Annotated in this window: 46 protein-coding genes (2 of these 46 running past the window's edge); 22 read left to right on the top strand and 24 right to left on the bottom strand. The window is 52.9% G+C overall.

Annotation, left to right across the window (positions count from 1 at the left end):
- Positions 1-1,032 carry the 5' portion of a sigma-54-dependent transcriptional regulator gene (locus QKW35_RS10980; RefSeq protein ID WP_282353072.1) on the bottom strand. Its footprint begins 318 nt before the window's first position, so only the first 1,032 of its 1,350 coding nucleotides appear in the window; it begins with the start codon at positions 1,030-1,032; its stop codon lies beyond the left edge, outside the window.
- Positions 1,032-2,972 carry an ATP-binding protein gene (locus QKW35_RS10975; protein WP_282353071.1) on the bottom strand — a complete coding sequence of 647 codons (1,941 nt, stop codon included), beginning with the start codon at positions 2,970-2,972 and terminating at the stop codon, positions 1,032-1,034. Before QKW35_RS10975 ends, QKW35_RS10980 begins: the two co-directional genes overlap by 1 nt.
- 174 nt (positions 2,973-3,146) lie before the next feature.
- Between QKW35_RS10975 and QKW35_RS10970 the strand changes: the two genes are divergently transcribed.
- The gene (locus QKW35_RS10970) at positions 3,147-4,268 is read left to right on the top strand and encodes a TRAP transporter substrate-binding protein (protein WP_282353070.1); all 1,122 of its coding nucleotides are present in this window, start codon (positions 3,147-3,149) and stop codon (positions 4,266-4,268) included.
- A gap of 174 nt (positions 4,269-4,442) precedes the next feature.
- Here the strand turns inward: QKW35_RS10970 and QKW35_RS10965 are convergent, their stop codons facing one another.
- From QKW35_RS10965 to QKW35_RS10945, 5 genes are all read right to left on the bottom strand, one after another.
- Entirely contained in the window at positions 4,443-6,107 is a 1,665-nt protein-coding gene (locus QKW35_RS10965; protein ID WP_282353068.1) for a formate--tetrahydrofolate ligase, read from the bottom strand.
- 330 nt (positions 6,108-6,437) lie between these two features.
- Positions 6,438-6,692: an HP1242/YdcH family protein gene (locus QKW35_RS10960; protein ID WP_282353066.1), complete on the bottom strand. Its 255-nt coding sequence runs from the start codon at positions 6,690-6,692 to the stop codon at positions 6,438-6,440.
- A gap of 140 nt (positions 6,693-6,832) precedes the next feature.
- Positions 6,833-7,108 (bottom strand): hypothetical protein, encoded by a 276-nt coding sequence (locus QKW35_RS10955; protein WP_282353064.1) that lies wholly within the window; start codon positions 7,106-7,108, stop codon positions 6,833-6,835.
- Positions 7,109-7,190: 82 nt separating this feature from the next.
- Entirely contained in the window at positions 7,191-8,909 is a 1,719-nt protein-coding gene (locus QKW35_RS10950) for an HAD family hydrolase (RefSeq protein WP_282353062.1), read from the bottom strand.
- 119 nt (positions 8,910-9,028) lie between these two features.
- Positions 9,029-9,814 (bottom strand): IclR family transcriptional regulator, encoded by a 786-nt coding sequence (locus QKW35_RS10945; RefSeq protein WP_282353059.1) that lies wholly within the window; start codon positions 9,812-9,814, stop codon positions 9,029-9,031.
- A 368-nt stretch (positions 9,815-10,182) separates the two neighbouring features.
- Between QKW35_RS10945 and bhcA the strand changes: the two genes are divergently transcribed.
- The 8 genes from bhcA to QKW35_RS10905 all read left to right on the top strand — a co-directional run bounded on the left by bhcA (position 10,183) and on the right by QKW35_RS10905 (position 18,557).
- Positions 10,183-11,364, top strand: a complete 1,182-nt coding sequence (bhcA, locus tag QKW35_RS10940) for an L-aspartate--glyoxylate aminotransferase BhcA (protein WP_282353057.1) — start codon at positions 10,183-10,185, stop codon at positions 11,362-11,364.
- A 37-nt stretch (positions 11,365-11,401) separates the two neighbouring features.
- Positions 11,402-12,379 (top strand): beta-hydroxyaspartate dehydratase BhcB, encoded by a 978-nt coding sequence (gene bhcB, locus QKW35_RS10935; protein WP_282353055.1) that lies wholly within the window; start codon positions 11,402-11,404, stop codon positions 12,377-12,379.
- Between the two features lie 20 nt (positions 12,380-12,399).
- Entirely contained in the window at positions 12,400-13,557 is a 1,158-nt protein-coding gene (gene bhcC / locus QKW35_RS10930; protein ID WP_282353053.1) for a 3-hydroxy-D-aspartate aldolase BhcC, read from the top strand.
- A gap of 69 nt (positions 13,558-13,626) precedes the next feature.
- The gene (gene bhcD, locus QKW35_RS10925; RefSeq protein ID WP_282353051.1) at positions 13,627-14,625 is read left to right on the top strand and encodes an iminosuccinate reductase BhcD; all 999 of its coding nucleotides are present in this window, start codon (positions 13,627-13,629) and stop codon (positions 14,623-14,625) included.
- A gap of 354 nt (positions 14,626-14,979) precedes the next feature.
- Positions 14,980-15,816, top strand: coding sequence for an isocitrate lyase/PEP mutase family protein (locus tag QKW35_RS10920; protein ID WP_282353049.1), 837 nt, complete (start codon positions 14,980-14,982; stop codon positions 15,814-15,816).
- 87 nt (positions 15,817-15,903) lie between these two features.
- On the top strand, positions 15,904-16,557 hold the full coding sequence (locus QKW35_RS10915) for an HAD family hydrolase (protein ID WP_282353047.1): 654 nt from the start codon (positions 15,904-15,906) through the stop codon (positions 16,555-16,557).
- A 301-nt stretch (positions 16,558-16,858) separates the two neighbouring features.
- Positions 16,859-17,575 carry a DUF5020 family protein gene (locus QKW35_RS10910; RefSeq protein ID WP_282353045.1) on the top strand — a complete coding sequence of 239 codons (717 nt, stop codon included), beginning with the start codon at positions 16,859-16,861 and terminating at the stop codon, positions 17,573-17,575.
- A 409-nt stretch (positions 17,576-17,984) separates the two neighbouring features.
- The gene (locus QKW35_RS10905; protein ID WP_282353043.1) at positions 17,985-18,557 is read left to right on the top strand and encodes a phosphoribosyltransferase; all 573 of its coding nucleotides are present in this window, start codon (positions 17,985-17,987) and stop codon (positions 18,555-18,557) included.
- Positions 18,558-19,141: 584 nt separating this feature from the next.
- On the opposite strand, the gene QKW35_RS10900 is transcribed toward QKW35_RS10905, so the two are convergent.
- Positions 19,142-21,052 carry a methyl-accepting chemotaxis protein gene (locus QKW35_RS10900; RefSeq protein WP_282353041.1) on the bottom strand — a complete coding sequence of 637 codons (1,911 nt, stop codon included), beginning with the start codon at positions 21,050-21,052 and terminating at the stop codon, positions 19,142-19,144.
- Positions 21,053-21,469: 417 nt separating this feature from the next.
- On the bottom strand, positions 21,470-22,897 hold the full coding sequence (gene pyk / locus QKW35_RS10895) for a pyruvate kinase (protein ID WP_282353039.1): 1,428 nt from the start codon (positions 22,895-22,897) through the stop codon (positions 21,470-21,472).
- A gap of 330 nt (positions 22,898-23,227) precedes the next feature.
- Here pyk and QKW35_RS10890 point away from each other — a divergent pair, with 330 nt between their 5' ends.
- Entirely contained in the window at positions 23,228-23,665 is a 438-nt protein-coding gene (locus QKW35_RS10890; RefSeq protein ID WP_282353037.1) for a GlcG/HbpS family heme-binding protein, read from the top strand.
- A gap of 109 nt (positions 23,666-23,774) precedes the next feature.
- Here the strand turns inward: QKW35_RS10890 and QKW35_RS10885 are convergent, their stop codons facing one another.
- The 6 genes from QKW35_RS10885 to puuE form a co-directional block, all read right to left on the bottom strand.
- On the bottom strand, positions 23,775-24,407 hold the full coding sequence (locus QKW35_RS10885) for a TetR/AcrR family transcriptional regulator (protein ID WP_282353035.1): 633 nt from the start codon (positions 24,405-24,407) through the stop codon (positions 23,775-23,777).
- 224 nt (positions 24,408-24,631) lie between these two features.
- Positions 24,632-25,810, bottom strand: a complete 1,179-nt coding sequence (locus tag QKW35_RS10880) for a urate hydroxylase PuuD (protein ID WP_282353033.1) — start codon at positions 25,808-25,810, stop codon at positions 24,632-24,634.
- An 80-nt stretch (positions 25,811-25,890) separates the two neighbouring features.
- The gene (locus QKW35_RS10875) at positions 25,891-26,394 is read right to left on the bottom strand and encodes an ureidoglycolate lyase (protein WP_282353031.1); all 504 of its coding nucleotides are present in this window, start codon (positions 26,392-26,394) and stop codon (positions 25,891-25,893) included.
- 7 nt (positions 26,395-26,401) lie between these two features.
- A complete protein-coding gene (gene alc, locus QKW35_RS10870) occupies positions 26,402-27,394 on the bottom strand; it encodes an allantoicase (protein WP_282353029.1) in 993 nt (330 codons plus the stop codon).
- A 27-nt stretch (positions 27,395-27,421) separates the two neighbouring features.
- On the bottom strand, positions 27,422-27,943 hold the full coding sequence (uraD, locus tag QKW35_RS10865; protein WP_282353027.1) for a 2-oxo-4-hydroxy-4-carboxy-5-ureidoimidazoline decarboxylase: 522 nt from the start codon (positions 27,941-27,943) through the stop codon (positions 27,422-27,424).
- On the bottom strand, positions 27,940-28,863 hold the full coding sequence (gene puuE / locus QKW35_RS10860; protein WP_282353026.1) for an allantoinase PuuE: 924 nt from the start codon (positions 28,861-28,863) through the stop codon (positions 27,940-27,942). The genes uraD and puuE overlap by 4 nt, the downstream gene beginning before the upstream one ends.
- A 329-nt stretch (positions 28,864-29,192) precedes the next feature.
- Between puuE and uraH the strand changes: the two genes are divergently transcribed.
- Positions 29,193-29,543, top strand: a complete 351-nt coding sequence (uraH, locus tag QKW35_RS10855) for a hydroxyisourate hydrolase (protein WP_282353025.1) — start codon at positions 29,193-29,195, stop codon at positions 29,541-29,543.
- Between the two features lie 673 nt (positions 29,544-30,216).
- Here the strand turns inward: uraH and QKW35_RS10850 are convergent.
- Both QKW35_RS10850 and QKW35_RS10845 read right to left on the bottom strand, forming a co-directional pair.
- The gene (locus tag QKW35_RS10850) at positions 30,217-31,125 is read right to left on the bottom strand and encodes an urea transporter (protein ID WP_282353024.1); all 909 of its coding nucleotides are present in this window, start codon (positions 31,123-31,125) and stop codon (positions 30,217-30,219) included.
- Between the two features lie 73 nt (positions 31,126-31,198).
- The gene (locus QKW35_RS10845) at positions 31,199-32,551 is read right to left on the bottom strand and encodes an NCS2 family permease (RefSeq protein ID WP_425608002.1); all 1,353 of its coding nucleotides are present in this window, start codon (positions 32,549-32,551) and stop codon (positions 31,199-31,201) included.
- Between the two features lie 444 nt (positions 32,552-32,995).
- Here QKW35_RS10845 and QKW35_RS10840 point away from each other — a divergent pair, with 444 nt between their 5' ends.
- From QKW35_RS10840 to QKW35_RS10830, 3 genes are all read left to right on the top strand, one after another.
- Positions 32,996-33,727 carry a GntR family transcriptional regulator gene (locus tag QKW35_RS10840; RefSeq protein ID WP_282353023.1) on the top strand — a complete coding sequence of 244 codons (732 nt, stop codon included), beginning with the start codon at positions 32,996-32,998 and terminating at the stop codon, positions 33,725-33,727.
- Positions 33,728-34,364: 637 nt separating this feature from the next.
- A complete protein-coding gene (locus QKW35_RS10835) occupies positions 34,365-37,004 on the top strand; it encodes an archaeal ATPase (protein ID WP_282353022.1) in 2,640 nt (879 codons plus the stop codon).
- Between the two features lie 14 nt (positions 37,005-37,018).
- Positions 37,019-39,457: an amidohydrolase family protein gene (locus QKW35_RS10830; RefSeq protein ID WP_282353021.1), complete on the top strand. Its 2,439-nt coding sequence runs from the start codon at positions 37,019-37,021 to the stop codon at positions 39,455-39,457.
- 230 nt (positions 39,458-39,687) lie between these two features.
- Here QKW35_RS10830 and guaD read toward each other — a convergent pair whose 3' ends face one another.
- The 4 genes from guaD to xdhA all read right to left on the bottom strand — a co-directional run bounded on the left by guaD (position 39,688) and on the right by xdhA (position 46,076).
- On the bottom strand, positions 39,688-41,019 hold the full coding sequence (guaD, locus tag QKW35_RS10825) for a guanine deaminase (RefSeq protein WP_282353020.1): 1,332 nt from the start codon (positions 41,017-41,019) through the stop codon (positions 39,688-39,690).
- 325 nt (positions 41,020-41,344) lie between these two features.
- Entirely contained in the window at positions 41,345-42,175 is an 831-nt protein-coding gene (gene xdhC, locus QKW35_RS10820; RefSeq protein WP_282353019.1) for a xanthine dehydrogenase accessory protein XdhC, read from the bottom strand.
- A 75-nt stretch (positions 42,176-42,250) separates the two neighbouring features.
- On the bottom strand, positions 42,251-44,644 hold the full coding sequence (xdhB, locus tag QKW35_RS10815) for a xanthine dehydrogenase molybdopterin binding subunit (protein ID WP_282353018.1): 2,394 nt from the start codon (positions 44,642-44,644) through the stop codon (positions 42,251-42,253).
- Positions 44,637-46,076 (bottom strand): xanthine dehydrogenase small subunit, encoded by a 1,440-nt coding sequence (xdhA, locus tag QKW35_RS10810; RefSeq protein ID WP_282353017.1) that lies wholly within the window; start codon positions 46,074-46,076, stop codon positions 44,637-44,639. Before xdhA ends, xdhB begins: the two co-directional genes overlap by 8 nt.
- 743 nt (positions 46,077-46,819) lie before the next feature.
- Here xdhA and QKW35_RS10805 point away from each other — a divergent pair.
- Genes QKW35_RS10805 through QKW35_RS10795 form a run of 3 tightly spaced genes read left to right on the top strand, consistent with a single transcriptional unit; the run spans position 46,820 to position 49,522 of the window.
- Complete coding sequence (locus tag QKW35_RS10805) at positions 46,820-47,779, top strand: ABC transporter substrate-binding protein (protein WP_282353016.1); 960 nt, start codon at positions 46,820-46,822, stop codon at positions 47,777-47,779.
- A gap of 28 nt (positions 47,780-47,807) precedes the next feature.
- Positions 47,808-48,722, top strand: a complete 915-nt coding sequence (locus QKW35_RS10800) for an ABC transporter permease (RefSeq protein ID WP_282353015.1) — start codon at positions 47,808-47,810, stop codon at positions 48,720-48,722.
- Positions 48,719-49,522, top strand: coding sequence for an ABC transporter ATP-binding protein (locus tag QKW35_RS10795; RefSeq protein ID WP_282353014.1), 804 nt, complete (start codon positions 48,719-48,721; stop codon positions 49,520-49,522). The genes QKW35_RS10800 and QKW35_RS10795 overlap by 4 nt, the downstream gene beginning before the upstream one ends.
- Positions 49,523-49,587: 65 nt before the next feature.
- Here the strand turns inward: QKW35_RS10795 and QKW35_RS10790 are convergent, their stop codons facing one another.
- The gene (locus QKW35_RS10790; protein ID WP_282353012.1) at positions 49,588-49,785 is read right to left on the bottom strand and encodes a hypothetical protein; all 198 of its coding nucleotides are present in this window, start codon (positions 49,783-49,785) and stop codon (positions 49,588-49,590) included.
- 70 nt (positions 49,786-49,855) lie between these two features.
- Complete coding sequence (csiR, locus tag QKW35_RS10785; protein ID WP_282353011.1) at positions 49,856-50,557, bottom strand: DNA-binding transcriptional regulator CsiR; 702 nt, start codon at positions 50,555-50,557, stop codon at positions 49,856-49,858.
- 323 nt (positions 50,558-50,880) lie between these two features.
- Here csiR and lhgO point away from each other — a divergent pair, with 323 nt between their 5' ends.
- On the top strand, positions 50,881-52,092 hold the full coding sequence (gene lhgO / locus QKW35_RS10780; protein WP_282353009.1) for an L-2-hydroxyglutarate oxidase: 1,212 nt from the start codon (positions 50,881-50,883) through the stop codon (positions 52,090-52,092).
- A gap of 334 nt (positions 52,093-52,426) precedes the next feature.
- On the opposite strand, the gene QKW35_RS10775 is transcribed toward lhgO, so the two are convergent.
- The gene (locus QKW35_RS10775; RefSeq protein ID WP_282353008.1) at positions 52,427-53,119 is read right to left on the bottom strand and encodes a TorF family putative porin; all 693 of its coding nucleotides are present in this window, start codon (positions 53,117-53,119) and stop codon (positions 52,427-52,429) included.
- A 223-nt stretch (positions 53,120-53,342) separates the two neighbouring features.
- Between QKW35_RS10775 and QKW35_RS10770 the strand changes: the two genes are divergently transcribed.
- The 4 genes from QKW35_RS10770 to QKW35_RS10755 form a co-directional block, all read left to right on the top strand.
- Positions 53,343-54,827, top strand: a complete 1,485-nt coding sequence (locus QKW35_RS10770) for an aldehyde dehydrogenase (RefSeq protein WP_282353007.1) — start codon at positions 53,343-53,345, stop codon at positions 54,825-54,827.
- Positions 54,828-55,091: 264 nt separating this feature from the next.
- Complete coding sequence (locus tag QKW35_RS10765) at positions 55,092-55,808, top strand: glutamine amidotransferase-related protein (RefSeq protein ID WP_282353005.1); 717 nt, start codon at positions 55,092-55,094, stop codon at positions 55,806-55,808.
- Between the two features lie 155 nt (positions 55,809-55,963).
- On the top strand, positions 55,964-57,262 hold the full coding sequence (locus QKW35_RS10760; protein WP_282353003.1) for an NAD(P)/FAD-dependent oxidoreductase: 1,299 nt from the start codon (positions 55,964-55,966) through the stop codon (positions 57,260-57,262).
- A gap of 18 nt (positions 57,263-57,280) precedes the next feature.
- A protein-coding gene (locus tag QKW35_RS10755) for a glutamine synthetase family protein (protein WP_282353002.1) crosses the window boundary here: on the top strand, positions 57,281-57,671 show its beginning. It continues 938 nt past the right edge of the window; 391 of the gene's 1,329 nt are visible here — the first part of the coding sequence; its start codon is at positions 57,281-57,283; the stop codon falls past the right edge of the window.

The following is a 57,671-nucleotide window of genomic DNA, read 5'->3' as shown; positions in this document are numbered from 1 at the left end:
GCGATTAAAGCGCTGACAGGCCTGCTCGGCAAAATGGCTGAACAACAGTGGAATGTCGTCCTTGCGCTGATTCAGGCTGGGCAGGTCGATGCTGGCAACATTCAGGCGGTAATAGAGATCCTCACGGAAGGTGCCTCGGTCAGCGGCCTCCCGCAGGTCTTCCTTGGAGGCGGCTACGACCCGGATATCCACATTGATATCGGCGTTACCCCCCAGGCGTTGCAGGACGCGTTCCTGTAATACCCTGAGCAGGCGCACCTGCAGGGAGGCTGGCATACTCTCGATCTCATCAAGGAACAGCGTGCCGCCGCTGGCGTATTCCAGCTTGCCAATCCGTTTCTTATTGGCGCCGGTGAACGCACCGGCTTCATGGCCAAACAGCTCACTTTCAATTACCGATTCAGTGACCGCACCACAGTTCAGGGCCACAAAGGGTTTATCCTTGCGCGAACTGAAGTCGTGCAGACACTTAGCGACCACCTCTTTACCGGTGCCGGTTTCCCCGTTGATGATCAGGTCCACGTCCACTTGGGCCAGCTGCAGCACGGTTTCGCGAAGACGTACCATAACGTCGGTCTGGCCAACGAGACGTTTGTCGATCTCATCCTGACCCTTGATCGCTTCGCGTAAACGGCGGTTTTCCAGTACCAGTTCGCGTTTTTTGAAGGCACGCTCGACGGTGTTCAGGTGATGCTGGGGATCATCGGTTTTCTCCAGGAAGTCGTATGCCCCCTGACGGATCGCCTTAATCGCAATGGCGATATCGGAGTGGCCACTGAACATGATGACGGGAATCTCCGGGTCGATCTCCAGGATCTTCTCCAGTACCTCAAGGCCGTTCATGATGTCCATGCGTACATCGCAGATCACCACGCCAAGCCAGTCCCTGGCGCAATGCTTGATCGCTTCGAGCGGGTCTTCGTAGGCGCTGGTGGTATAGCCTTCCAGCTCCAGTGTCTGGGTCATCGATTCGCGTACGATCGCCTCATCGTCGATGACGATGACCTGGCCATTTGCCATGGCTGAACTCATTACTTACTACTCCGGTGTTCTGGTAACTGGATACAAAATGATGCGCCCCCGCCTGCGTTTTCATCAACCGTCAGCTTGCCGCCGAAGTTCTTGATGATATTGAAGGAGATAGCCAGGCCAAGGCCCAGGCTCTGGCCGCGGCGTTTGGTGGTAAAGAAGGGCTCGAAGATCTGTTCGCGCAGCTCCTGATCGATACCCGGACCGCTGTCGCGCACATAGATCTCGATCATGTCGTGGCGGTGCAGGCACTCGATGTTGATCAGTTTTTCTTCCTGCTCACGGACTGCATCAAGGGCATTAGTCACCAGGTTCATGACCACCTGTTCCAGCTGTACCGGGTCGGCTTGTACCTGGTTCTCTGCGTGCTGGTAATGCACATTGATGGTTGTCTGCTTCCGGATCTCGTCACCTTCAAGCATATGCAGGACATTGTTTATCACACGATCCAGGTCCACGGGGGTGAGGTTTAACGGCTGGTTGCGGGCCAGTGCTTTCAGGCGGGTGATAATCGTGGTGGCGCGTTTGGTCAGATGTGAGATCTGGTTAAGGTTTTTCTCGGTGTCCTCAATCCGCCCAGCATTCAGTAAACGTACGCCGTTATGTGAGTAGTGGCCAATGGCCGACAGTGGCTGGTTGATCTCATGGGCGATACCGGCAGAGAGTTGGCCCATGGCCGCCATCTTGCCGGCTTGCACCAGCTCTTCCTGCAGCGTAGTCAGCTGATCACGGAAACTGATCAGGGATCGGGCCATGGTGGTGATCTCGTCGTCGCCCTTAACCTGTACCTGTTCTTCCAGATTGCCGTTGGCAATTGAACGCATGCTTTTGTCGAGGCTGGTAATTCGGGCCACCATGTAACGGCCAACGTAAAGCCAGACGATCAGGATGGAGAACAGCAAGCTGGCAGCCACCATCATCAGCATCCAGAATCGCGCTTTTTGAATGGTTTCTTCCGCGTTGGCAACAGAACTGCGGGCTGCTGTTTCCGCCTTGGCGGTTTGGATCGCAATCAGTTCGTTTAGGCTGTTGAGTTCCTGGCGCATCTGCTCCAGCAGTAATTCGCCTGAGCGCAAAATGCTGCGTTCCCGGCTGCGGATCAAAAACATGTTGTTCTCCCCGCGGGTGAGGAACACGATATTCACAATGGTTTGCCGTAGGGCCTGAATCCCCGGCATGGTGTTGATGGCCTCGATATCCTGCTTGATCCGCTGGGTGATCTCATCCGAGTGGGTCTGCGTGGCGATAAGGGAGTTCAGGTCCGGTAGGTGCTGCGCCCGGTCAACCAGATTGACCAGCAGGTTCACGTCAGCTTTGATGCGGTACAGGCGCTGTAGGTCCGCGTTTTTCTTGGTGGTTGTTTCCTGGCCGTAGTTGTTGATAACGATCCATGAGTCGGGCAGGTCCTGGTTATAGTAGCTGTGGAGATCACGCTGCGCGTTTTCGGTCAGGGTGTCGATCTCGCTCAGAAAGCTGGATGCAATCCAGCGCAGGCGTTGGTTTTCAGACTGTTTCTGTTGCTGGATCTCAAACTTCTTCAGCACGTTACTGTCCAGCTGGGACAGGGTCGCCTTAAAGATATCGATCTGGGCGGCGAGTGCGGTTTCAGCGTGTGGGTCTTGAGTGCTTCCCGCAATTGCCGGCAGCAGGTAAGAGATGGTATCGAGGTTAAACTTCAGCTCCTCCCAGATTTTCTGACGACGATCGGTGTCCTCCGCGGCCAGCAGAGTAGGGGCGAGCAGGGTGATTTTTGTACCTTGTTCTTTCAGGTTGGCCATCAAACCGAGGGTTTGGATATTTCCCTCAACCACTTGGTTCAGCTCGTTGCCAAGGCGGTTATAGGAGACCCAACTGATAATGCTGGCCAGCAGAGTAAGGGCACTGAGCGCACCGAACGCCAAGAAAAAACGTCCTCGTATTCCAAGCTTTTGCCGATGTTTCATCTGTTAACGGTGCCTTGATCTGTTAGGGAACCTACAAACTCGAAGGTTCTTAGAACTGAATACTATTTATTTCATAGCTTAAATAGAATTTAAGCAAACGCGAAACGTAAACGGCCAGTTTTATTACCTACCTGCATAAGCCGTTCGGGCAGGTTATAGTAAATAAGAATATGAATGGCTATTCAGATTAGCCGCTTTCCCAAGCTTCCAGAGGATGTGAAAAAGCCCGTGTGTATGAAGAAGTTAAGACAGGTATCAAAGGCGTTTCTACTGGGCCTGGCGTTGCTGGCAACCTGCGGTTTTGCCGCGGCGAACGATACCATCATTATCAAGGGTGTCGGTACTTGGGATTATTTTACCAACTATCAGAAGCACGAAGGTCCGTTCTGGAACAAGCACATTGCCGAGGTTTCCGGCGGGCAGATCGTGGGTGAGATAAAACCACACACCGAGCTGGGCCTACACGGCTATGAAATTATGCGCCTGGTAAAAAACGGCGTGTTCGATTTTGCTTTCGGTCTGCCGGGGTATGTAGCACCGGAGAGTGAAATCTTTGAAGGCGCGGACCTGTCTTCGCTGGTACAGAATATTGCTGTACAGCGGAAGGTGGCCAATGCTTATTTCCATACGTTGGAGCTGGCATTTGCCGAGAAATACAACGCCAAGCTGATGATGCTCTATCCGTTTCCCAGCCAGATGATCTGGTGTAACAGCGAGATCCGTGGCATCGAAGACCTCAAAGGTAAGCGCATTCGGGTATTCCTGACGACCTTGGGCGACTTTGTCGAGGGCGTGGGGGCGATCCCGGTGAGTGCATCGTTTAACAACGTGCCTGAAGCGCTGGAAAAGGGGATTTTTGATTGCGCAATCACCGGCACTATGTCGGCGTATACCGGCAAGTTGTACAAGGTCGCGTCCTACGGTTACACCCTGCGTGTGGGGTGGGGGCTGGCATTTGGCGCAATGAATTTGAACAAGTGGAATCTGCTGAACGACGAGCAGAAAGCGTTGCTCAAAAATGAGATTGCGCAGCTAACCGACAACATGTGGCAGGAAACGGCACAAGAGGATGCGGTGGCCCTGGCATGTCTTGCGAAAGGCCCGTGCCCGATCGGCGAAGTTGGCAATATGACGCTGGTGGAACCGTCGCTCGAAGATCTCGCTGTGCGTAACAACGTGGCGATGGATGTCATCCTACCGCGCTGGGCGGCGCGATGTGGACCGGAATGCGCCGCCAACTGGAACCGTACTGTCGGTCGGGTGCTGGACCTGAGGGCCGAGGCCAAAAACAGGTAAGTTGGTGTAGCTTTGTGCTGCTAAAAATAATAAAAGCCCCGTAGCTGTGAGCGTAATGCTGTTCACTTGAGCAGAGCAGTGGATCTGTTGGGCTTCGCGACGCGAAGTCCAACCTACGTGAGCATTGTAGGTTGGCCAACCCGCGAAGCGGCGTTGCCCAACATTGGGGCTAACCTATCCCAGACCCTCGATAATGCCATTATCAAGCAGCCTCATCCTATTGGCCGCCGGGTGTTTGGGGAGTCCGGGCATACGTAAAATATCACCGGTCAGAATAACCAGGAACCCGGCGCCGGCATTGATCTGAATCTGCCGCACAGTGACCTCGAACCCCCGAGGCCTGCCATGCAATGTCGGATCGTCCGATAGCGAGCTGGGCGCTTTGGCGACACAAATCGGTAGCCCGGTCAGGCCCAGCTGCTCTACATGTTTCAGGTCCCGCTCGGCATCCTTGGTAAAGGCCACGTCGTCGGCGCCATACATCGCCTTGCACACCGCTCGCACCTTATCTACAACCGGTAGTTCAAGAGCATACAGCGGTTCGAAGGGACGGTTTTTCTCCACCGATGCCATGACCGCTTTAGCCAGTTCCAGGGCGCCTTCGCCGCCATTGGCATGGTGCGTGGTTTCGGCAAAGGAGACACCCAGCTCGGTGCAGCGTGCCCTGATCAGCGCTACCTCGGCGTCAGTGTCGCTGGCAAAGCGGTTCAGTGCCACCACCGGGTGTTTATTAAACAATTCAACGCTTTCAATATGTTTGTCCAGGTTTCCCAGTCCCTCCCGCAGGGCGACCAGATCCTCTGTTTCGAGCTCATGCTTTGGTTTGCCGCCGTGCATTTTCAGGGCCCGTACAGTGGTAACCAGTACCACCGCATCCGGGTCAAGCCCCGCGATCCGGCATTTGATATCAAAGAACTTCTCAGCGCCCAGGTCAAAACCAAAGCCCGCTTCGGTGATTGCCCAATCCGCATAATTCATTGCCATGCGGGTGGCGATGACGCTGTTACAGCCGTGGGCTATGTTGGCAAATGGCCCGCCGTGAACCAGGGCCGGGGTGCCCTCAAAGCTTTGTACCAGGTTGGGTTGCATGGCATCGCGCAACAGCGCCATCATTGCACCGGTGATCTCCAGTTGTTCAGCATAGATCGGCTGGTTTTCGTAGCTGTACCCGATCAGGATGCGGTCCAGTCGGCGCTTCAGGTCTTCCGCATCGTCGGCCAGGCAGAGCATCGCCATCACCTCCGAGGCGGCGGTGATATCGAAGCCGCCCTCTCTGGGAATCCCCTGGTTCTTGCCCCCCAATCCCAGCACGATCTTACGCAGGCTGCGGTCGTTCATGTCCATCACCCGGCGCCAGGCGATCTGGCGTGGGTCGATACCCAGCTTATTGCCATGAAAAAAATGGTTGTCGATGGTGGCGGAGAGTAGGTTGTTGGCACTGGTGATGGCGTGAAAATCGCCGGTAAAGTGCAGGTTGATTCGGTCTGCCGGCATAATCTGGCTGTAACCGCCGCCGGTGGCTCCGCCTTTCATGCCCAGACAGGGCCCCAGAGACGGCTCGCGCAGTGCCAGGCAGACTGATTCATTGAGGCGGGTAAATGCCTGGCCCAGGCCGATCGTGGTGGTCGTCTTGCCTTCGCCGGATGGGGTTGGGGTGGTGGCCGATACCAGTATCAGGCGGCCCTTCCTGCCATTTTTTTGCTGTAATGCTCTAAGATCGATTTTGGCTATGTCGCGACCATAGGGATGCAGATACTCGGCATCGATGCCCAGTTGTTCGGCGATCTCAGTAATGGGGCGCGGTTTGAATTGCTGTGCTATCTCGACATCTGTTGTCATGGAAGGCTCCTTCAGAAAGATCGATCGTGCATAGGGGGAAGGTCACAGGCATAGGAGGACCTCCATGCATCAGATTAGAGCATTGTGGCGTGGAATGCCGGATATGGGGGAGGGAGATCAAAAACAGGTCGATTGCTTAGCATCTTCGTTTGAAGGTGAGCGGCACTGCCTTGGGATTGGAATGCCCAAGTGATGAAACCGGGTGATTATGAGACAGCAAAGGAAACTTCGCCGCGGACTTCGAAGGGGAAGGAGTATAACGACGAATATTCCCCTCACTGCCTAACTGTCAGGCAAACCGCGTCCCGCCCGAAGCCTGCCTGTTAAATCTTAAGAAACGTCGCTCTTCGCGTCTACAAGCCGCTGATACAGTGAATCCTTCAATTCGGATCTGTCGTGTTTCAGTTGATGCATTGCCTGGTCGTCAATGGGAGAGCTGTTCAGCTCCAGCTCGCGAATCTCGTTGTCCAGGCTGTTGTAGCGCTTGGCATCGTCCGCAAATGCCTGATCGTTCTGGGTTAAATGGTCGATAGTTTCCCGATACTCAGGAAACTCGTTAATGAGAGAGTGATCTTCGCCTAACATGGAAACTCCTGCTATCAGTGTGACATTTCAGTTTGATACGTTATCTGTATGAATCTTAGTCAATTTCTGGCAACTCCAATAAAGGGCATTGTTAAATATTGATGTCGGTCAGCTGGATCTCTTGGTCACGCGGTTGTGAATTAGGGCCTGCCTAAGCCCACCAGCCAAGCCGCCAAAAGCAGTGGGGTGATGTAGAGGCACACCTTGCGGGCGGACCTGCAAATCTCCAGCTGCTCGCGCTCTTTCACCGCGATGTGGGTGGTATCAACGTGATGGACTTCGGAGCGCGCGGTGTTTATCGCCTCGTCTATCTTGAACTCCAGATAGAGCGTAAGGATATGGAAGATGCCCGCCGTACACAGGCTGATCAACAGCAGCCAGCCTGCAGGGGCTGTGAACGTGATGTAGTCGAACATGTCAGTACCTGTCTAACTCTCTGGTTAGACAGGCTGCACGCGGGTTGGTGCGGTCTTGGTACGTTGTTCTAGCCTATGTGATTTACAGTACCTTTGTCGTCTGGCCTGCGGTTTTCATGTGTTGACGTCGGCAGCTGAGCATCATCGCCCAAAACTCCGAAAAGTCGTTTACCACCACATCCGGTTTATGCGGATAACGTTCGTTGCCTGGGAAGATCTTGTTCAGCCAGGGTTGGTCCCAGAGTGCGCCGTTGAAGAACACACTGGTGATGCCCGCCGTTTTTGCAGCAATGACATCGGTGGTGCTGTCGCCGACATACCAAACGTCGGTGCCAATCTCGATGTTCAGGTTATCGGCTGCCTTGAACACCTGATCGGCATGCGGTTTACGTTTTACGGTGTCGTCGCCGCAGACTTCGGTATCGAACAAGTCTGCCCAGCCGGTACCGTCGATGGTATTGAGTTCGTGGACAAAAAACTCGCGGTCGCGGTTGGTGATTACGCCCACGGTGATGCCCAAACCACGCAGGCCTTCCAGCACCTGTTTCACCTTAGGTTCAAACGGCAGGGCGGTGCCGTAGTATTTGCGATAGTGCTTGGTAAATCCCTTGTGCGCCAGCTGTTTGGCGACCTGGTTTTCCGCGAAGAGGATTTCGAAGATATCGGTGCGGGAGATCTTACGGTCCAGCTTGATCTTGGGATGCAGGGCCAGGTTGTTGCGCACGTACTCGACCAGTTTCATATCGTCCGGTGATTTGCAGTGCTCAGGCGCTACCAGGTGATCCAGCAGGCCCATCTCACGCAGCTCTTTCAGCATGTCGTCCACTGCGTGGTACATCGCATCCAGGGTGTCCACCAGCGTGGCGTGCCAGTCGAACAGCACAACTTTTGGGTATGTCAGTTTGGCCAATGCAGGGTGCCAGTCCGGCTCCTGTCGTGGTGGTGGCGGTTGCAGCGGTGGCAGCTGCTGTGGGCGCATCTGCTTGGTGGCAGGTGCGATATCGTTTGGTCCTGCTGCGGCTTCCACCTGATCGATCAGCTGATCAAAGCTGTGAACGATCACGTCAGGCTGGTGTTCGTTGTGATCAACGACGGAGAAGGTGTAATCAAACCAGGCCTGATCCCACAGCGCGCCGTTGTAGAAGACCGCAGAGATACCCGCTTTGCTGGCGGTGATCATGTCCGTCAGGCTGTCGCCCACATACCATACGCTGCCGTCCGCGACTTCGCCCAGGGCTTCGGTGGCTTCCAGCAGAGGGTCGGGCGCGGGTTTATAGCGTCGCGCTTCGTTGCCGCACAAGCTGATATCAAACAGATCCTTCCAGCGTCCTTTCTCTACGTGGGCAAGCTCATGGGCGAGGTATTCCCGGCTGCGGTTGGTCATCACGCCGATCTTGATGCCGAGTTTCTTCAGGTAGCAGAGGTAGTCGTACACGCCATCCTGAAATGGATAGACCTTGCCGTAGTGGTTCCGGTAGCACTCATTGTAGGCGTGGTGAGCGATGGCATTGGCTTCTTCATTCTCGCCAAACAGTGCATCAAAGATATCGGTACGGGAGATGCGTTGTTCCGCCAGCACCCGTGGATGCAAGTGGCGGAAGATGCGGATATAACGCAGGAGTTTTTCATCCTCCTCGGTTTTCGCTTCCGCTTCGGGGCGAAGGTGGCGGATGAGGTCCAGTTCGTCGAGCTGAGCCAGCATCTCCTCGACCGCCAGGTACATCGCTTCGTGGGTGTTTACCAGAGTGCCATGCCAGTCAAAGAGCATGACTTTGGGGAAGGGTAGGGTCGGTCTTTCCATAATGAGATTCCTTTCTTGGAGTCAATGGAATTCAAAGCCTTACCCGATTAAGTATATGCAACGATTAGTTGTATCCGCGAATTCTGATCGCTTTTGTATGTACTACCTATAAGCCTCGTTTACGCCGCGCCCTGAGTAACAGGCACGTAGCCCAGCTGCTCGGAGATTGCATCGCCCGCAGCAATCAGATCCTCGACCCATTCATGTTTGCGTCGTTCTATCGGTGCTGAAACTGAGAGGCCGGCGGTTGGCACGCCGTTGCGGTCGTACAGCAATACGCCGATGCAACCTACACCAATCTCTGCTTCTTCGTTGTCTAGTGCGTAACGTCGTTCTGCGCTGGTGGCACATTCATTAATCAGATCGGGCAAAGAGGACAACGTGTTGCGCGTGTATGCAGGCAGATTGGTGCGCTCTGCATAGCTGCGGATTTCGTCCTCGCCACCCACACCCAGCATCAGTTTACCAATCGCGGTTACGTGCAGCGGTGCACGGCTGCCGATGATCTGCTGCACATGCATCATGCGGTTGGGGGTGGCCTTCTCGAAGTAGATCACCACATCACCTTCCCGAATCGTCAGGTTCACTGTTTCCCCCAGTTTATCCCGCAGCTGCTCCATGTAGGGCAGGGCCAGGGCGCGCAGATCCACATCGGTATGCAGGCGGCTGCTCAGTTGCAACAAGCGCTGTCCCAGGCGGTACTCGCCGTTCTGGTCCCGATCCACAAAGCGGTTGTTGATCAGTGAGCCGAGGATGCGGTGGGCAGTTGACGGGTGCAAGTTGGTCTCGGCGCTCAGCACTTTCAGCTTCACCGGGGTGGAGTAACGAGAGATCGCATCCAGCAGAAGGGCTGCCCGATCAATAACTTGTATACGCGATTCAGATTTTGAGCTGGCTGTAGTCATACCGTTAACCTGCGTTGATTGTTCTTTGTGTTCTGATAAATCGTATACAAAAAATACAAATTTATGAATATGAAATGGCCTTTCACATTATGAAAGATGGTCATGATAAAAAATTTTAAAAAACAAAGTTAATAAAAACAGGTGCTTGTGTGTATTTTTTGTCTTTCGGGTCAAGCTTTCATAATGTGAAATCGTTGCATATTGCGAGACTGGGTCGCCGGGTTTAAGGTGTGAATCAAGTTGCTTGCACGGCAAATTGTATACAAAAGTTTGGCTTCAGTGTTTTGGATTGTTGCCTCTGTATCTAAAGCGTTGGTGCGGCAAAGCATCCCTAACTAATAAGTACTGACTTTACGGAGTGGACCCCTATGTCTGATCAAAATCCGGTCTTTATTCCAGGCCCAACCAATATCCCTGACCGCTTGCGTAATGCGATGCATGTCCAGACTCGCGATCACCGTTCACCGGATTTTGTCGAAACACTTGCGCCTGTACTGCGTGACTGTAAGCGAATCTTTGGTACTGAAGCGGGTGAAATCATCACTTTCCCATCAACCGGTACCGGTGGTTGGGAAGCGGCGATTACCAACACCCTGTCTCCAGGTGACAAGGTGCTGATCGCACGCTACGGCATGTTCTCTCACCGTTGGATCGACCTGTGTCAGCGTCACGGTCTGGATGTAGAGATCATCGAATGCCCTTGGGGTAGCGGTGCGCCAGCGGGCCTGTTTGAAGAGCGTCTGAAAGCGGACGATGCCCACGAGATCAAAGTTGTACTGGTAACTCACAACGAAACCGCAACCGGTGTACGCAGTGACATTGCTGCCGTACGTGGTGCGATGGATGCGGCTAACCACCCGGCGATGATGTTTGTGGACTGCGTAAGCTCACTGGCGTCTATGCCGTTTGAGATGGATGCCTGGGGTGTAGATATCGCAATTTCCGGTTCGCAGAAAGGTTTCATGCTGACCACCGGTATGGCGATCCTGGCGGCAAGCCCGAAAGCACTGGCTGCGATGGAAACAGCACAGCTGCCGCGTACCTTCTTCGACTTCCGCGACATGATGAACGCGAACAATGCGGGTGGTTTCCCATACACCCCACCAAACCAGCTGATCTATGGCCTGAAAGAGAGTCTGGAGATGCTGTTTGAAGAAGGTCTGGAAAACGTTTACGCCCGTCACCACCGTCTGGCGGAAGGTGTACGTAAGGCTGTTGAAGCCTGGGGCCTGAAGCTGTGTGCCCAGTCTCCAGAGCTGTACTCCGACACGGTAAGTGCGATCTACGTACCTGAAGGTTTCGATAGCAACCAACTGACTGACCACGCGTTCAGCGCCTACGGCGTGTCCTTCGGTATCGGTCTGGGTGAGATGAACGGCAAAGCGTTCCGCATCGGTCACCTGGGTTCTCTGACCGACGTAATGGTGCTGTCCGGCCTGGCGACCATCGAAATGGCGATGGCCGACCTGAACTACCCAATTGAACTGGGCTCCGGTGTGGCCGCGGCACAGGAATACTACCGCAAGACCACGAAGAAAGTGGACGTGTAAATCCGGCAAACCTACAACCGAATAGAAGAGGTAACTCATGAGCAGTTCGACTGAACAGACCATGATCATTCCGACCTACGACGATGTTCTGGCAGCGCACGAGCGTATCAAGCCTTACATCTATGAAACGCCGGTGCTGACATCGCGCCTGCTGAACGAGCTGACCGGCGCGGAACTGTTCTTCAAGTGTGAGAACTTCCAGAAGGCCGCTGCGTTCAAGGTACGCGGCGCGTCCAACGCGGTCTTTGGCCTGACTGAAGAGGAAGCAAAGAAGGGTGTGGCAACACACTCTTCCGGTAACCACGCGCTGTCTCTGTCCTACGCGGCAGGCCAGCGTGGTATCCCGGTAACCGTGGTAATGCCACGTACCGCACCGCAGGCGAAGAAAGATGCGGTCGTGGGTTACGGCGGCACCATCGTTGAGTGTGAGCCTTCAACCAGCTCCCGTGAAGCGGTGTTTGCCGAAGTGGTCGCGGAATCCGGTGCTGACTTCGTACACCCATACAACGATCCGCGCGTAATCGCGGGCCAGGCGACTTGCTCTAAAGAGCTGGTCAGCCAGGTGGAGAATCTGGATGCAGTGATCGCACCGATCGGTGGCGGCGGCATGGTGTCTGGTACCTGCCTGACCCTGTCCAACATTGCACCGGAGATCAAAATTTACGCGGCAGAGCCTCTGAATGCCGATGATGCGGCGCGCTCTTTCCGTGCCGGCCACATCATCGCCGATGATGCGCCAAACACCGTAGCCGACGGCCTGAAAGTGCCGTTGAAAGACCTGACCTGGCACTTCGTCAGCAATCACGTCACCGACATCCTCACCGCGACGGAGGAGGAGATCATCGACGCGATGAAGCTGATCTGGAAACACATGAAGATCGTCGTAGAGCCAAGCAGCGCGGTACCGCTGGCGACGATCCTGAAGAACCCTGAAATCTTCAAAGGCAAGCGTGTCGGGGTAATCCTCACCGGAGGCAATGTCGATCTCGACAAACTTCCGTGGCTCAACAATTGATCTGAAACAGGAGAATAAAAATGACTGCATTGAATGATCCTAAGAACCTGGAAGTGGGTTACGACGTGCCGGCGGTACCAGGAATGGATGAAGCTGATATCCAGACACCTTGCCTGGTTGTAGACCTGGACGCGCTGGAAAAGAACATTCGCACCATGGGCCAGTACGCCAAAGAGATGGGTGTTCGTCACCGTGTACACGGCAAGATGCACAAATCTGTTGATATCGCACTGCTGCAGGAAAAGCTGGGTGACAGCTGTGGTGTATGCTGCCAGAAAGTATCTGAAGCGGAAGTATTCGCCCGCGGTGGCATCAAAGACGTGCTGGTATCCAACCAGGTACGTGATCCTGCGAAGATCGACCGAATGGCGCAGCTGCCAAAACTGGGCGCTCGCACCATCTGCTGTGTAGATGACATCGAAAACGTAGCGGAGCTGTCTGCAGCTGCGCAGAAACACGGTACTCAGATCGAGTGTCTGGTTGAGATCGACTGCGGCGCAGGTCGTTGTGGTGTGGAAGCGGGGCAGCCGGTAGTGGACATCGCTAAGGCGATCGACGCGGCTGAAGGCCTGAAGTTCTCCGGTATCCAGGCATACCAGGGTGCGATGCAGCACATGCAGAACTACAACGAGCGTAAAGAGAAGATCGATATCGCTGTTGAGATGGTGGCTCGTTCCGTAAACATGCTGAAAGAGGAAGGCCTGGAGTGCGACATCGTTGGTGGCGGCGGTACCGGTTCTTACTACTTCGAAGGTAACTCCGGCGTGTACAACGAACTGCAGTGTGGTTCCTACGCGTTCATGGATGCGGATTACCAGACCATCCATGACGAGAACGGCGAGCGAATCTCCGAGTTTGAAAACTCCCTGTTCATCCTGACCACCATCATGAGCCACGCCAAAGCAGATAAAGCGATCTGTGATGCAGGTCTGAAAGCTCAGTCTGTGGACAGTGGTCTGCCATACGTATTTGGTCGTGACGATGTGGAATACATCAAGTGCTCCGACGAGCACGGTGTGATCGCCGATCCAAACGGTGCGCTGAAAGTGAACCAGAAACTGAAGCTGGTTCCGGGTCACTGTGACCCTACCTGTAACGTACACGACTATTACGTAGGTGTACGTAACGGCAAGGTAGAAACCCTGTGGCCGGTAAGCGCACGCGGTAAAGCGTACTAATCCCTTCGAACGTTAGCCGCCCCAAACTCCCCTTGGGGTGGCACCTCAAAAATATCTAGGAGAAAGTCTATGGCGAACCCGTTAAACGGAGCCGGTACAGGCGTCTCAATTATTTCCGAAGCGGTGTGTGAAGCCGTAGTCGGTCGCGGTGAAGCGTTCACCGCAGTAGAAAGCGTATTTGCCGCGATGGCCAAAGGCGATGCCTACAACTTCCCTGTAGTGCGTGAAGCGATCGGTCATGCCGATGCGTTGTACGGTTTCAAGTCCGGTTTTGACCGCGTGGGTATGGTGCTGGGTGTGAAATCCGGTGGTTACTGGCCGGGTAACGTTGATAAGAACCTGACCAACCACCAGTCCACCGTGATCCTGTTTGATCCGGACACCGGTAAGCTGAAATCCATCGTCGGTGGTAACTACCTGACGGCGGTACGTACTGCGGCATCCTCTGCGGTATCCATCGCTCACTTGGCACGTAAAGACTCCAAAGTGCTGGGTATGGTGGGTGCCGGTCACCAGTCTACCTTCCAGCTGCGTGCAGCGGTTGAGCAGCGTGACTTCGAAAAAGTCGTGGCTTGGAACCCGCATCCGGAATACCTGCCACGTCTGGCTGAAGTGGCGGCTGAGCTGGGCCTGCCTTTTGAAGCGGTGGATCAGCAAACGCTGGGTGCACAGGCTGATGTGATCATCACCATCACCTCTGCATTCGAGCCGCTGATGATGAAAGACTGGGTGAAGCCGGGTACACACATCGCCTGCATGGGTACCGACACCAAAGGCAAGCAGGAAGTGGATCCTGAGCTGCTGGCGGCGGCGACCGTGTTTACCGACGAAGTTGCACAGTCTATTAGCATCGGTGAAGCACAGCATGCTGTTGCCTCCGGTGCACTGAATGTTGATGACATCACCCCGGTGGGGGACGTGATCAATGGTGTCCATGCCGGACGCAGCTCCGATGATGAAATCACCCTGTTTGATGGTACCGGTGTAGGTCTGCAGGACCTGGCGGTGGCGTCTGCGGCAGCGCGTCTTGCTGAAGAGCAGGGCAAGGTGACTTTCATCGAGCTTTAGTGCTTCATCAGGCTGTTGGAAAGCGTTTTCGAGGCCGTTTGTACAAGGCAAAAATCGACGAAAAAGCGCAGTTTATAGGTCATAAATGAGCATTTTGAGTCGATTTTTAACGCCGTAATAACAACGCAGATAGCTATTCCAATCGCTTGATACCTTGTTGTCAGAAACTGAGCTGTTACGCAGCTCCCCTGGGATCATCCATACCACGGCTCACCGTCGGTATATCCCCCTTGCTACGGTCATAACATGTGTAGCGCCTCCCCCCTTTTCCAGTTTGGAGAGGGGGATTTTTTATTCTTGCCGACAACTGCGGTGATTAGGTATTTCGACATGAACAACATCTCCAGAAAACGGATGAGACAGCTGCTGGAAAACGAGCAGTGTGTAACTTGCGCCTCCGTGTTCGACCCGTTGTCGATCCGGATGGCAAACGATATCGGCTTTAAGGTAGGTATTCTGGGTGGATCGGTGGCATCACTGATGAACCTGGGCGCACCGGATATCTCTTTGCTAACGCTGAGTGAACTGACCGCCCAGGCGAGACGTGTGTGCAGCGCGGCCAACCTACCGGTCGTAGTTGACGGCGACAGCGGTTACGGCAATTCGCTCAATGTAATGCGTACCGTGGCGGATCTGGAGCACGCCGGTACTGCGATGATTACCCTGGAAGACACGGTACTGCCGCGTCCCCACAGCCAGCCGCCGATGAGCCTGACTTCTATTGCCGAAGCTAAAGACAAACTGCGCGCAGCGCTCAAAGCACGAACCGATCCTGAATTTGCCATCTTTGCCCGCACCCATGCACTGGAACAGCAATCTCTGGATCAACTGATAGAGCGAGTTAAAGCCTACAGCCAGCTGGGGATCGACGGCATCTGCATCTTTGGCCTGAAAGAGAAAGAGAAACTCGCGCTGCTGTCGGAAGTGACCGATCTGCCACTGATGCTGATCAGTTATGGCGAAGTGGATCTGGGGGCTCCGGACTCCATGGCTGCGCAAAACGTACGTATTCGTTTCTCGGGGCACCAGGCATACGAAGACGCAGTGAAAGCGGTGTATCAATCGCTGGTGCAGCTTTATTCCAACGATGTGAACCTGCAGCCAGGACGAAGCGGTAAGGATCTCATCAGTCACTACGCTGAAACCCGCAAGTTCAGTGAGATGATCTCCGAATATGTGGGAGCTGCCTGATACGGGTTGTGAAATAACCTGACCTTTGGGTTAAAATTGCTGGCGATTCACCTTCGCAGACCGGTTTAGCATCTTAAGGCGCAGTCGATGACCACACTCTTTTTTGATCTTGATGGCACATTGCTGGATACCCAGGCCGGTATTGCCGAGTCCATCCGTGCTGCGTTGTCTGAACTCGGCCAGCCAGATGTCAGTGATCAGCAACTGCAGCAATGTTTTGGTCCGCCACTTCGGGTGAGTTTTGCCTGGATGCTGAATACCAAGGACAAAGCCCGCATCGCTGAAGCGGTTAGCCTCTTTCGGGCGCATTACCTTGATAAGGGCATCTTCAACTACACGATCTATTCCGGCGTTCTGGAGTTGCTGCAGCAGCTGACCCAGTTGAACGAGAGGGCAGTAGGGCTTCGTGTGCTTACCGCCAAACCTCAACAACAGGCGGAATGGCTGCTGGAACATGCCGGTCTTGCTGCTTACTTCTCCTCTATTCATGGCAGTGAAGACCAGGGCGTGAAAAGCGATAAATCTTCCCATCTGCTCAGTATCCTGGCCGACGCATCACACCAGAGTGAACGCAACTGGGTTATTGGCGATCGTGCCAGTGATATCCATGCAGCAAAGGCCACGAACAGTCGTTCCGTTGCCGTACATTGGGGCTACGGCGACCATCAGGAGCTGGTAGGCGCGGAGAGTGACTTTCATATCGCAAGCCCTCAGGATCTGCTGCCGCTGCTGGATCTTTAACTCGGTTAGTGTTTTTCGCCGTTCTGTTTATTTCTTTTATACCGTTATCTTACGGATTTTATCTCTATCCTATACTTCGGGTTAATCACCAATGCTGGTGCTGTAAAGCAGCGTTCACAATGCGGTAATAATTGTATACAAAATAAATCAGTAATTGTGGACGATGTGGTTTCGTGTCGTTATCGTGAGTACTGTTCGAGCCGCAGTGAGTTTGGCACGGCTTCCCGGAAACGGGTCTCACGTGGTTCGACGAACAACATTCGTAACCAGCAGAAAAAAATAAAAACCGAAGGAAGTAAGCATGAAGTTTAAAGCGACAGCCGCTCTGGCTCTGGCAGGCACCATAATCTCCACATCTGCACAAGCGGAGCAGTTCTGGAGTGATTTCAGCCTGAGTTACCTGAAGGGCAGCGACTACGAAGTGGGTGATTCTGATCGACAGGTAGTGACCGTCGAGCATGCCAGTGGCCATAACTGGGGCGACACCTTCTTCTTCATGGACCGTCTGAAGTCCGATAACGGTGATACCGAAACCTACTTTGAGTTTGCGCCACGTCTGAGTCTGGGGTACCTGACCGGTAGCGATCTATCTTTTGGTCCTGTTAAAGACGTATACCTGGCCGGTACCTGGGAGAGCGGTGAAAGCTTTGACAACTATCTGGCGGGTGTGGGTGTGAGCCTGGACGTACCGGGCTTCCAGTACTTCAACGCCAACATCTACCACGTGAGCAATGACACTGATCCTGATAACGATCAGCTGACCCTGACCTGGGGCTTGCCATTCAAAGTCGGTTCTGCCGAATTCCTGTACGACGGTTTCCTGGATTGGAGCACCGCCGAAACAAACCTCGCGTCGGAGATGAACTTTACCTCCCAGCTGAAGTGGAATGCAGGCAAGCTGATGGGTACCAAGTCACCTGTGTACGTTGGTCTTGAATACGCTTACTGGAATAACAAATTTGGTATTTCTGGTGTAGATGAGCGTAACCCATCACTGCTGGTGAAGTGGCACTTCTAAGTTTTTAAGGCGTTGTGGCCAGTGGATCTGTTTGGCCTGATCAGAGCATGAGTGGTGGTTTTGGTCGGTGCTGAGTATGGGATTGGAGAGGTCCACTGGCTACACCTTTTGACTCATATTAAGCAGCCTTCCGGCTGCTTTCTTTATATCTGAGCACAGCCCTCAAGGGCAAAAAAATCCCGATACAAGATATACATCAACGTCGGCTGTAAAAAACAAAAGTGGACCGGCGGGAGGTATCTGCAGGGAGGGATTCCTGTGTATAATGGCCGATTAATTTTTCAGAACTGTATACAACGAAAGATCGGCGGTTACTTCAGCTTTGGCAGCACCCCGTCTGGAGCGGAATCAGTACCTGTATAACAGGTGGTGAGGCCCCGATTTTGATTTCACAAGTAATAGGATCCGTATGGAAAAAGTTTATATCAGCGCCCAGCAACTTCTGGAAGACTCTACCCAGATGGCGTTACAGGTATTTGAAAGTGGTTTCCGCCCAGACTACATCGTCGGCGTATGGCGTGGTGGCGCACCGGTAGGTATCTCTGTACAGGAAGTGCTGGATTGTCTGGGTGTAGAGGCTGACCACATCGCGATCCGTACATCCTCTTACACCGGCATCGGTGAGCGTAGCCGTCACGTTAAAGTTCACGGCCTGACCTACCTGATCAAACGTCTGGAGTCTGAAGATTCCCTGCTGATCGTTGATGATGTTCACGACTCAGGTCTGAGCATCCAGCAGACCATCGTTGATCTGAAAAAAGCGTGTAAGAAAAACACCCCGGAAATCCGTATCGCAACGCCTTACTACAAGCCTGCGAACAACAAGACCGGTAATGTGCCTGACTACTACGTGCACGAGACCAACGAATGGCTGGTGTTCCCGCACGAGTTGGACGGTCTGACCAAGGAAGAGATCCTGGAACACAAGCCTGAGTTTGCGGCTGTTGCAGAGAAAATGGCTGAGCTGGGCCGTTTCGAGTAAGAAACGCTTTAGCTTAAGTCGGATCTACAGAAACCGGCCCCGGCGGAGCTTTTAGGCGCTTTGTCGGGGCTGGTTTTTTAATGGCTTAATTTCGGGATGCCCCTGTAGGGCAGCGTTCACGCTGCCGGCAGCTTAAAAGCTGCCCTACAAAGTACCGCGAGGTCTGATTTCCCACGCGGAGGTGTGGGAACGAGTTCGAAGGTATGTGGGATCGTCCTGTAGAGTAACCTTCAGTCTACTGCGTTTGCGGCTGTTGCAGAGAAAATGGCTGAGCTGGGCCGTTTCGAGTAAGAAACGCGTTAGCTTAAGTCGGATCTACAGAAACCGGCCCCCGGCAGAGCTTTTAGGCGCTTTGTCGGAGCCGGTTTTTTAATGGCTTAATTTCGGGATATCTCTGTAGGGCAGCTTTTAAGCTGCCGGCAGCGTGAACGCTGCCCTACAGAGTACCGCGAGGTCTGATTCCCAAGCAGAGCGTGGAAATCAGTGTGATGGGATTAACGATGGATGTAGTAGGTTGGCCACCGCATCGCGGTGCCCAACACGTTAGGCATTGCTTTGTGATGGCTAACCTACATTTTCCAATTTTAAAACCGGAACTTAGATACCAGCTCCTTCAGCTCTGAAGCCATCTCCTTCAATTGTCCACACTCAGACGAAGTCTGTTTCACCGTCTCGCTGTTGTTACGTGAAATCTCGGCAATCGACACCACATGTGGACTGATGCCGCTCACCACGCTGGACTGCTCTCCGGTGGCGGAGGCGATCTGCAAGCTCATATCGTTCATCGCGGCGATGTTCTCCGAGATATTATCCAACTGGTGGCCGGAGTTGTTAGCTTCGGCCTGGCTTGCTGCACTCAGGTCGGTGCTTTTGGCAATGGCACGCACCACATCCTGCGTGTTGGATTGCAGCTTTTCGATAATCTCACGAATCTCTTCGGTTGATTGGTGGCTGCGGGAGGCCAATACGCGGACCTCGTCGGCAACCACCGAGAAACCACGACCCTGTTCACCCGCGCGTGCTGCTTCGATGGCAGCGTTCAAGGCAAGCAGGTTGGTCTGTTCGGAAACACCACGGATTACCTCCAACACACTGTCAATGGAGCTGGCGTCCACGGCAAGCTGGCTAATCGTGTCGCTGGTTTGCTGCAGGTGCTCCGCCATGGTTGAGACGCTGGATACGGTGTTGTTGACCGACTGGCCGCCTTCGGATACCGCGCTGTTTGCAACCTTAGCAGTGTCCGCTGCCTGGTTGGCGCTGTTGGCAATCTCCTCGGCGGTCACCCCCATCTGGTGGATGGCAGTGGCGACCTGTTCGATCTCGTTGGCTTGCTGTGCGATCTTCTGTTCCATCGCTTTGGCCTGGCCGTCAATCGCTTCGATGGCTTTATAGAGCTGATCCCCGGTCAGGGAGATCTGCTTCAGTAGCTCGCTGATGTACTCAACAAAACTGTTGTATCCCGCCGCGATTTTTCCGGTCTCATCGCGTCGACTAATATCCAGACGACGGCTCAGGTCGCTGCCGCCTTTACCGATATCTTCAAGTACATCGGCAACCTGACTGAACGGTGAAATCAGGTGGTTGATGATCCAGGCACTGATGATGGTAAACAGCACTGCGATACCCAAACCCATCCACAGCGCCACCCAGGTAACCCTATCGATGGCGGAGAAAACCTCGGCACTGGGGACCTCTGCGACCACGTACCAGCCGATCTTCGGCAAGTAGCGGCTCGCCAATAGGGTTTTGTCGTATTCACTGGTGGCGAACGGGGCTTGGTTGAGAAGGATCCCTGTGTCGATGTCGCCCAGCATGTTGATGTGCTTACCGACCAACGATGGGTCTTTGTGTAATTTGATGGTGCCGTTCTGGTCGACCAGGAAGATGGAGCCTTGTTCGCGAATCTTGTACTGGCCAATGGTGCTGGCCATGGATTCCAGGGTGAGGCCTACGCCGGTAACGGCTAGGGTTTCGCCGTTTTGCTGCATCCGGTAGTTGATGAACAGGGTAGGGACGTCGCTTTGTTCGTCGATGTCGAGGCTGAGGTCGAAGGCTTTGCCGCTGTTGATGAAATCATAAAACCAGCGGTCATTCTCATCCTGAGGGGAGACGGTTTTAAAGAGACCCGCAGGGGTGTAATAGCTGCCGCTTTTCGCGGAAACCAAGAAGGCGGTGAAGGTATTAAATCCGTGGTTTATCTGTGACAGATATTGGGTCAGGGCCTGGGTGCGATCTTGTGGTTCCGATTGGCGGATATACTCTGCGTAATCGGTGTTGTTGGCCATCGCCTTGGCGATGGTGATCGGCCTGATCAGTTGGGCGTCGATATCGTTGGCGACCTCGCCGAGGATGGCGGGCAACTCCCTGTCAATTGTTCCTTCCAGAATGATGTCGCGGCTCGAGTTTAATGAAAATACGCTAATGATTGCTATCGCCGCTACCACGGCAGCAACGGTGGTCAGAACCACTTTTTGACGTATGTTTAACTGCAGCATCGAGAGCTCCGGGAATGTCATAGGTTGATTGCCCGCTCAGGACGCTGGTCTGAGGAGCAGTCTTTTTTATTGTTTGGGCTATGGCTTGGTACGTTCTCTGGGTATCACGCTATCGATTCATTTCTATTTGCCTCCGTTCCTAATGGTGTGCCCTCCTGTGCGGGCGTTTAGGGTTTAAAAGCGTAGGTTGGCCATCGCGGAGCGATGCCCAACAAGTCGACTCAATATTGCCTCCTATTTGTTGGGCTTCGCGTTGCGAAGGCCAACCTACAATCGAGGCGCTTTCTCGGTCCCACGCTATCTGACGATGAACCTAAAAAAAGGCTTCAAGACGGTGCTTGAAGCCTAAAGGAGAGGTGATGCTTCACAGGGGGCTCAGAGCCGTAGAGCCGTGTTCTGGAAGACTGGACGAGTCGGTCACTGTACGGTCTCGATTCGCAGTACGTTGGTGCTGCCAGGTTCGCCAAACGGGATACCCGCGGTGATCACCACCATGTCGCCAGCGCTTGCCATACCCAGGCGCTTAGCTTCCTCCAACGCGGTTGGGGTAATCTCGATCGGCTTGGCAAACTCGGGGCGAACTACGGTGTTTACACCCCAAACCAATGTCAGCTTGCGTGCGGTACAGAGGTTGGGTGTCAGGTTGAGGAGCGGTGCCTTAGGGCGTTCACGTGCAGCGCGCATGCCGGTTTCACCGGAGTTGGTGAAGTTGATCAGTACCGCTACATCCAGAATCTTGCTTACTCGACGGATCGCGCAGCTGATTGCATCCTCAACCGTGGCGTTAGGCTGTGGGCGGTTTACATCCAGATGAGCCTGATAGCTTGGATCAGCTTCGATGTTGCGGATAATCTTGCTCATCATGGTTACCGACTCAACCGGGTAGGCACCGGACGCGGTTTCCGCTGAAAGCATTACCGCATCTGCACCTTCGTATACGGCATTGGCTACGTCGGTTACCTCTGCGCGGGTTGGGGCAGGGGTGAAGCGCATCGACTCCAGCATCTGCGTAGCAACAACTACCGGGCGACCATGTTGGCGGCAGGTTTTGATGATCCGTTTCTGGATGGCCGGAATGGTCTCTGCCGGGAGCTCTACACCCAGGTCACCGCGGGCGACCATGATGGCGTCGCTCAGTTCTACGATCTCTTCCAGATGTTCAACGGCGGACGGCTTTTCGATCTTGGCCATCAGGCAGGCTTTGCCCTGGATCAGCTCGCGGGCTTCGCGGATATCTTCCGGGCGCTGTACAAACGAGAGCGCCACCCAATCCACGCCCAGTTCCAGGCCAAAGGCCAGATCGCGGCGGTCTTTTTCGGTGAGCGGGCTCAGGTCGAGCACCGCTTCCGGCACGTTTACCCCTTTACGCTCGGAGAGTTCACCGCCAACCACAACTTGGGTTTGGATCTTATCGCCGTTGGTGGCGGTTACACGCAGGCGGATCTTGCCGTCGTCCAGCAGCAGGTCCATCCCTTCCTCCAGCGCTGCAATGATCTCTGGGTGAGGCAAGTTTACGCGGCTGTCGTTGCCGGGTGTGCTATCCAGGTCCAGTTGGAACGCCTGGCCATCTTTCAGGGTAACTGGGCCGTTGGCAAAAGTGCCGATGCGCAGCTTGGGGCCCTGCAGGTCCATCAATACACCGATTGAGGTATCCAGCTCCTGTTCGATGTTGCGAATCCAGTTCAGGCGCTCGGCGTGGTCCTGATGCTCGCCGTGGCTGAAGTTCAGGCGGAACAGGTTGGCGCCGTTTATGACCAGATCACGCACGTCCTTCTCGGACTGAATAGCCGGGCCCAGGGTTGCCAGGATTTTTACTTTCTTGTCGTGTGCTGTGTATCTGTTCATAAGGGTTGTCCGCTTATCTGAAGTGGTGAAGTAACCGTTAACGCGGGTTGCGTTGGATGTAGAAGTTCAAGTCTGATGCCTCCGCTGGTTTTGCATTGTGGAAACTTTAGATCTCAAATTGTGTACAATTTATGTATTTTGATTGTAGTCATAAGTTGACTAAAGGGTCAAGAAATATGTATTTTGAATTTATAAGCAGAGCCTGGTCCCCGTTAAATAAGCTTTCTGTCGATTTTGTAAGGAATGCTTACGCGCTTTGGGTCTAATGATTTTGTATACGAAAGGGTCTGCGTAAGCCGAATCAATCCTAAAATTATCGGAGTAACGAAGATGGGTAGACTGGATCTTGATCGATCTATGCAGATCACCAATAAGGCGTTTCAGAAGAGTCTTGAGCTGAATGCCGCACCGCTGAGCGTGGCGATTCTGGATGCGGGTGGAAAGCTGATCTCACTGCAGCGTCAGGATGGCGCCAGCATGATGCGTCCTGAAATTGCGATTGCAAAAGCGTGGGGTGCGGTGGCGCTGGGTAAATCTTCCCGCTCTATCGGTGAAGATGCGCAGCAGCGTCCGTCGTTTGTGTCGGCGTTGAATACCCTGGCGCAGGGGAACCTGATTCCCGTCCCTGGTGGTGTGCTGGTGCGTAATGCGGAAGGCGTTGTATTAGGCGCAGTGGGTATCAGCGGCGATACGTCTGATATCGATGAGCAATGCGCGATTCATGGCATTGAAGCGGCGGGTTTGCAGGTAGATCCAATCCCTGCGTAAGCAGCTTTTTCAAATTTAGTCATTACGGTTCCTCGTCAGCGACTACCGATTGATACCTCCGGTAGTCGCTTACCCTTTGGGGCTTTCACCCCGGGCGTAGTCACATTGATTACGCCGTCTCTTTTTCTTTAGTTCCTACCTGAATTCCACATCCACTCAATACCAGTTTCACAATCAGGTCAGCGGCCTGGTCGTAATCTTCCTGGTCCAGCTTTTCCTTGCCGGTGATCTGCGAGATCTGCCAGTCAAAGTCTGCGTAAGTCTGGGTGGACGCCCAGATGGTAAACAGCAGGTGCTGTGGCGGTACGGCGGCCATCAGGTCCTGATCAATCCAGCTCTGAATGCGTTCACACATCTGTTTGGTCTGGTCCTGCATCTGCGCAGCAATGTCTTCAGGCAAGTGTGGGGCGCCGTGCATGATCTCGCTGGCGAATACCTTGGAGGCGTGCGGGTGGGTTTGCGAGATACGGATCTTGGCGCGGATGTACTCCTCCAGTGCCGTCGCTGGATCGTCGTTCTCGTAGAACGGTTCTGACGCCTGCAGCAGCGGCTCGGTAATACTCTCCAATACGCTACGGTACAGGTTCTGCTTGGTCTTGAAGTAGTAGTAGACGTTAGCCTTCGGTAAGCCGGCGCTGTTGGCGATATCGATAGTCTTGGTCGCCGCAAAGCCTTTCTCGGCAAAAAACTTACTGGCTACCTCAATGATCAGCTCGCGGTTACGCTCCCTTATTTTGGCCATATAGACGTCTCACTCCTGGGAAGAAATTGGGTTGCAGCAATGGTAGCACCGCTGATTAAACGGTCTCAACACGCTGCTGGGTGGCATACCCGCTAAAACGCAAAAAGCCGGACAGCTTTCACCGTCCGGAAGAGCACTTGCAATCATCGACATAAGTGCGGGCATAGAAACCTTCAGGAAGCCCTACACGCGTTTCGGGGTACGTGTAGGGCTTCGTCTTTCTGTTACTCGGATTTGTTCTGGCTGATCCAAACGCCGATCAAATCACGTTCCTGTTGGGTCATCTGGGTCATGTTACCCAGTGGCATGGTTTTGCTGGCCACGGTTTGCAGGTAGATCTTCGGCGCCAGTGTTTTGATCTGGCTGGCGTTATCCAGTATTACGCCGGCCGGAGCACTGGTGAACATGGTGCTGGTTGGGTTCGCTGAGTGACAGCTGGTGCACCGCTCGGTGATGATCTCCTGTACCTGCTGAATAGTGACCTCCTGTGTCATGGCTTCAGAGTCGGTTTTAGCCGGCGAGGTGATGAATGCCAGGCATACCATACCCAATGCAGCAACAGGGATTGTCCAGGCAAAATTCTGTGATGCATGACGGGTGTTGAAGTAGTGACGTACCAGTACACTCAATACCGCCAGACCTGCCAGTACCGCCCAGTTAAACTCGTTACCGTACGTGCTTGGGAAGTGGTTGCTGATCATGATGAACAGCACCGGCAGCGTAAAGTAGTTGTTGTGACGGGAACGCAGCAGGCCTTTAGCTGGCAGTGCCGGATCCGGTTCTTTACCCGCTTCAATTGCAGCAACCAATGCACGCTGTGCCGGCATGATGACGCGGAATACGTTACCTACCATGATGGTACCGATCAGCGCACCGACGTGGATGAACGCACCACGGCCACTGAATACCTGAGACAGACCCCAGGCCGCAGCGATAATCAGCACGAACAGTACCGCACCCAGCAGGGCAGGTTGTTTACCCAGTGGCGAGTCACACAGCAGGTCGTAGATGAACCAGCCCGCAACCAGCGTAGCAACACCGATCGCAATCGCAGTGGTTGGGCTCAGGTCGGACCCTGGAGCGATCAGGAACAGTTCAGCGTTCAGGTAGTACACCACGGCCAGCAGCAGGATACCGGTCATCCAGGTGGCGTACGCCTCCCACTTAAACCAGTGCAACTGCTCAGGCATTTTCGGCGGTGCCAGTTTGTACTTCTCCAGGTGATAGATACCACCACCGTGGATCGCCCAGAGATCACCGGACAATCCTTCGCGCGGATTGCGTCGGTCCAGGTGGTTTTCCAACCAGACGAAATAGAAAGATGCGCCGATCCAGGCAACACCGGTGATCATATGAACCCAGCGAATCGCCAGGTTGAGCCATTCAGTGATATGGGGATCCATTGTCTTCTCCTCACAATAATCTGACTATAAATAACGATTAAAAGTCAGCGTTTTTATTTTTATAGGTTTCGTGCTTGATGCTAAGCAGTTGGATCTAGCACGATGTGTGATTCATCTGCGAAGAAGTACTCGTCGCAGTTGTTACCTTCGCCCTCACGGTCGATCACCAGGAAATCATCCTCTTCCGCGCAGCACAGCACCGGGTGGTGCCACACGCCTGCGTGGTAGTTGATGCCCTGGGTGCCGTCCGTAATAAATGCCTTCAGCTGGCCCGGGTAAGGGATTTCACCCGCAGGCGCGACCAATACCAGGAAGGGGTGACCCTTCAACGGGATAAAGGCCTGGCTACCCAGCGGGTGGCGTTCCATCATTTTTACGGTCAGCGGCATCGTCAGCGCCTGCGCGCGGAAGATGCTGATGATCGCGTTATCCTCCGGTTTGCCCAGCTGCACGGCGCCCAGCTTGTGGTAGCGCCGTGTCGAACCGTTGTTGATCATGAAGTAATCCCGGTCGCGGGTTTCGATCACGTCACCAAACGGGGCAAAGGCCTCGGCCGTTAACGGTTGTGGGTGGATAATCTGCATAACTGCCTCAGTCAGTTACTTTGCCAAACAGGCGCAGACGGCTGACACCACCATCCGGGAAGATGTTCAGACGTACGTGGGTGATCGGGCCGATGTCGTTGATCTGCTCTGTAAACTCGTGCTCCTGGTGCATCTCCAGCTTCTGGGATGGCAGCAGCTCTTTCCAGAACAGGCTCTGGGTTTCGATCTGGTCGTCAGTACCACCTTTAACGTACGCCGCCTGGATAGAGCAGCTGTCCGGGTAGTTACCTTTGAAGTGCAGGGTGTCCACCACGATGCGGCTGATTTCACCTGGGTGGCCCAGCGCTACAATTACCCAATCGTTACCTGGTGTGCGGCGGCGTGCGGTTTCCCAACCGTCACCCATGTTGATACCACGACCCGGGTTCAGGATGTTGCTCATGGTGCCGAAGTGTTCGTCGCTGCAAGCGAGAGCGCGGGCGCCGTTCAGGGATGCAGCCAGATCGATCTCTTCGGATGGATCAGTTGCAGACCAGTTGATGTATGGCAGGCCGTGTACACGCAGACGTGCAACACCACCGTCCGGGAAGATGTTAAAGCGCAGGTGAGTCCATGGACGATCATCGTTGATCGCGTGCAGGTGTTCGCTGTCACCCTGCAGGGCCACTGCCGGCAGCACTTCAGTCCACTCTGCGTTGTCATCCGGATCGCCGTTTGGAGAGAAGCAGGCTTCCAGGGATGCAGACGGTGGGAAGTTACCGGTGAAGTGCTTGGTGTCGATGTTCACGCCTTTGATCACACCCGGTACACCCAGGCGCACAACGGCGGAGTCGTAACCTTCGTGGCGTTTACGGCGGGATTCCCAGCCGTCCATCCACTTACCGTTGTCGTCGAACACGCCTTCTTTCCATACGGCTTCGGTTGGCTGCAGCATGCGGTTGGCGTCGGCGAACCAGTCGTCGGTTACAAAGATCACTTCACTACCCAGACGGGCATCCGCCAGGTTGATGTATTTCTGAAAAGTTGCTGAATTTGTCATGGTTTATCTTTCTTCTTCGAATTTGGGTTACATGTCGTTCAGGCGGAACAGAGCGATCTTGTTGATCTGCTCGAGAGCGGTTTTGAACTCCTGCTCCGGACTGTTGTGAATACGGGTCTCAAATGCCGCCAGGATCTGGTGTCGGTTGCTGCCTTTTACCGCCATGATGAACGGGAACTGGAACTTCTCTTTGTAGGCATTGTTCAGTTCGGTGAAGCGTGCAAACTCCTCAGCGGTGCATTCGTGGATACCGGCACCGGACTGCTCGGAGGTGGAAGCTTCGGTCAGCTCACCGGCAATCGCGGCTTTACCTGCCAAGTCCGGGTGGGCATTGATCAGGTCCAGCTGCGCCTGGTAGTCGCTGTTGTTCAGTACACCCGCCATCTGTTCGTGCAGCACACTGATCTGGTTGTGCAGTTCGCTGATGCCCAGGTCGAACGCCTTCTCTGCCACCCAGGATGAATGCTCATAAATGTCAGCAAAGGTGCTCACAAACGTATCGCGATCCATCTCGCTTGGGGTGCAGTGCTGGAAACTTCCGTTACTCATTTGGCGCTCTCCGGGTTGAATGGGTGTTTTTCATGCCAGTGTTTGGCGATATCGATGCGGCGTGTGAACCAGACTTTGTCGTGGCTCTGCGCGTACTGGATAAAACGTTCCAGAGCTGCGATACGCGCCGGACGACCGATCAAGCGACAGTGCAGACCAATCGACAGCATCTTCGGCGCCTCTTCACCTTCTGCGTACAGGGTGTCGAAAGCGTCTTTCAGGTACTGGTAGAACTGCTCGCCGCTGTTAAAACCCTGTACGGTCGCAAAACGCATATCGTTGGTGTCCAGGGTGTAAGGGATAACGAGGTGACCTTTACCGTTGTTGTCGACCCAGTAGGGCAGGTCATCGTCATAGGCGTCGGAGTCATACAGGAAGCCACCTTCCTGCATCACCAGATCGCGGGTGTTCGGGCTGTTACGACCGGTGTACCAACCCAGCGGGCGCTGGCCGGTGACCTGGGTGATGATCTCGATTGCTTTGTTCAGGTGCTCGCGCTCTTCCTCAACATCCATGTACTGGTAGTCGATCCAGCGGTACGCGTGGCTGCAGATCTCGTGGCCTGCCTCAACCATCGATTTCGCCACGTCCGGGTGACGCTCGATCGCCATCGCAACGGCAAACACAGTCAGCGGGATATCGTACTTATCGAACAACTTCAGCAGACGCCACACACCAGAGCGGCTGCCGTACTCGTAGATGGACTCCATGCTCATGTTGCGAACACCGGCCAGAGGCTGTGCGCTTGGCATCTCTGACAGGAACGCTTCCGATTCTGCATCACCGTGCAGGACGCAACGCTCACCACCTTCTTCGTAGTTGAGTACGAAGGAGATAGCGACACGCGCATCACCCGGCCATTGAGGATGGGGAGGGTTGGCACCGTATCCGATTAGGTCTCGTGGGTAATCTCTGCTCACGGTTCAACTCCTTAGGTTACAGATAACTCTTTATTGCGTTTTAGAACACAAAACGTGTGTAAACAATTGGTATGTATTGATTGTATACAATGATAAATCGGTTTGGCAAAGAAAAAGTTGTCTTCCGGGTCAAAAAAATGATTATATAGACCTATCTTCTGATGTTTAAGGGGCTTCAGGCGTCAGGAAAGTCTGCGTAAAGTGGATTTTTGGCGTGATTAGGTGCTATCTGTATACAATGTATGTCGTAATGACTGTATTGGTGAAAGCGCGACTGGGGTTCGACATTCACTATCTATTGGAGGGTGCTGTTAGCACTGCAACGATTTATGGGTTATCTGACTACACACGTGCTGGACTCAGCATTTGGCTGCCCGGGCAGCGACATTCAAGTAAAGCTGTACCGCATCGGTGCCAAGCGTGAGCTGATTGCGACTGTAACCACCAACAGCGATGGCCGCTGTGACCAGCCGGTGCTGGAAGGTGAGGCGTTTGCTAAAGGCGTGTACGAGCTGGAGTTTGGTGCGGGGGCTTATTACCGTAGACGTGGTATGGAGCTGCCGGAACCGGCGTTCCTGGATGAGGTGGTGATTCGCTTTGGTATCGCGAATGAGGATGAGCACTATCATGTGCCGTTGTTGATTTCGCCGTACAGTTATTCCACGTATCGCGGAAGCTGATTCTCGCTATACGATCTGTCCCTGGAAAAGCCGCCTCATTGTAGGCGGTTTTTTTGTGGTGGTGGCGCTGAGCATGGGTAGTACGTCTGGTTCCCACGCGGAGCGTGGGAAAGAGGTGATGAAATAGAATGGATGTAGGGTAGGCTTAAGCCTACCGGCAGTGTGAACGCTGCCCTACAGATAGGGTGCGAAGCAGTAGGGTAGGTTGGGTCGAGCACAGCGACACCCAACAAGAAAAGCCGTGTCTGATTCCCACGCGGAAGGTGGGGACGAGGTGATGAAATAGAATGGATGTAGGGTAGGCTTCAGCCTACCGGCAGCGTGAACGCTGCCCTACAGATAGGATGCGAAGTAGTAGGGTAGGTTGTAGCGACACCCAACAAGCAAAGCCGTATCTGATTCCCACGCGGAGCGTGGGAACGAGGTGATGAAATAGAATGGATGTAGGGTGGGCTTCAGCCTACCGGCAGCGTGAACACTGCCCTACAGATAGGGTGCGAAGCAGTATGGTAGGTTGGGTCGAGCACAGCGACACCCAACAAGAAAAGCCGTATCTGATTCCCACGCGGAACGTGGGAACGAGGTAATGAAATAGAATGGATGTAGGGTAGGCTTCAGCCTACCGGCAGCGTGAACGCTGCCCTACAGAGCCAATCGCGAAGTCGCCACCAAGCTACTCAACCTGCCTCTCCCAGCACCGCCCAACACCCATCACCAACCAGGTCGAAACAATAAACGGCAACGTCAGCACAACCGCACCAGCTGCATGTGCCAGCACCGTACACAGTGTCGCCAGGCTTGCTGCAATCACTGCATTGATCACAGCATGCCAACTGTGCTCTGCAAACGCCAGGCAGCAAAGGATCGCACTAAACCCGAACAACCCGGTATTCACCTGCGTTTCGGAAATACCCACAAACAGCGCTATCACAACACTGAACAGCACACCTAAGGCCGCGAACAACGCCGCTATTGGTTTATGCGCCAAGAGCGCCGCGAAGAAGATAACCCCCGCCAGCACGCTATCCTGAAACATCACCTGCCCAAAGCTGAGAAAGAACGATGTATGCGGATTTAAATCGCCAGCGGTAATAAATGACGAAGGATTCGGATCGGCCAAGCCAAACGTATTGATAACCTCAATAGCCGTCAGGGTAACTGTGACAAAGGGCAGGGTAAGCGCCGGAACATGTCGGTTCAGCAGAACATGCAACAGCCAGGTTGATAACCCGGCCGCAACAACGGTGACGCCAACAAGCTCTGGACTGACATCAAAGAAATAGAACAGGCCCGTCCCAACGAGCATCGGGTTGTAACCGTACAACCCCTCATCGATATCGGCTCGGTCACAGCGAAAAACGGTTGCCGCTAACGTACCGGTGACCAAGCCGATCAATCCACCGATAAACATCGGCACCGAGCCAAACAGCACACCCATCAACGTAGCGGCACCAACCAGGGCACTGCGCTGCAGGAATATCTGGCTACAGCCGTGCAGCAGCGCGATCGTGAAATCCCGCAGGTGTTGTTGGTGGCGTCGTTGCTGCACCAATGGGTCGTTTGAATCGAGGTGTGAGTTCATGGGCGGCAGTGTACTGGAAAAGAAATAGAAAGGCCCTCACGAAAGGAGGGCCCGGTTTTGCACCTGTAGGGGATTACAGGAAGATGAACTTGGCGATAAACAGCGCAGTCAGTGCCCAGATGCTCGGGGAGATCTCGTCACGACGGCCACTGAACAGTTTCAGCGCCGTGTAGGTCACGAAGCCCATTGCGATACCGTTGGCGATAGAGAAGGTCAGCGGCATCATGATCACGGTGATGATCGCAGGGATTGCATCGGTCATGTCATCCCAGTTGATCTGCTTCATGCCGGTCATCATCAGCATGGCAACGTAGATCAGTGCACCGGCAGTTGCATACGCTGGGATCATGCCAGCCAGCGGTGCCAGGAACATGGACGCCAGGAACAGTACGCCAACCACGATAGCGGTCAGACCGGTACGACCACCGGCAGCAACACCGGACGCACTTTCCACGTAACTGGTTACCGGTGGGCAACCGAAGAAGGTACCGATAACGCTGGAGCTACTGTCGGCTTTCAGGGCTTTGCTCAGGTTCTCGATGTAACCGTCTGGACGGATCAGGTTCGCTTTAGTCGCTACACCCATCAGCGTACCGGCGGTGTCGAACATGTTCACGAACAGGAAGGCCAGGATCACGCCGATCATGCTGACGTCCAGTGCGCCCATAATGTCGAGCTGCATCAAGGTTGGCGCAACGCTTGGTGGAGCGGAGAAGATGCCGTTGTATACGACCAGATCAAGACCCCAGCCCAGGAAAGTCACCACCAGGATGCTGACAAACACCGCACCGAACACGTTGTGGTAAGACAGTACCGCAATCATCAGGAAGCAGACCGCTGCCAGCAGGGTGCTTGGTTCCAGGAAAGTACCCATAGAGAGCAGGGTTGCCTGGTTATCAACGACGATGCCTGCGGTTTTCAGGCCGATCAGGCCCAGAAACAAACCAACACCGGCAGTCATCGCAAATTTCATGCTCATCGGAATACTGTTAAGCAACCATTCTCGTATCTTGTAGAAACTGAGAATGACGAACAGCACACCGGAGATAAATACCGCACCCAAGGCGACCTGCCAGGTGTGACCCATTTCGAGTACAACGGTATAGGTGAAGAAGGCGTTTAGCCCCATTCCGGGAGCCAGACCAACCGGCCAGTTGGCATAGAGACCCATCAGGAAACAGGCTACAGCGGCACCGATACAAGTCGCAACGAAGACCGCGCCGTGATCCATGCCCGCACTGGACATGATGTTAGGGTTAACAAAGATGATGTAACCCATGGTTACGAAGGTAGTCAGACCAGCCATCAGCTCGGTGCGGATGTTGGTACTGTGTTCAGCCAGCTTAAAGAAGCGGTCGAGGAAGCTGCGACTGTTAGTGTCGGGTGTTTCTGCGGTAGCTACTTGTTCTTGTTGGATGCTTTCCACAACATGTTCTCCTCAGGTTAGTTTTTTCAGAGCTCCGAATTGTTTTTATGGGTAGCTCCGCGGATCGTTGTGTTTCACTCCCTGGAAACGAGGCACGTCCTTAAGTTTTTGTGCTACAAACAATACTATTATTGTATACAAAAAAATCAACCTGGAAGTCAGGTTTTTATTCTTAAGTATCACTGGTTGTTGGCAACCTGTTGAAATATAAGAACTTAAAAATTGTATTCAGGTTTCGTATCGTGAGATTTGGGCTGGAATACGATTTAAAGCGTGCCGCAAAGTGAGCTAAACCGGTGCGAATGCCTATTTGTGTACAAAATTTTCACTTTTATGTAGCATTTGACGTATCAGATATATGTAGTGCCTGACCTGGGGACGGGGTAGAAGAGAGCGATAAACGTTCAAGCTATCAGGCACTCGCAGACAAGTAGATCGGAATTTATGAACCAGATTTCTGAGAAAGTTGCGTCCACGAAAGGACCAAAAGGTAAAAGAACCCAGGACGACATCGTTTACGAACACATCTTCGATGCCATTCTGGAGCAGCGCCTGGCACCGGGCACCAAACTGAACGAAGAGTCTTTGGGTGAAATCTTCGGCGTAAGCCGCACCATTATCCGTCGCGCATTGTCCCGCCTGGGGCACGAGCAGGTGATCGTGCTGCGACCAAACCGTGGCGCCGTGGTTGCCAGCCCAACCCTGGAAGAAGCCAAGCAGATCGTTTTCGCCCGCCGCGTCTGTGAACGTGCCGTGACTGAACTGGTGGTTGATAACGCACCCGCCTCACAGATCGAACAATTGAAAAAACTGGTGCAGGAAGAACAGGACTGTTTCGCCAAAGGTGATAAAGGCTCCGGTATCCGCCTCTCCGGCGAATTCCACCTGAAACTGGCCGAGATGGCCAACAACCCACCGCTGCTGAATTTCCAGCGCAGTCTGGTATCTCAGTGCTCACTGATCATCGCCCAGTATGAAAAGAACGGTGAGAAATCCCACTGCTCCTATGACGAACACTACGAACTGATCGACGCCATCAAGAACCGCGACAAAGAACTGGCGGTGAAACTGATGATGCACCACCTGGATCATATCGAGCACAAGCTCAGTCTGGATGATGAACCTTCACCTGATGACCTGCGTTCGATCTTCTCGAATGTGTTGGGGGAGAAGTAGGGCTTCTGTAATTATGTCTTTTGTGAACGATGTTGACTGCCTCGTTTGGAAAAGATAAGGGATGCCTGAGTGCATCCCTAACAACATTCACTGCAATGTGCCCTCATATCTTCTTTTCTTGCTTGCTATATTCGCTATCTCACCTAGGCGCTTGCCTTTTTGTCAAACCCGTTACATATTAGCTACTTAGGAATAAGGCCATGCGGCTATGTGAGCATGGTCAGTCATCGTAATGTAAGTGCTCATTTTCAGCGGAAGAAGAAAGCATACAAGTCTCTGTTTCCTTTCTTTACGGCATGTTAGCGTTCCATTCAGATGTCTGGCCGTTTAGCCAAATTAAGCCTAGCTATCTCGGAAAAGTCGTTAAAAATTCTTTCTTCGAATAATCTCGATTTTCTGTGCTTATAGCGTGAATAATTCAACCTCGGGTAAGTGGAAATCGTATGGTTCCGGCCCCATCTGCAGCTAGCTTATTTCTAAAATATATTGTTTTAGAGTGATTGCTTGCTGCAGGTGGAGAGCAGTTGCATGATCGCAAGCCGCCTTCAATTATGTAGGAAACTACTCATTCGAAGGATAGTGGCGATAATAAATTGCTTTTGGGATTTACGGCCGAAGACTTAATTAAGGAGCTCTTGTGGTAGCAGAAAATAAGGTCATCATAGATCTAAATAAACCGAATCTTCCTGGTTCTATCGATACAGTTGAATTTGTACAGCAAACGTTAAAGGAACGTTTAATTAGTGATATCGAACTAGTTGCCACGCCAAGGGAAAACCATAGCCCGGTTTATGGGGTTATTAGTGAGGTCGGAAGACAGGTTTTTTTCATAGATGGTACGCGTGGTGCAGGTAAGACTACTTTTATGAACGGGATCGTTCAGCACTTCAAAGACAGCAATAATGTCCATGCGTTACGCTGTATCGATCCCACTAAACTACCCAGAATTGAACCCATTCTGGTTACAGTACTTGCTCAACTAAATACAGATGTAAGTGACAAGCTTAGAAAAAATTCTGGGTGGAGTATAGAAAATAATAAAGAAAAAGAGAACTGGCAAAACAGTCTTAAAAATATTTCTCAGGCAATTAAACTACTTGATAAAAAGGAATATTCCAAGGATTTCTTTGATGAGGCGCTGGAGCTAAATGCTTTACTTAGCAACGCGTCAGGCGGACTCGGGTTGGAAGAACAGTTTTCAAAGTTACTGGAGCAAGCTTGCGATATATTAGGTCGCAATGCCATTTTGGTTGCGTTTGATGATATTGATACTCAATTTAATACTGGCTGGAACGTGCTGGAAGCAGTTCGTAAGTACTTCAATAGTCCCCGGCTTATTGTCCTAATGACTGGTGATCTCAGATTGTACTCGCAGCTGATTCGAGGGAAGCAATATGCAAATTACGATGCTGAAATGTTGAGTGAAGAGGCGAGTGGTACGGAAAAAAGAAACCGCAGTGTTATGGTTAACCACCTAGAACAACAATACCTAATTAAACTTCTTCCTGTGCATCGTAGGATTAATCTTAAAAGCCTTTACCAATTAGTTGATGACAAAAATAATGATTGGCCAATATCTGTCGTTACTAGGAAAGGTGGTGGCAGTATGCCACTGGAACTTGCTGTCAATGAGATGTTGGAAAATGGGCTTCATTTGAAGCAAAGTGCAGATCTAAAGTTGTATGCCAATGAAATATTGAAACAACCAGTTAGGTTGGTTGTTCAGCTTTTACAACGTTACTATCAGCAAATGGAGATTGGGTCCAATAAAAATCTCACGGATTTATTTAATGAGGCAATTCGTGGGACCATGCTTGGGAATATATATAAGGCTGGATTGACTTATGATAATAGTGATGCTCACGTAGGAATTATCGCGAAAGATATCTTTAACTACACTCTGATGGATGGTGATAGTAATACTGGATTTTACCTTCGGCCACAGTCTGAATCTGAAGTTCTTAGAAGCAGCTCTATTTATCTAGCTTCAATGGTTAGTAAGGCAACAGAAGGTAGTCTTTGGGGCACGCTACATTTGATGCTTGCAGGCTGTGGTAGTGTGACTTTATACGATAGGTTATTACAGGATAACCGTCATAAACTCTCTACAGATCAGATAGAGGAAGCCTGTAAAACTTATTTAGGGCTTGGGCGCAGTGAATCCCTGATGCATTGGGCCAATCGTGGTAATGCAGCACTCTGCCCCATTAATCAGGATGGTGTTCGTGGAGTACATGTCGGGCTGTTACGCTTGAACCGCAGCACACCCGACAACCCGATTGCAGGAACTGTAGCTTATGATAGCTCCAAAGAAACTAGCTTTTTAGCAAAGCTAGCGGTGGATATCGCCAGTAGCGACTTGGCTGGCCGTAGTATGCATTTCTTCATTTCGATTCCCAATCTTCTAGGAGGTATCTCTGATCTGATCGAAGGCTTTGGATCATCAGATATATCTGATGATGGCCTTAAGGCATTGCTGGCTAAGTTGGCATTTAGAACAACGTGTTCAGCACCACCGTGGGCTTCATACGAAAAAACTAGTGCAGCACACTCTGATGACGATTCAGCGGAAATAAATGAACCGGTGTTGGAGATTGATACCGAATCAAGCGCTCAAATTTCTATAATTAAAACTTGGCTTCAACTGGTTCAGGATCTTGATGGTGGTATAAAGTCAAATTCTGTTTTAATAGGAAAGATATGGACTAGACTGTATTTCAATTTGGCTAATATTGCAGAGGAGCATCGCAAGAATATTGGAGGTAGAGGCGGGCTCGCAGGGAAAAGCTCTAAGGCTACAAATGCTGCAAAAATTATGAGATTTAACGTGGTTGCGGTTTTGCATGCAGCTCTTTTTGAAGAGGATTTTCATCATCATACGGGTTATTCAACAATCTTTACGGAAATCTGGGAGAAGAAGAATCCTGTAACAACTATCGATCTGTTTGCGGATAAACTTGAAAAGTTAAAGGCTAATGATGAAGGGTTAAAAGATATTGGAAAGCGTTTTCCAATATTTTATCTGCTTGTTACTTGTCCGTTATTACACCCGTTTATGTTTGCAGATGGATCGCGACTTAGTAATAAGCTGACTGATAAGAAGGAAAGTAGCTTTGAAGATATAATCAAAGAAATTGTTGCCGGTGTTTATAAAGATTACGACGTTTACAAACATCGCTTGACTCACTTTAAGAGGGCTTCTATTACTGCATCAAAGTCGAAATTAAAGTCGGGTGACGCCCAAGGTTCAGAGAGCACAGTTGACAAGGCAGAGTGACGGGTCTTTATCTGATGAAGCAACATACACAGATTGAAGTGCATCTGCTAAATGCAGGTGGCCTCCTTTGCTATTTGGAAACACTATCGTTTTCAGAGCCTGTTGATAGGAGCACTGTTGAGCATGAGCTGTTCATGTCTTTTCATCAAGCTAACCAATATCAACCAGATCACATTCTAACTAACAAGCTACACGAGCTTGACGAGTATGCTTTTCGATCGCAGTTAGCCTTTGGGCCTGTGCTTGCGACAAAACGACTTGTTGATCAGTATTTTGAGGAAGGGACAGAGTGCCGTATTAAATTGCCATTATTCGGTTATTGGCAGAATTTAATGGCGAGGATATCGTCTTTACCACTACAAGCGGCCTTTTATGCAAGTAGAAACTTCTCCGCCAGCGTTTCTGCTCAATACAGTTGGCCTCTCTATCCATATCACCCCAGTGTAGAGGACTATATTTCTCGACAGCAGTTGAATGAAAGTCACCAACATCTTAATGGGAGCAGCAATGCTGAGTCGTGTTGGCTTGACGCGTTGAGAAAACCTGAGCTGACTACTGCTAAGTTTCGTGAGGAATATCAAAAAAAGCCAAAGCTTAGGCAACTTTGTGCGCAGATATCTCCAGAGCTAACACCCGATGTTTTGTTACGTAGGCTAGAACTCGCTATGTATCTAAGGCAGTTGCTTGCCAGAATGGTTTGTACCAGAGAAAAGAATGATAGCAACCTAAATTTTGAATTCTTGAAGAACGAGGAGAGCTTTTCTATCCCCTTAATGTCCTGTTCACCACAGGATTTGACTGAATATAGGAAGGATATGTCACAGTTCTTTGTTCGTTGGCCAACGTCAACTCCTTATTCAGATGAAGCAGAGTTTAATTTGATGCAGGAGCTTTTAAACAGTTTACAGCGTAATCCTAATCAGAACCCTCTAGCTGAAAGGTTGCTTTGGATATATTTACTAATTCAGAATCAGTATCTGACTCTGCTTGTGCAGAGAGACGATTTTTATGGTTTTGATCAGTTTCAGAAATATACATTTACGGAGCTAAGAGATATTACCGAACAAGAGTACCTAGCAAGATTTCGTCAAGCGCATGGGAGCGGAAAAGTATCTCAAACAGGATATTTGGAAGGACGCTTTGCACCTAAAAAGGATATGGCAAGCTTTGAAAGGATTTTATGTACGATACTTGGTGGTTATGCTAGGTACCTTTCCTTAGGGGGGATATCTGAAGAAAGTACCTTGACGAAGGTTATTGCAGCGCTTCAAGAAGCTCCACACATGGCAGATAAAGCGAAGCTTGCCTTAGTCGTACACTTTATAAAGCGCCCATATATTAAGGGGGAGTTATTTCCATTTCATGATTTATATAGGCAGCTTACTCAACAAGCTTCTCTCCTAATACGTATTCTTAAGGCTAATCCTGGAGTTGCACGATGGGTGCGTGGTGTGGACGCTGCTGCCAATGAAATGGATACCCCCCCCGAAGTTTTCGCACCATTGTTTAGGGTATTGAAAGCACAAGGAATAAGGCATGTAACCTATCACGTTGGAGAAGATTTTTCACACCTTGTTTCAGGTATTCGTGCCATTGATGATGCAATACGTTTTTTGCCTTTAAATAATGGTGATAGACTTGGTCACTGTACTGCGATTGGAATTCTCCCGTCAATTTGGCGTCGTTCTTTGCCACCGACTCTAACAGTTACTCAAGAAAACCACCTACTAGACTTAATTTTCGTTTGGCGAGCGATGCGGCATAACCATGCTATGTTCAAATGGGCTAGCTTTGCTGCGTCCGAGGCAGTGGCTTTGGCTCAGAAAATATTTAGAGATCCTCAGTTTTTCTGCATAGAACAATTAGATGAACTCTTTACACTTCGTGACCTTTACCCTCTTTACGATCCATTGAGGGATGAAGCTCGTTGGCAACTTAGAGCGGCTTCAGTTTGGGATACTGAGTACGAACGAGTTGATAAGTTGTTAAGTTCTCCAGAAAAGAGTGGGCTACTAAAACTATATAGACGCTGGCTATTTGATGATGATGTAAGAAAGCAACGTTATACCATGCATGCGATATCGACAGATTGGTTGCCCGATGATGCGTTGATTGCCTTACAACAAACAGTTATGAAGGGGATCGCAGGAAAAAACCTTGCCATTGAATGCCCACCATCAAGTAACACTCGAATTAGCCAGTATGTAGAGGTTCAAGAGCACCATGTGTTTCGTTGGATGGGAGTAGATGCTCATGTCGTAGAGGGAGATGTCCCGATGTCTATTTGTTTGGCCTCAGATGATCCTGGGATTTTTGTGACAGATATAAAGGCTGAGTTTTACCATTTGTTTGCGGTGCTCACACAGCAGATGAAATTATCGCCTCATGAAGCACTGTCTTATGTCTCAACGCTGAATGAAAACGGACGAATATTTAGGTTTCATAATTCCTAGATATCCTAAAACGTAAATGTGACTTAGGCAGGTAGTATTGGTGGATCTCCAAGAATACGGCATTTGCGTTAACCGCTGGTTGGGCTATATTGCTGAATCAAAATTATAGATTTACCGCAGTCTATTTATAAAAATTCACTCCTGTCCAATATAAAACCATCTCTAAATAGGGATATAGTGATTAAAAAAGCGCCGGAATTCGGCGCTTTTTTGGGTGGATGCGGATAGGCTTAGCTTACAGACTCAGCCTCCCGCTGATAAACCGACTCACCCATCGCAAACGTCTCCTTGATCGCCCGGTCATCACCTAGGGTCATCAGTACAAACAGACGCTCTTCCAGGCTCTTCGCCTGCTTCATACGGTAAGACATCAGCGGCGTGCAGTTGTAATCCATCACGATAAAGTCCGCTTCGCTACCCGGTTCCAGGCTACCGATCTTGTCGTCCAGTTTCAGCGCTTTCGCACCACCCAAAGTCGCCAGGTACAGGGACTTGAACGGGTGCAGTTTAACGCCCTGCAGCTGCATCACTTTGTATGCTTCGTTCAGGGTCTGCAGGATGGAGAAGCTGGTGCCTGCGCCCACGTCGGTACCCAGGCCAACCTTGATCTTGTGTGCTTCCATCTTCGGCAGGTTGAACAGGCCGCTACCCAGGAACAGGTTGGACGTAGGGCAGAAGGCGATGGTGGAATCGGTTTCTGCGATACGCTTGCACTCGTCATCACACAGGTGCACACCGTGGGCAAACACGGAGCGTTCGCCCAGCAGTTCGAAGTGATCGTACACATCCAGGTAACCGTTCTGCTCAGGAAACAGCTCTTTCACCCAGGCGATCTCGTTGGTGTTTTCCGAGAGGTGGGTGTGCATGTACAGGTCAGGGTATTCGCGCAGCAGCTGTCCGGCTGCGGCCAGCTGTTCGTCACTGCTGGTGGGTGCGAAACGTGGGGTTACTGCGTAGTGCAGACGACCCTTGCCGTGCCAGCGCTCGATCAGTGCTTTGCTGTCGCGGTAGCTGCTTTCCGGTGTGTCGGTCAGCGCTTCCGGTGCGTTGCGGTCCATCATCACCTTACCGGCAATCATCCGAAGGTTGCGCGCTTCGGAGGCTTCAAAGAAAGCATCTACAGATTGCGGGTGTACAGTGCCGAATACCAGCGCGGTGGTGGTACCGTTGCGCAGCAGTTCGGTCAGGAAGATGTTGGCCACATCGGAGGCGTGCTCTCCATCTTCAAAGTTCTGCTCGGTTGGGAAGGTGTAGTTGTTCAGCCAGTCGAGCAGTTGCTCCCCGTAGGAGGCGATCATGCCGGTCTGCGGGAAGTGGATATGGGTGTCGATAAAGCCCGGTGCGATCAGGGCACCCGGGTAGTGGGTAATCTGCATGTCGGACGGCAGATCTTTCAGCATCTCTTCGGCGTCACCGATAGCCGCGATGCGACCCTCTTCAACGATCATCAGGCCGTCGTCAAAGTAACGGTAGCTCTCTTCCAGGCCGACTTCGGCCGGATCAGCGATGCTGTAGATCATGGAGGCACGGTAAGCCTGTGCCGTTGGCTGTAGCTGTTTCATTATTTTACTGTCTCTACAGATTAAGCGTGTAATTCTACGAACAAAAGATGACGTATGTTAGGAAGGAGCGAATAAGTCCTGTGAGTGCTCTGCAAGTCCTTAAGCCTGTAGATGCACGGCGCAGTTTGCAGTTAATGGCCGTCGTCCTTAACAAAAACTGCAACACAGCAGGTGCAGGCTTAAGGGCTTGCCCTTCGGGGCTTACGGGACGATCCACACTCGGTGTCAGCGCTTTTTGCACAGTTTCAACATTACTGCAAAGCGCTTCCTTGATTGTGAACCGTCCCGAAAGCCAGAGTGCCTACAGGACTTGTTCGTTCCTTCCTTAAACCGCGAGGCGTTCGACGATCGTGGTCTCTTCCGGTGGCGCCTGAGTGGCCTGGCCAAAATTCGCGTTGTAGTGGGCGATTACCTCACCGGCAACGGAGACGGCGATCTCGGCCGGCAGTTTGCCTTTCACTTCCGGGATACCCATCGGGCAGGTCATACGTTCGATTTGCTCGTCGTTAAATCCCTTGGCTTTCAGCCGGTGTTCGAACTTCTTACGTTTAGTGTTTGAGCCGATAAGACCGTAGTAGGTGAAATCGTTACGTTTCAGAATCGCTTCGGTCAGTTCCTGGTCCAACTGGTGGTTGTGGGTCATGACGATGAAGTAGCTGTTGGCAGGCAGTTCATCCACTTCGTCCACCGGGTACTCGTTCACGACTTTGGTCACACCGTCTGGGATATGCTCGGGAAACTCAGCTTCCCGGGAATCGATCCAGCGTACCTTGCACGGCAGGCTGGCCAGGATTGGGATGATGGCGCGGGCAACGTGGCCTGCACCAAATAAAGCGATCTGGATGGTGCTGGTGCCCAGGGGTTCGAACAGCAGGGTGGTGGCCCCACCGCAGCACTGACCCAGGCTGGCACCGAGCGAGAAGCGTTCCAGTCGAGGTTGGCTTTCGCCTTCCTCCAGCATCTGGCGGGCGATTTTGATCGCCTTGTATTCCAGATGACCGCCACCGATGGTGTCAAACTGCCTGTCCTGGCTGATAACCATTTTGGCGCCCGCATTACGCGGGGTGGAACCCCGTTCGTCCACGACGGTAATCATCACGGCCGGGGTGCCATCTGCTTCCAGTGAGGTCAGGGCTTTGATCCATTCAGTGTTCATGTTTCGCTCCCGTTATTATCTTTATTATGGGTCTTTATAAGAGACCTGCAGGCAGGCCCCTTAAAGCTCAGGTTGTTAGATCGTCTCGGTGGACGTCGCTTTAGCTTCAGTTTTGCTCTGCTGCTTCAGCGTTTCGATCGCCCACAGCACCCGTTCAGGGGTTGCCGGTGCATCGATCGCAGGGCTGATGCGGTAGTCGCTCACGCTCGCAATCGCATCCTTGATCGCACAGAAAACAGAGATACCCAGCATAAACGGCGGTTCACCCACGGCTTTGGAGTGGAACACGGTGTCTTCTGCGTTCTTGCGGTTCTCAACCAGACGGGTGTTGAACTTCACCGGCATATCGGAGATCGCCGGGATCTTGTAGCTGGCAGGACCGGAGGTCATCAGGCGACCTTTGTCGTTCCAGACCAGTTCCTCGGAAGTCAGCCAACCCGCACCCTGTACGAAGGCACCTTCCACCTGGCCGATATCGATGGCCGGGTTCAGGGATGCACCCACGTCGTGCAGGATGTCGGCCTGCAGGATCTTGTACTCACCGGTCAGCGTATCCACGATCACCTCGGAGCAAGCCGCACCGTAGGCGTAGTAGTAGAACGGACGGCCACGGGCGTTGTCGCGATCGTAGTAGATCTTCGGCGTACGGTAGAAACCGGTGCTCGACAGGGAGATCTGGTTGAAGTACGCCAGTTCGATAAACTCGGCGAACGGTAGGATCTCGTCACGGATCAGCACGTAGTTGTTCTGGAAACGCACATCCTCTTCGGTCACCTGGTAGTGACGCGCTGCAAACTCCACCAGACGCTGCTTGATGGTACGCGCCGCGTTCTGTGCCGCCTTACCGTTCAGGTCAGCACCGGAGGATGCTGCTGTTGGTGAGGTGTTTGGCACCTTGTCGGTGTCGGTTGCGGTGATGTGGATGGTATCGAAGTCCACCTGGAACTCTTCCGCCACGATCTGCGCGACCTTGGTGTTCAGACCCTGACCCATCTCGGTACCACCGTGGTTCAGATGGATGCTGCCATCGGTGTAGATGTGGACCAGTGCACCGGCCTGGTTCAGGAAGGTTGCGGTAAAGGAGATACCGAACTTCACCGGCGTCAGGGCCAGACCTTTTTTCAGGATCGGGCTGCTGGCGTTAAAGGCACGGATCTCTTCGCGGCGCTTGCGGTATTCGCTGCTCTCTTCCAGATCGGCGATCATATCCGGCAGGGCGTTGTCCTCAACCTTCTGGTAGTAGTGGGTCGTATCGCGACCTTCACCGCCGTAGAGGTTGGTTTTACGCACATCCAGAGGGTCTTTACCCAACTGACGGGCGATATCGTCTAGAATGATCTCCGGCATGATCAGACCCTGCGGGCCACCAAAACCACGGTATGCGGTGTTGGATACCTTGTGAGTCTTACAGCGGTAACCGGTTACGGTGGCATCACCCAGGTAGTAGCCGTTGTCGCTGTGGAACATGGCACGGTCAACGATGGAGTTGGACAGGTCAGGGGAGTAACCACAGTCACCTGCCAGTTTCACTTCGTAACCGTTGATGCGACCTTCATCGTCAAAGCCGACTTCGTACTGGTTGAAGAATGGGTGACGCTTACCGGTCATCACCATGTCTTCCATACGTGGCAGACGCATCTTGGTTGGACGGCCGGTGTGGTGAGCAACTACAGCTGCGATACACGCAGGGCCTGCAGCCTGAGTCTCTTTACCACCGAAGCCACCACCCATGCGGCGCATATCGATCTGGATTTTGTTGAAGGAGACACCCAGTACTTCGGCAACCAGCTTCTGAACCTCAGTAGGGTTCTGGCTGGAGGTGTACACGATCATGCCGCCGTCTTCGGTTGGGATCACGGAGGAGATCTGGGTTTCCAGGTAGAAGTGCTCCTGACCACCGATGTGTACGGCGCCGGTTACTTTGTGCGGTGCGGTAGCCAGTGCTTCGGAGGAATCGCCACGTTTGTGGGTGTGCGGCTCGCTCACGTAGTGTTCTTTCGCCAGCGCTTCTTCCACATCCAGGATTGGTGTCAGGTCTTCGTATTCGATGACCGCAGCCATCGCCGCTTTACGTGCGGTTTCGTGATCGTTTGCGGCTACGGCAACGACCGGCTGGCCGTAGAACTCAACCACGTCGTCTGCCAGCAGTGGATCACCCGGCAGTACAGCACCGATATCCAGCTGACCCGGTACGTCTTTCGCGGTGATCGCAATCGCCACACCCGGGAAGTCGTAACATGGGGTGGTATCGATCTTGGTGATACGAGCGTGGGCACGGTCGGACAGACGCGCATAAACGTGCAGCTGGTTCGGGAATTCCAGACGGTCGTCCACATACACCGCTTCACCAGAGACCTGTTTGGCTGCACTTTCATGTTTTACGCTGCGGCCAACACCGGTGGTGAGGTCGTTCTTGGCCTCTGCCAGCATCTCGTCGTAAGATTTTTTATTCTTGTGATGGTTAGACATAATCTGAAACCCGTGTTGTTACTTCAGTAGCTTCAAGTTCGACAAAATAGCGGGTCAGCAGGTTGGCTGCTGCCAGCGAGCGGTACTCCTTGGAGGCGCGGAAGTCAGACAGTGGTGTAAAGTCCAGCGCCAGCGCTTCTTTGGCTCGCTCGATTGTCTCTTTGTTCCAGGCTGCGCCTTTCAGAATCGCTTCACAGTGGCTGGCGCGCTTAGGAATCGCAGCCATACCACCGAAGGCGATACGGGCATCTTCAATGCGGCCGTCGTTGATGCGCAGGTTGAAACAACCCAGTACCGCAGAAATGTCATCATCAATACGTTTAGACACCTTGTAGCTGCGGAATTCTTCGCCTGCCTGGGCACGCGGTACGATCACTTTCTCGATAAATTCGCCCGGCTGCTGCGCGGTGACTTTGTAATCGATGAAGTAGTCTTCCAGCGGGAAGGTGCGGGTCTCGTCGCCATCACGCAGCACAACCAGTGCATTCAGTGCGATCAGGGCCGGTGGGGAGTCACCAATCGGGGAGGCGTTGCCGATGTTGCCACCCAGGGTGCCCTGGTTACGGATCTGCAGGGATGCAAAGCGGTGCAGCAGTGCGCCGAAATCCGGGAACTCGTCGGTCAGTGCGTTGTAGCAGCTGGTGAGGGATGCGGCAGCACCCAGCTCGATACGGTCTTCAAAGACTTCGATCTGCTTCATCTCGGCGATGTCGCCGACGTAGATCAGCTGCTCGATATCGCGGTGGAACTGGGTCACTTCCAACGCCAGGTCGGTACCACCGGCCACCAGTTTTGCGGTTGGGTTCGCTTTGTACAGCGTTGCCAGTTCGCCCACTGTGCGTGGGTTAAAGGCGTATTTGCTGCCATCGGTGATCTCTGGCTGAGCGTCCTGCTGCAGAGCGCGCAGGCGGGCAACAGTCTGCTCTTTGGCGCGATCGAACTGGTCTGGCGTCTTGTCTTCATACATCTGCTCAGTGGCATCGATGATCGGACGGTAACCGGTGCAACGGCACAGGTTGCCTGCCAGCGCTTCGTGAATATCTTCGTGGCTTGGGTGGCTGTTGTTTTTGCCCAGGGCAAACATGGACATCACAAAACCCGGAGTACAGAAGCCACACTGGGAACCGTGGCAATCCACCATCGCCTGCTGGGCAGGGTGAAGCTTGCTGCCCTCTTTCAGGTCTTCAACGGTGATCAGTTGTTTGCCATCCAGGGCAGAGATAAAGGTCAGGCAAGAGTTGATACTGCGGTAACGGATCTCGTCGCCATCTAGTTCACCGATAACAACAGTACATGCTCCACAGTCACCTGAGGCACATCCTTCCTTTGTTCCGGTTTTTGCTGCATAACCGCGCAGGTAGTTCAGGACCGTCATATTGGGGTCGATACTCTGTTCTTCACGCAGCTCTTGATTGAGTAAGAACCTGATCAAGGCGGGCCTCCTTTTTTTGTATTTTTTATTTGGTGCGAATTGTATACATGCATTAAAGGAAAAGCTGACTTTTAAGTCAATAAAAATTGTCCTGCAGGTCAGGAAATTATAGATGTGAATTTTTCATATTGTGGGAAGTTTTTCGGGCTTGTGGCTGAAGTTGCGGATTTATAAGGAGTTATTGTGGTTGACTGGCCGACCGTATACCGGTGGCTGGTCGAGTCGATTGAGGCGGGATTTAGGAGGTTTCTCCCGTTTTTAAGGTGATAGGGGGAGTGATCTGGCACCTGCGTGTTGTGTACAACTTCGCCTCAACACAGACATTTCGGCTGGATTGCAGAGAAAGACTCGGGGTGAAATGCAATCGAGAGAGCCCAAACTCTGCTTGATTGTATGTGCCTGGTATGGACTAGAGTGGCGACCACGGAAGCCGTTTGCCTTTAACCGATCTTTTCCCCTTCATGGATGCCCGTAAAGAACCCACAAAGCGGTTATATCGGCCTCAACGGGTGACTCTAAAGCGTGCAGTCGCGCTCGGTAAGCCCCCGTCAGCGCAGCGTTTTTACTTTGCCGTATGATCCGGTTAAGGTAGGCACTTGCTGCCTGGCAGTGGGCTGCTTGCGTTGCGATTTTCGTCCTGGCAGATACCTGCTTTCAGAGCCCTCATATCGGAATTTTATACAGAAGTGTGTTAACGGAACTTGTGGTGAAACACGCTTCTCGTGACATTTGGAGTAAACACCATGAAATTCTCTACCTTTGCCAAAGCGGCAGCTTTGGCCGCAGGCGTGATCTGTGCCAACGTTCAGGCAGAACAGACGTACATCGCAACTACCGCGATTGTCGAGCATCCGGCACTGGATTCCGTGCGCGCGGGTATCAAGGACAGCCTGATTGAAAATGGCTACAACGACGAGAATATGAAATTCACCTTTGAAAGTGCCCAGGGTAACCCGGCAACAGCGGCCCAGATTGCGCGCAAGATGGTGGGTGATTCTCCGGATCTGATCGTGGCTATCACCACGCCGTCTGCCCAGGCTGCGGTTTCTGCCACCAAGGATATCCCGGTTATCTTCTCGGTAGTGACCGATCCGCTGGGCGCCAAGCTGGTCAGCAACATCGAACAGCCGGGCGGTAACGTTTCCGGTCTGTCCGATATGCTGCCGCTGGCGCAGCAGCTGGAACTGCTGCAGGAGATCATGCCCAACCTGAAATCCCTGGGGGTACCGTACAACCCGGGCGAGCCAAACGCGGTATCCACCGTTGAGGCGCTGAAGGTAATCGCAAAGGAGAAGGGGATCGAGATCATTGAAGCGCCGGCACCCAAGTCTTCCGACGTGGCCCTGGCCAGCCAGAAGCTGATCGGTTCCGCCGATGCCATCTTCTGCCCGACCGACAACACCATTATCTCCGCGCTGGAAGCCGTGGTTAAAACCGGTATCGATGGCCAGATCCCGGTTTTCGCCGCTGATACCGATTCGGTTGACCGTGGTGCCATTGCTGCCTTGGGCTTCAACTACTACGACCTGGGCAAGCAGACCGGTGAATTGGTGCTGCGTGTGCTGAAGGGGGAAAAAGCGGGCGACATCCCGGTGAAGTTCGCTGAAGGTACCGACCTGGCGATCAACCCTAAAATGGCTGCGCGCATGGGTATCGAAATCCCTGCCAGCGTAACCGCGCGCGCGACTCGAATCGTCGAGTAACACGCCTGATTCAGAGATAATCCCCACGATGTCATTATTTTCATTCTTGGGCACCCTGGAGATCGGCCTGATATTCGGGCTGGTCGCTATGGGGGTCTACCTGACCTTCCGGGTGCTGGATTTTCCTGACCTTACGGTAGATGGCAGCTTTACCCTGGGTGCTGCTGTTGCCGCGACCCTGATTGTCAGTGGCTTTAATGCCTACGCGGCGACCTTTGCCGGTTGTCTTGCGGGCGCAGCAGCCGGTGTGGTTACCGCCTGGTTGAACCTGCGCTTCAACATTCTCCACCTGTTGGCGAGTATCCTGACCATGACGGCGCTATACACCATTAACCTCAGGGTGATGGGTAAGCCGAACCTGGCGCTGATCAGCGACCCGACGGTACTGACGCCGTTTGAAGGCCTCGGCCTGGCGAACATGTACCTCAAACCGATCTTTGTCGGCGTGTGGGTGATCGCTGTTGGCGTGCTTCTGGCGCTGTTCCTCAAGACCCAGTACGGTCTGGCGATGCGCGCCGTAGGCGCCAACAAACGTATGGCGCAGGCCAACGGCATCGTGATCAAGGAGAAGGTCTATGTCGGCCTGGCGCTGTCCAACGGTCTGGTGGCCCTGGCCGGTGCCCTGTTCGCCCAGACCAACGGTTTTGCCGATTCCACAATGGGAATAGGGACAATTGTTGTCGGTTTGGCAGCGGTTATCGTCGGCGAAACCCTGCTCAGCAGCCGTAAAATGATGATGATCATCTTCAGCTGCATCATCGGTTCCATCCTCTACCGTATTGCGGTCGGTTTCGCCCTGAATGCCGACTTCCTTGGCTTCAACGCCTCTGACCTGAACCTGATCACCGCGCTGCTGGTGGGGCTGGCCCTGGTGCTGCCTCACCTGCGTAAGGAGTGGAAGGCCAAGCAAGCGGCGCTCAAGGCTAACGGAGGTGATGCATGATCCGTTGTGAGCAACTCAAGGTGACTTTTAACGCCGGCCTGCCCACGGAAAAGAAAGCCCTGCGTGGTATCGATCTGGAGATCCCCGAAGGTGAATTCGTTACCGTGATCGGCTCCAACGGTGCAGGTAAATCCACGCTACTGAACGCCGTTGCTGGGGACATTCCCGTCAGTGGCGGGCGTATTCTGTTTGGTGACAGGGATGTGACCCGGGTTCCTGCCACCGGCCGTACTCGGGAGGTGGCGCGGGTATTTCAGGATCCACTGGCCGGAACCTGCGGCAGCATGACCGTCGAAGAGAACATGGCCCTGGCCTATGGCCGAGGCTCGCGCGGTAACCTCACATTCGCCCTGAATGACAAGCTGCGCAAGATCTTCCGTGAGCAGCTCAGTCGCCTCAACCTGGGCCTGGAAAACCGCCTTGATGCGGAGATGGGCCTGCTGTCCGGTGGTCAGCGTCAGTCGGTCAGCCTGCTGATGGCGGCCCTGCAACCGAGCAGTATCCTGCTGTTGGACGAGCATACGGCTGCGCTTGACCCGAAAACCGCCGCCCTGATCATGGACATCAGTGCGCAGATCATCGCCGAGAAACAACTCACGGTGATGATGGTCACCCACTCCATGCGCCAGGCACTGGATTTCGGCAGCCGCACCCTGATGCTGCACGAAGGCAAGATCGTGTTCGACCTAAAAGGGGAGGACCGCAGCAACTACGAAGTCAGCGACCTGCTTAACCTGTTCGCCAAAGCACGCGGCAGCGACGAGGCGCTGGACGACGACAAGCTGCTGCTGGGAAGCTGATCCGTTTTCAGTCTCTACGACAAAGCCCCGAACATTCGGGGCTTTTTTCTTACCGGTGGCAGGATTTACTTTTGCAGTGAGCTGAGTGGCTTGAGAATACCAAACAGCTTCGATGGCACTTCGGTTCCGGGTCTCAGCTGGAAACGCGGGTAGGCCGGTTTGATTGTTTGCTCCGTTCCCCAAGCTGGCGCAGGCAGGTCAGGGCGGTCAGCGGCTTGCTCGAAGCCGTCTTTGTCACATCCCATCACCGCAAACTCAGCCACCGACATGTACGTTGTTTTGGCCGTTAGCGGCCGACCACTTGTCTTAACCTGCCAACAGCCGATTTGCGATCTATAGTTCGAGGTCTTTCAATGCCCAGTACGGTACCAGCAGGTGGTGTTGGATCAGCTCTACCGCGCGCTCTTTGTTTCGGTCCAGCAGGGCGTCGATCATCTCCTGATGCTCTTTCTGGTTGGCATCAAAGACGGTGTTATCCAGCATGTTGTGCTTCAGCCACAGATTGCGGTAGCGGGACGCTTTCTCGTACAGGGAGCGGCGTACATGTAGCAGAGTGGGTGACGCACAGCCAGATGCGATCGCGGTATGGAACGCCTGGTGGATCACTTCCCAGCGCTGGATATCATCCGGGTTGTTCTCATCCAGCAGCGCAGCGGATTTCTTCAACTGGTGGGCTGCGGCCAGAATGCCTGCTTCCCAGGCATCATCACCTAGCTCTACCGCCTGACTTACGCATAAGCCCTCGATCTGAGCGCGGGTGTGGTAGATGTCCTTCATCTCTTCGGCGGAGATGGGGTGCACGGTAAAACCGCGTTGATTCTCCACAATCACCAGTTGCTCGACCAGCAGCTGCGAAAGCGCTTCGCGCAGCGGGCTCACGCCAACTTGGTAGCGCTCTTTTAGGCGCGCCATCTTCAGTTTTTCACCGGGCTTAAAGTAGCCGGTCAGAATGTCCTGCTTTAACTGCCCCAGTACCTGAGTGGCAAAGTTGTCGCTGCTCCGTGTGGTTGGGGTGATTGTTGCTTCTGTCATCATCCGATCTGTGACCTGTCCGAGTTGCGACATAGTGTAAGGGAAGATGGCATAAGATTTAAATAACGTTGAATCAATATAACGTTGACACAAGTTAAAAATGACGACATTATTTGCTGCATAGGATCTGGCAGTGCCTTTTTGTGCTTTGTTTTCTGTGTTCAGGCTGTATATGCAGAAGTAATGAGTGCGATGGCAGGGTGCGGAAGATTGGCTCCGTTTCCTGTGTAGGACGCCAGATCCAACACGACAAGCACGGCAGCTGGTTTGAGATGCCTCGGGCGTTTCAGTTTTAATCACCCTCATACCCTTGGTTAGTAAGCACGATGATTTACGATTACCTGATTATTGGCGGCGGCATTGTAGGCGTTTCCACCGCATGGCAGTTGAAGCAGCGCCACCCGGAAAAATCCGTTCTGCTGGTGGAGAAAGAGGCGGTATACGCCAAGCACCAGACTGGCCACAACAGCGGCGTAATCCACGCAGGTGTTTACTACGCACCGGGCAGCCTGAAGGCGCAGTTCTGTAAAGAGGGTGTGGCTGCGACCATCAAGTTCTGTGAAGAGAACAACATCAAATACGAACAGTGCGGCAAGCTGCTGGTAGCGACTAACAAGCTGGAGCACGAACGTATGCTGGCGCTGTACGAGCGTTGCCAGACCAACGGTATCAGCGTTGAACTGATCGACCAGGAAAAGCTGAACGAGCTGGAGCCGGATATCGTGGGCACCGGTGCGATCAAGGTTCACGATACCGGTATCGTTGATTACCAGCAGGTGACCACGGCGATGGCAGGTCGCTTCGAAGAGCTGGGCGGCGAGACGCGCCTGAACACCGAAGTCGTTAACCTGAGCGAAGACGAAAACAGCGTAACCGCTGACGTGATGCGCAACGGCAAGTTCGAGCAGATCCAGGCGCGTTTCCTGATTACCTGCTCCGGCCTAATGGCCGACCGCACCACCAAGATGCTGGGTATCGAAACCGACTTCCAGATCGTACCGTTCCGTGGCGAGTACTACCGTCTGGGCCCTGAGCACAACCAGATTGTAAAACACCTGATCTACCCAATCCCTGATCCTGAGCTTCCATTCCTGGGCGTTCACCTGACCCGAATGATCGATGGAAGTGTGACTGTTGGCCCGAATGCGGTGCAGGGCTGGAAGCGTGAAGGTTACGGCCGTATCAACATCAGCTTGACGGATATTTGGGACATGGTGACCTTCTCCGGTTTCTGGAAAGTGTTGAAAGCCAACCTGAAAGTGGGCCTGATCGAAACCAAGAACTCCTGGTGGAAGCCGGGTTACCTGAAAACCGTACAGAAGTATTGCCCGAAACTGAAACTGGAAGACCTGCAGCCATACCCGGCGGGTATCCGTGCACAGGCGGTTATGAAAGACGGCAGCCTGGTACATGACTTCCTGTTTGCGGAAAGTGCGCGCAGCTTGCACGTATGTAACGCGCCTTCTCCGGCGGCAACGTCCTCCATTCCGATTGGTGGTTACATCTGCGACAAGCTGGCTGAGAAGCTGGAAGGTTAATTGTTAATTGAACTCGCATTGTTGGAGTTTTTGAGGGAGCCGATTGGCTCCCTTTTTTTGTTTAGAGGAATCGTAAATCATTTTGTAGGGTGGCCTTCAGGCTACCGGCAGCGTAAACGCTGCCCTACAGGGTATCGGATATATTTTGGTGTTGGTCGCCCATAAAAAAGCCGCCTGAATCAGGCGGCAAGAGCATTTCACGAAGAGGGTAGAAACAACCCCGCGACTGATAATCCGGAGCCGCGCTGCACTGAGAAGGGGATCGATGCAGCGCGTTAAAAGACCTACATGTCAGTCAGCATGCAGGTCTTTGGGTGATGCGAGTGACTGCTTGTTAGAAAGTACGGGATACCGTCAGCAGCAGGGTTTCATCGTTGCGGAACGCACCGGTGTTGGTTTCGTCTGCGTCTGCTACGTCGTTAAACAGATACGCAGCGGACAGATCCAGCCCCGCAGCGGAGCCGGAGATACCGATGGAGTAATCTTCGTAGTCATCGATATCCGTGGAACCCCAGTAGTCACCGAAGGAGTGGCCCGCGTGCAGGTCCAGGCTGATCGCGTCAGTCAGGGCGTAGCTGTAATCCAGTGCTACGTAGCTGGCTGATTCGCTGCTGTTGCCATAGTCGTTGGTATAACCCAGTGTCAGGCCCAGATCGCCGTAGTACAGGCCCGCCATGATCTCTGCGTAATCGATATCTCCCGCGTCATAACCCGGGTAGGTGTAGTAGTTGAAGGAAACGTCGTAAGAGAAGTCGTCGTTGATATCGTTGCCGTAACCAATGTAGTAATCCACTTCCAGGTTGGCGTCTTCACCAGCGCCGAAATCCAGGTTGCTGCCCCAGATGCCAGCGTAAACGCCGTTGTCGAACGCTACATCCAGGCTGCCCTGAATCGCTGCATCACCGGCGGTTTGGGAGATACCACGAAAACGGTAGTCGTTAGTGAAAGATACTGTGCCGGAGACTTCTGCTGCCTGTGCTGTGCCCATTGCAACCGCCAGGGCGAGACCGGTTAAAACCTTTTTCATCTCGAATCCTTATTGTTATTCATTAGTGAGGATTCAATTTTTATGAAGGAGGGCGGTTACTTTATATACCGTTGAGTAGGTATACCCTGGGGGGTAGGGAAAAGGTGCATTCTAAAGCCATGCATAGGGTGAGGTTGTACTACCTACTCGGGTGTATATAAAGCCGGGTTGGCATTTGCGTAGACTCCTGTTAATCGCAGTTTTTAGCAGGAGAATATTAATAATGAAAACCTACAGCGAGTGGCAGGCCCTGAGCGAATCACTGACATTTAACGGTCAGGCCTTTATCAACGGCCAGTTCCAACCTGCAGTCAGTGGTGAGACCTTTCCATCTATCAACCCTACCACTGAACAACTGCTGACCGATGTTGCCAGCTGTGATGCAGCGGATGTAAATATTGCAGTCGCCAATGCCCGTGAAGTGTTTAAGTCCGGTGTATGGTCCGAAATGCATCCGCGTCAGCGCAAGCAGATCATCCTGAAATGGGCCGATCTGATCGAACAGCACAAAGACGAGTTTGCCGTACTGGATACCCTGGATATGGGTAAGTCGATCAGCGAGATGGTAAACATCGACGTACCGGATGCAATCGATTGCTTCCGCTGGACCGCTGAGTGCATCGACAAGGTGTACGGTGAAATCGCACCGACCGGTAACGATACCCTGGCAATGATCCATCACGAGCCTGTTGGTGTTGTAGGTGCGATTACCCCTTGGAACTACCCGCTGCTGATGGTGAGCTGGAAGATTGCGCCGGCGTTGGCGGCAGGTAACTGTGTGGTTCTGAAACCGTCTGAAAAAGCGCCACTGAGCGCACTGCGTCTGGCGGAGCTGGCTATTGAAGCGGGTATGCCGGCGGGCGTACTGAACGTACTGCCGGGCTTTGGTCACACCGCTGGTAAAGCGCTGGCGCTGCATATGGACGTAAACGTGCTGGCATTCACCGGTTCGACCCGTGTGGCAGGTATGCTGATGGCTTACGCAGGCGAGTCCAACATGAAGCGTGTTTGGCTGGAAGCGGGCGGTAAATCACCTAATCTGGTCTTCGCTGATGCGGATATCAAGAAAGCTGCAGCCGGTGCAGCGAGCGCAATCTTTGCCAACCAAGGTGAGGTATGTATCGCGTGCTCCCGTCTGTACGTAGAGAAGAGCATCAAAGAAGAGTTTGTTGCGGCCCTGATTGAAGAAGCTGCACGTTTCCGCACCGGTGATCCGCTGGATCCGGCAACCACTATGGGTCCAATGGTGGATGGTACTCAGCTGGCTACCGTTGAGCGTTACGTACGTTCCGCCCAGGAAGAGGGTGGTAATGTGCTGGTGGGTGGCCTGCCTGAGTACGAAGAGGGTAAAGGTTTCTTCGCCAAGCCAACCATCATCGATAACGCACACAACGGCATGACCTTTGTGAAAGAGGAGATCTTTGGTCCGGTACTGGCGGTATGTGAGTTCGAAACCGAAGAGGAAGCGATCGAGCTGGCGAACGACTCTATTTACGGTTTGGGTGCAGCTGTTTGGACGCAGAACCTGTCCCGTGCACACCGTGTGAGCCGCAAGATCGAATCCGGCATGGTGTGGGTGAACACCTGGGGTGAAGGCGATACGACTGTGCCGTTTGGTGGTGTGAAGGCGTCCGGTAATGGCCGTGATAAATCCCTACACGCCCTGGAGAAGTACACGGACATCAAGAACGTGCTGATCCGTTTGTAATTCCTTGTTGGTACGCCGCCCGGTGCTAGGCCGGGCAATTCTGTCTTAACCGCTCGCTGAGCGGTTTTTTTTGGCCGGGGACGGGGTCGATTGGGTCAGGGATCGTCGTTTTATGCCTTTGGAGGCTAAGAGTAATAAAGATGAATTGAGGTGGTTCTGCAAACTGCTTCACCGGTCAAGGGGTACTTCAATACCTACTCCGGGGGATAGAGGTGTTGCTGATGGTTGTAGTTTCCTAATGAAAACGGCACGGAGAACAGAATAATGAGACTGGGTGTTCTGATTACAGGAAATACCACCGGCACCTTGCGACAGACCTACGGCGGTTTTGAAGACATGTTCGCCGGGCTTTTCAGCAGCGCTGGATGCTCTTTTCGTTACCGTTGTTATGAAGTGCTGCGGGGTTGTTTTCCTGAAGACGCAAGCGATTGTGACGCCTGGTTGATCACAGGGTCACCAAGCAGTGTGTATGAAAACCTACCTTGGATGCAGCGACTGCAGACTTTGATTCTTACCATTGTTGAGCAACAGCAGCCATTGATCGGCATCTGTTTTGGTCACCAGATTATCGCTGTTGCACTAGGCGGTCGGGTTGAAAAATCCTCCGAGGGTTGGGGATTGGGGCTGCATACCTATCAGGTTGAATCAGGCGTTGTATCCGAGCTGGATGGACGGGCGGAACTGAATATCAATGCCATGCACGAAGATCAGGTGGTGGTCCGGCCTTCCACGGCGAAGGTTTTTGCGTCCTCTTCCTTTTGCCCTAATGCGGGGCTGATATACGGCGAGAACGTCATCACATTTCAGGCGCATCCAGAATTTCGTTGTGATTACACCAAAGCCCAAATGCTGGGTCTGCGCGGGAAGGTCTTTCCCGCAGAACAGGTGGATCAGATTCTGGCTGTGCGTGACCATTCAGACGTTAAACCCGATGCCGGGTTGATCGCCCGTTGGTTGTGCGCACGTATAACCGCCGAATAATCGCTTAATGTAACGCATCTGGAATAGAGGGGCGCGTTTGAGCTTAAGCATCAGTCAGACTGATTTCTGCATTAAATATATGTATTTCACATGCTGAAAAGGGCGCTGCATAGTGGTGATCAATATCAAAAACGCGATTGGTTTAAGGTTTATATATGGCACTTCCACCTTATGTTGATTCCTATTATGCGAGCACCATCAACCGGGAACTCGACCTGCCCGAGCTGCAGGGTGAGCATAGCTGTGATGTTTGTGTCGTAGGAGCGGGTTTCACCGGTCTTTCGACCTCCATCCATCTGGCCCAAAAAGGCTACAAGGTCATTTTGCTGGAAGGCAGCCGCATTGGATGGGGTGCGTCCGGACGTAACGGTGGGCAGGCAATTATCGGATACAACAACGGTATCGGTGCGCTGGAGCAGCGTTTTGGGCTGGATGATACGCGCAAATATCTCGAATTTGTGCTGGAAGGATGCCAGATAATTCGTGATTTCATCACCGAGTTTGATATCGACTGCGATCTTAAGGATGGCCATGCTGGTCTGGCAACCTCCACCCGTCAGTTTGAGGCTATGAAGCATGAGCAGGCGGTTTGGGCACGCTGTGGTCACGATGACATCATTGTTAAAGATGGATTCGGTGCTGTGCACGAGATGGTGGGTAGCGACAACTATCTGGGCACCTACTTTGATCCGAACGGTGCCCACCTGCATCCACTGAATCTTGCCTGTGGTGAGGCCAAGGGGTTGCTGGAGCTGGGGGGGCAGATTTTCGAAAACTCCCGCGTCACCCGCGTTGATCAGACCATGAATCCAAAGGTGTACACCAACTATGGTGTGGTCAACGCTAAGCAGGTGGTGCTTTGCGGCAATGCATACATGGGGGAGCTGGTGCCGGAGATGGAAGCTAAGCTGGTACCGGTGAGCAGTTTCATCATCACCACGGAGCAGCTGCCCGATGAAGTCGCGCAGGATGTGATCCGCAAAGATTATGGCTTTTGTGACTGGAACTATATTCTTGATTACTACCGTATGACAGCAGATCAGCGTCTGTTGTTTGGTGGTGAGAGCTTCTATGGCGGCAAAGAGCCGCGCAACATAGCACAGCGCCTACGCAATAATATGCTGAAGGTCTTTCCGCAGCTCCAGGATGTGAAGGTGTCCCACAGTTGGGGTGGAAATTTCGCAATCACCTATAGTCGCATGCCGGACGTAGGGCGTCTGAAAAACTCCAACATATTCTACGCCCATGGTTACTCAGGCACCGGTATAACGACGACCCACATTATGGGGCGTCTGTTGGCGGAGGCGGTGAGCGGCACCTCCGAGCGGTTTGATGTGTTTGAACGGGTGCCGCAGATGCCGATGCCGGGAGGCAAGCTGTTCAAGGTACCGGCGGTCATTATGGGGTCCTGGTATTACCTACTGCGCGATAAATTAGGCGCGTCACGAAAATAATCGACTGGAGCGACAAGTATGTTAGAAGAGATTCGTACATTTCTGGACAGTCACCCCGATGTGATGGAAGTGGATGTCATTAGTGTCGATCTGCCTGGGAAGGTGTTTGGCAAGCGCTACAGCGTCAAGGATCTGGAAAAACTGGCGGCTGGGCAGGGCAAGATGCCAGCGGCGATGCATCTGATGTGTGCAAAGGGTTATCCCGTGCCGGCTAAAGGTTATGGCTTCGACGATGGCGATCCCGACGCGACCTTTGAGCTGGTGCCTGGTAGCCTGCAATATGTGGGCTGGGAGTCTGTGCCACGCGCGCAGGTAATGGCACGCTTTATTGCCCCCCAAAATCAGGGGCTGTTCTGGGAACCGCGCAACGTGTTGCAGCGGGTATTAAAACATCTGGCTGCTGAAAACT

Origin of the sequence: Pontibacterium granulatum (assembly GCF_029961155.1) — a bacterium.
Classification (GTDB): Bacteria; Pseudomonadota; Gammaproteobacteria; order Pseudomonadales; family Balneatricaceae; genus Pontibacterium; species Pontibacterium granulatum.
The sequence above is the reverse complement of the archived record's forward strand: the minus strand, read 5'-3'. Positions and strand labels throughout refer to the sequence as shown.

Coding starts and splice junctions, on each gene's coding strand:
- QKW35_RS10770 (WP_282353007.1), top strand. CDS start 53,343: ATGAAAACCTACAGCGAGTGGCAGGCCCTGAGCGAATCACTGACATTT.
- QKW35_RS10850 (WP_282353024.1), bottom strand. CDS start 31,125: ATGAACTCACACCTCGATTCAAACGACCCATTGGTGCAGCAACGACGC.
- QKW35_RS10965 (WP_282353068.1), bottom strand. CDS start 6,107: ATGACAACAGATGTCGAGATAGCACAGCAATTCAAACCGCGCCCCATT.
- QKW35_RS10970 (WP_282353070.1), top strand. CDS start 3,147: ATGGCTATTCAGATTAGCCGCTTTCCCAAGCTTCCAGAGGATGTGAAA.
- csiR (WP_282353011.1), bottom strand. CDS start 50,557: ATGATGACAGAAGCAACAATCACCCCAACCACACGGAGCAGCGACAAC.
- lhgO (WP_282353009.1), top strand. CDS start 50,881: ATGATTTACGATTACCTGATTATTGGCGGCGGCATTGTAGGCGTTTCC.
- QKW35_RS10840 (WP_282353023.1), top strand. CDS start 32,996: ATGAACCAGATTTCTGAGAAAGTTGCGTCCACGAAAGGACCAAAAGGT.
- QKW35_RS10960 (WP_282353066.1), bottom strand. CDS start 6,692: ATGTTAGGCGAAGATCACTCTCTCATTAACGAGTTTCCTGAGTATCGG.
- xdhC (WP_282353019.1), bottom strand. CDS start 42,175: ATGAACACTGAATGGATCAAAGCCCTGACCTCACTGGAAGCAGATGGC.
- QKW35_RS10910 (WP_282353045.1), top strand. CDS start 16,859: ATGAAGTTTAAAGCGACAGCCGCTCTGGCTCTGGCAGGCACCATAATC.
- QKW35_RS10955 (WP_282353064.1), bottom strand. CDS start 7,108: ATGTTCGACTACATCACGTTCACAGCCCCTGCAGGCTGGCTGCTGTTG.
- QKW35_RS10875 (WP_282353031.1), bottom strand. CDS start 26,394: ATGCAGATTATCCACCCACAACCGTTAACGGCCGAGGCCTTTGCCCCG.
- QKW35_RS10830 (WP_282353021.1), top strand. CDS start 37,019: ATGAAGCAACATACACAGATTGAAGTGCATCTGCTAAATGCAGGTGGC.
- QKW35_RS10760 (WP_282353003.1), top strand. CDS start 55,964: ATGGCACTTCCACCTTATGTTGATTCCTATTATGCGAGCACCATCAAC.
- QKW35_RS10920 (WP_282353049.1), top strand. CDS start 14,980: ATGAGACAGCTGCTGGAAAACGAGCAGTGTGTAACTTGCGCCTCCGTG.
- alc (WP_282353029.1), bottom strand. CDS start 27,394: ATGACAAATTCAGCAACTTTTCAGAAATACATCAACCTGGCGGATGCC.
- QKW35_RS10890 (WP_282353037.1), top strand. CDS start 23,228: ATGGGTAGACTGGATCTTGATCGATCTATGCAGATCACCAATAAGGCG.
- guaD (WP_282353020.1), bottom strand. CDS start 41,019: ATGAAACAGCTACAGCCAACGGCACAGGCTTACCGTGCCTCCATGATC.
- bhcA (WP_282353057.1), top strand. CDS start 10,183: ATGTCTGATCAAAATCCGGTCTTTATTCCAGGCCCAACCAATATCCCT.
- bhcD (WP_282353051.1), top strand. CDS start 13,627: ATGGCGAACCCGTTAAACGGAGCCGGTACAGGCGTCTCAATTATTTCC.
- QKW35_RS10975 (WP_282353071.1), bottom strand. CDS start 2,972: ATGAAACATCGGCAAAAGCTTGGAATACGAGGACGTTTTTTCTTGGCG.
- pyk (WP_282353039.1), bottom strand. CDS start 22,897: ATGAACAGATACACAGCACACGACAAGAAAGTAAAAATCCTGGCAACC.
- QKW35_RS10950 (WP_282353062.1), bottom strand. CDS start 8,909: ATGGAAAGACCGACCCTACCCTTCCCCAAAGTCATGCTCTTTGACTGG.
- uraH (WP_282353025.1), top strand. CDS start 29,193: ATGGGTTATCTGACTACACACGTGCTGGACTCAGCATTTGGCTGCCCG.
- bhcB (WP_282353055.1), top strand. CDS start 11,402: ATGAGCAGTTCGACTGAACAGACCATGATCATTCCGACCTACGACGAT.
- QKW35_RS10800 (WP_282353015.1), top strand. CDS start 47,808: ATGTCATTATTTTCATTCTTGGGCACCCTGGAGATCGGCCTGATATTC.
- QKW35_RS10905 (WP_282353043.1), top strand. CDS start 17,985: ATGGAAAAAGTTTATATCAGCGCCCAGCAACTTCTGGAAGACTCTACC.
- bhcC (WP_282353053.1), top strand. CDS start 12,400: ATGACTGCATTGAATGATCCTAAGAACCTGGAAGTGGGTTACGACGTG.
- QKW35_RS10765 (WP_282353005.1), top strand. CDS start 55,092: ATGAGACTGGGTGTTCTGATTACAGGAAATACCACCGGCACCTTGCGA.
- QKW35_RS10880 (WP_282353033.1), bottom strand. CDS start 25,810: ATGGATCCCCATATCACTGAATGGCTCAACCTGGCGATTCGCTGGGTT.
- QKW35_RS10775 (WP_282353008.1), bottom strand. CDS start 53,119: ATGAAAAAGGTTTTAACCGGTCTCGCCCTGGCGGTTGCAATGGGCACA.
- xdhB (WP_282353018.1), bottom strand. CDS start 44,644: ATGTCTAACCATCACAAGAATAAAAAATCTTACGACGAGATGCTGGCA.
- QKW35_RS10945 (WP_282353059.1), bottom strand. CDS start 9,814: ATGACTACAGCCAGCTCAAAATCTGAATCGCGTATACAAGTTATTGAT.
- QKW35_RS10795 (WP_282353014.1), top strand. CDS start 48,719: ATGATCCGTTGTGAGCAACTCAAGGTGACTTTTAACGCCGGCCTGCCC.
- QKW35_RS10900 (WP_282353041.1), bottom strand. CDS start 21,052: ATGCTGCAGTTAAACATACGTCAAAAAGTGGTTCTGACCACCGTTGCT.
- QKW35_RS10885 (WP_282353035.1), bottom strand. CDS start 24,407: ATGGCCAAAATAAGGGAGCGTAACCGCGAGCTGATCATTGAGGTAGCC.
- QKW35_RS10805 (WP_282353016.1), top strand. CDS start 46,820: ATGAAATTCTCTACCTTTGCCAAAGCGGCAGCTTTGGCCGCAGGCGTG.
- uraD (WP_282353027.1), bottom strand. CDS start 27,943: ATGAGTAACGGAAGTTTCCAGCACTGCACCCCAAGCGAGATGGATCGC.
- QKW35_RS10915 (WP_282353047.1), top strand. CDS start 15,904: ATGACCACACTCTTTTTTGATCTTGATGGCACATTGCTGGATACCCAG.